We start from the raw sequence: 57,082 nt of genomic DNA, 5'->3' as shown, positions 1-57,082 counted from the left end.
GCCGCGGCGAGACGGTGGCCGACACCGCCCGGGTGCTCTCGCGCTACGTGGACGCGATCATGCTGCGCACCGACAGTGACGCGAAGCTGCGCGAGCTGGCCGAGCACGCGACCGTGCCCGTCATCAACGGGCTGACCGACGCCTCCCACCCCTGCCAGATCATGGCCGACGTGCTCACCTTCGAGGAGCATCGCGGCCCGATCGCGGGGCAGACCGTGGCCTGGTGCGGCGACGGCAACAACGTGGCGCGCAGCCTGATCCAGGCCGCCGCCCGACTCGGCTTCGCGCTCCGCCTCGCCACCCCCGAGGCGCTGCGGCCGCCGCAGGCGCTGCTGGACTGGGCGCGGGCCGAGGGCGCCGAGGTGACGCTGACCGACGACCCTGCCGCCGCCGTCGCCGGGGCGCGCTGCGTCGTGACCGACACCTGGGTCTCGATGTCGGACGACCCGAACAGCCAGCGGCACAACCTGCTCATGCCCTATCGCGTCGATTCGGCGCTGATGGCGAAGGCCGCGCCGGACGCGATCTTCATGCACTGCCTGCCCGCGCACCGTGGCGAGGAGGTCACCGCCGAGGTGATCGACGGGCCGCGGAGCGTGGTGTTCGACGAGGCGGAAAACCGGCTGCACGCGCAGAAGGGCGTGCTGCTCTGGGCGCTGGGCGCCGGGTGAGGCGGGCATGAGCGAGCCTTCCTGGGACAACGCCGCCGCCGCGCCCGTCGCGGCCCGGCTCGCCGCCACGGTGCTGCTGCTGCGCGAGGGCGGGCGCGGCCCCGAGGTGTTCATGGTGGTCCGCCACCGCGCGATCGAGTTCGCCTCCGGCGCGCTGGTGTTTCCCGGCGGGCGCGTGGAGAACGGCGACCGCGCCGTGGCCGAGGCGGCCGGACTGGCCGACCTCGACAGCGCCACGCTGCGCATCGCCGCGATCCGCGAGACCTTCGAGGAGTGCGGCATCCTGCTCGCCCGGCCCGAGGGCTCCGGCCGGCTCGTGGACGCGGCGCGGCTGCGGGCGGTGGAGGCGGCGCATCGCGCGGCGCTGTGCCGCAACGAGCGCGGCCTCGACTCCATGCTCGCCGCCGAGCGGCTGGCGCCGGCCGAGGACGCGCTGGTGCATTTCGCGCACTGGATCACGCCTGCCGACCGCTCCAAGCGCTTCGACACGCACTTCTTCGCCGCCGAGGCGCCGCCCGACCAGCTCGGCGCGCACGATGGCGGGGAGGCGGTGGACTCGGTCTGGATCCGCCCGGCCGACGTGATCGCGCAGACCGCCGAGGGACGCTGGAAGCTGCTCTTCCCGACGCGGCTGAACCTGCTGAAGCTGGCCCGGCACGACACGGTGGCCGCCATCCTCGCCGCCGCCCGCGCCGAGCCGGTGGTGACGGTGCAGCCGCGCGTGGTGAAGACGCCGGAGGGGCCGCGGCTCTGCATCCCCGAGGCGGCAGGCTATGGCGGGTCGCTGTTCCCGATGCTGGACCCGCCGGCGATCTGACGTTCCCCGAGCCCCAACGCCTTTCGGGGAAGGCTTTGCCTTCCCCGGACCCCATCCACCTGGGGAGGGCCTTGCCCTCCCCAGACCCTACCCATCAGGAACCTCAGGTTCCTGGACCTCCGCCGGCGTTCTGGGCTTCGCGGGTTGGACCATCGAGGTCTGAATCCGAACGGGGGGTGCCAGGGGGGCTTCGCCCCCTGGCGGGGATACCCAAGGGGCAGAGCCCCTGGTGGGGGTGCGGGGGCGAAGCCCCCGCCCTTGGACGCAAACAACGACGGAGGAAACCAAGAGCATGCCCACAGCGCCCCGCGCCGTGTACCGCCGCGCCGACCTCGCCCCGCTGCTGGAGCCGCGCAGCATCGCCCTGATCGGCGCCTCGCCCCGCGCCGGCTCCTTCGGCGAGCGCACCCTGGCCAACCTCTCGCGCTTCGCCGGCAACGTCCACCTCGTCAACGCGCGATACGACCGCATCGGCGAGCGGCCCTGCCACCCCTCGGTCTCGGCGCTGCCGGAGGTGCCGGACTGCGCCGTGCTGGTGGTGAACCGCGAGGTGGTGGAGGGCATCGTCGAGGAGTGCGCCTCGATCGGCGTGCGCGGCGCGGTGATCTACGCCTCGGGCTATGCCGAGGTGGGCCGGCCGGAGCGCGTGGCGGAGCAGGCGCGGCTGGCGGAGATGGCGCGCGCGCGGGGCATCCGCATCGTCGGGCCGAACTGCATCGGCGTGCTGAGCTACGTGACGCAGGCGCGCATGACCTTCTCCGCCGTGCCGGACGTGGCGGCGGCGCGGCCGCGCTCGGTGGCGGTGGTCAGCCAGTCCGGCGCGCTGGGCTTCGCGCTGGCGCAGGCGGCGGATCGCGGCGTCTCCTTCAGCCATGTCGTCACCTGCGGCAATTCCGCGGACGTGGACATCGCCGACTGGATCGCGGCGCTGGCCGAGGACCCGGCCTGCGGCGCCATCGCCTGCCTGTTCGAGGGCATGCCCGAGCCGCGCCGGCTGCTGGAGGCGGCGGCGGTCGCCCGGGCCCACGACAAGCCGGTGGTGATCCACAAGATCGGCACCGGCGAGGCGGGGGCGGCGGCGGCGCTCTCGCACACCGGCTCCCTGGCGGGCTCGGACGCGGCGTACCGCGCGGCCTTCGACAAGGCGGGCTTCGTGGTCGCGGATCGCTTCGAGGAGATCGTCGAGCTGGCCGACTTCTTCAGCAAGGCCGGCCGCATGAAGGCGCCGGGGGCGGCGGTGATCGCCACCTCGGGCGGCGCCTCGATCATGGCGGCGGACGCGGCGGAGCGGCACGGCGTGCCGCTGCCGCAGCCGGACCCCGCGGTGCGCGCCATCCTGGAGTCGCACATCCCGGAATACGGCTCGGCGCGCAACCCGTGCGACGTGACGGCGCAGGTGCTGGCCAACCTCGAATCGCTCGGCGAGTGCGCCGGCGCGCTGCTGGCCGATCCGGCCTACGGCGCGATGATCTACCCCTACGTCTACGCCTACGAGAGCGCCACGCGCCGCATCCCGTGGTTCAGCCGGCTGGCGGCCGAGCACGGCAAGCCGGTGTGCTTCGCCTGGCTGACGGAATCGCTGGAGGGGCCGGGCACGCGCGAGCTGGCGGCGGAGCCGGGGCTGCCGGTGTTCCACTCCATGGACCGCTGCTTCGCGGCGCTGGCGGCGTGGCGCGAGCGGGAGGAGCGGCTTGCGGCGGCCGCGGGCGAGGATGCGGCGGGGCGGGCCGCACCGGACGGGGCGCGGGAGGCGGCGGCGGCGCTGCTCGACGCCGCGCCGGCCGGGGCGATGCTCACCGAGCGCGAGGCCAAGCGCGTGCTGGCCGCCTACGGCGTGCCAGTGGTGGAGGAGCGGCTGGCCCGCAGCGCCGAGGAGGCCGAGGCGGCGGCCGAGGCGCTGGGCTATCCGGTGGCGCTGAAGGCCGAGAGCCCGGACATCCCGCACAAGACCGAGGCGGGGGTGATCCGGCTGGGCCTTGCCGACCCCGCCGCCGTGCGGGCGGGGTACGAGACGGTGATGGCCAATGCGCGCCGGGCGGCGGCCGAGGCGCGCATCCACGGCGTGCTGGTGCAGCCCATGGTGCCGTCCGGGCTGGAGGTGGTGGTGGGCGCGCGGCAGGACCCGCTGCTCGGGCCGCTCGTGCTGGTGGGCCTCGGCGGCGTGATGGCCGAGCTGCTGCGCGACACGGTGACGGCGCTGGCGCCGGTGACACCGGCCGAGGCGCGGCGGATGCTCGGGCGGCTGCGCGGGGCGGGGCTGTTCGCGGGGTTCCGGGGGGCGCCGGCGGTGGATCTCGACGCGCTGGCGGGGATCGTGGCGCGGGTCTCGGAGTTGGCGGCGGACCAGGCGGGGCGGATCGCCGAGCTGGACGTGAACCCGCTGATCTGCGGGGCGGGGCGGATCGTGGCGGTGGACGGGCTGATCGCGCGGTCCGAGGCGTAGCGGGCGGGGGCCCCGCCCTCTGCGACCCCGACCAGGGAGGCGCTGCCTCCCTGGACCCTCCGCCAAGGGGCGAAGCCCCCTTGGATCCCCCGTTTCGGGAGAGCCGGCCCGACGGTCGCAACCCTCGGGGCCAGACGAATAGAGGTGCAGGAGGTCCTTGCCCTCCTGCCGGATGGGGTCCGGGGAAGGCGGAGTCTTTCCCAGGGGGCGGATGGGGAAAGGCAGCGCAGTCCCCGGGGTCGGGTGGGCGCCAGGGGCAGACCTGCCTTTCTTTCGCTTGTCCGACCGTCCGGGCTGTGGTGCAAGCTGCCCCATGGACCCGTCTCCCGCCGCCGTGGCCGACACGGCCTCCGCCGCCATCCACGACCGCATCCTGATCCTGGACTTCGGCAGCCAGGTCACCCAGCTCATCGCCCGCCGGCTGCGCGAGGCCGGGGTGTACTGCGAGATCTGGCCCTGGAACGCCGACGAGGCCCGCCTGCGCGCCTTCGCGCCGCGCGGCATCATCCTCTCGGGCGGCCCGGCCAGCGTGACCGCCGAGGGCAGCCCGCACCCGACGCCGGCCGTGTTCGAGGCCGGCGTGCCGGTGCTCGGCATCTGCTACGGCGAGCAGCTCATGTGCCAGATGCTGGGCGGCGAGGTGCAGGGCTCTGACCACCAGGAATTCGGCCGCGCCTTCGTCGAGGTGCAAGCGGGCAGCGCGCTGTTCAGCGGCGTCTGGCAGGCGGGCGGGCGCGAGCAGGTCTGGATGAGCCACGGCGACCGGGTGACGCGGCTGCCCGAGGGCTTCCGGGTGATCGCCACCAGCGAGGGCGCGCCCTATGCCGCCATCGCCGACGAGGCGCGGCGCTTCTACGGCGTGCAGTTCCATCCGGAGGTGGCGCACACGCCGCACGGTGCCGCGCTGCTGCGCAACTTCACGCATGGCGTCTGCGGCTGCCGCGGCGACTGGACGATGGGCGCCTTCCGGGCCGAGGCGATCGCGCGCATCCGCGCCCAGGTGGGCGAGGGGCGCGTGGTGTGCGGGCTTTCCGGCGGCGTCGATTCCTCGGTGGCGGCGGTGCTGATCCACGAGGCGATCGGCGACCAGCTCACCTGCATCTTCGTCGATCACGGGCTGCTGCGGCAGGGCGAGGCGGAGGAGGTGGTGCGCACCTTCCGCGACCGCTTCAACATCCGCCTGATCCACCGCGACGCCTCGGAGCTGTTCCTGCGCGCGCTGGAGGGCGTGGTCGATCCGGAGCAGAAGCGCAAGACGATCGGCCGGCTGTTCGTCGAGGTGTTCGACGAGGAGGCGAAGCGGCTCGGCGGCGCGGGGTTCCTGGCGCAGGGCACGCTGTATCCGGACGTGATCGAGAGCGCGCACCCGACGGGCGGCGCCTCGGTGACGATCAAGTCGCACCACAACGTGGGCGGGTTGCCCGAGCGGATGAACATGAAGCTCGTCGAGCCGCTGCGCGAGCTGTTCAAGGACGAGGTGCGGGCGCTGGGGCGCGAGCTCGGGATTCCGGAGAGCATCGTCGGGCGGCATCCCTTCCCGGGCCCCGGCCTCGCCATCCGCATCCCGAGCGCCGCGGTGACGCGCGAGGCCGTCGCGATGCTGCAGAAGGCGGACGCGATCTTCCTGGAGGAGATCCGCGCGGCGGGGCTGTACGACGCGATCTGGCAGGCCTTCGCGGTGCTGCTGCCGGTGCGCAGCGTCGGCGTGATGGGCGACGGGCGCACCTACGACCAGGCCTGCGCGCTGCGCGCCGTGACCAGCACGGACGGCATGACCGCCGACATCTACCCGTTCGACATGGCCTTCCTCGGCCGCGTCGCGTCGCGCATCGTCAACGAGGTGCGCGGCATCAACCGCGTGACCTACGACGTGACGAGCAAGCCGCCCGGCACGATCGAGTGGGAGTGATTCCTCGGCCGAAACGCGTTTCCCGTTCCGCGCCGTAACGCGATCCGAGAGGCGGTTCTCGCTGCTGCTCTTGGTCGTGTGTCTGGATCGGTGCCGAGGTCCCGGCGCGTTCCCCATCCCTGCGGCGCCGGCTTGTGGAGGATGCGGGACGAGGTGCTGGACAGCCGGATCCCGCCGGCATGGCCATCCGCTGGCGACGACGGTTGGCGACGACGGTATGGGGGCTGGCCACATCGCGGCGCTTCCGGCGCGAGGGGGAGCCGTGGCGAGGGCTGCGGGCGACGGTGGCCGGGGCGAGCGGCGCGACGCTGCGGCTTCGTCACCGGCCCCTGCTCCAGGCCGCCCGCCTGTTCCCGGTGGCAGGACGACTGGCTCGGGAATTGCGAGAACCGCTCTCAGGACAGGCTGATTCCGGCGTCCCGGATCACGGGTCCCCAGAGATCCACTTCGGCGTGCATCAGGGCGCGCATCTCGTCCGGGGTGGAGGCGCGGTAATCCGCGCCGAGCGGGGCGAGCCTCGCCAGGACGCCCGGATCGGCCAGTGCCGCCTGCAGGTCGGCTGCGAGCTGCGCGACCAGCGGTGCCGGCGTGCCGGCCGGCACCGCCATGGCATTCCAGGATCGCGCGGCGAAGCCCGGGATGGTCTCGCCCAGCGTCGGCACGCCGGGAAGCTGCGCATTGGGGGCCGGGCCCGTCGTCGCCAGCGCGCGCAGCGATCCGCCGCGCAGATGGCCGACCGAGGCGGGGAGCTGGTCGAACATGCAGTCGATCGTGCCGGCCAGCAGGTCGTTGACCGCCGGCGCGCTGCCGCGATAGGGCGCGTGGATCATGGCAAGCCCGGTGCGAAGCCGGAACATCTCGCCGATCAGGTGCAGGCTGCTGCCGATGCCGGAGGAGCCGTGGACGAGTGGCCGCGGGCGGCGCCTCGCCTCCTCGATGAAGGCCGCGACGCTCCGCGCCGGGAAGTCGGCGCGCACCGTCAGCACGTGATCGGTCGTGAAGACGAGCGAGAGCGGCGTCAGGTCGGTCATCGGGTCGAAGGCGAGCTGCGGGTTCAGCAGCCTGCCGATCGCCAGGTTGGCGGGGGAGCCGATCAGCCAGGTGTGGCCGTCCGGCGCGGCGCGCGCGACGTACTCCGCGCCGATGTTGCCCGAGGCGCCGGCCCGGTTCTCGACGACGAACGGCTTGCCGTAGCGGGCCGACAGGAAGTCGGCGACCACGCGCGCGGAACTGTCGGTGGCACCGCCCGGCGGGAAGGGCACCACGATCCGCACCGGCCGCTGCGGAAAGGCCTGGGCGCCAGAAGCTTGGGCGCCGGCCGGACGGACATGCAGGGCGGGGGCCAAAAGGGCGGGCAGGAGGGCGGCCCGGAACAGGCTGCGTCGGGCGAGCGGGCAGGGCATCGGGGTCTCCGGCACGGTCGGGCGACCACATCCTCCCGGTGTGGCGGCATGCTGTCCGGTCGGCGTCCTTGCCCGCGTCGGAGGCGGGTCCGCGGGAAGCGCAGGATCCGGCCTCGTGCCGCGGCGATCAAGGCGGAATGCGGCCGCGGCGCGTGCTTTCCAGCCGCCATCGCCCGTGCTCCCCTGGCGGCCGTGGGCCGGCGGCGGACCGGCGGCAGACGGAGAGGCGCGGCATGAGCGAGGCGGGACTGGTAGGCGGCAGCGAGGCGGACCGGCAGCGCATCCTGGAACTGCACCATGCCTACATCGACGCGAACGCGCGCTACGACTGGGAGAGGCTGCAACCCCTCTTCAGCGCCTCGCCGGCGGCCACCTTCTTCAACCTCAACGGCTTCACCTATCGCGGCCTGGAGCACTGGACGCGCCTCTGGCGCTACTACGCCACGCAGGTCGCCTCCACCTACTGGACGCCCTACGACATCGGCGGCGTGGTGGACGCGGAGACGGCGGTGGTCTGGTGCCATCGCCGCACCCGCCGGCGCTGGGTCGGCGACGACAGGCCCGTCCGCGACTTCAACTACGACGACAGCGAATTCCTCTCGCGCTCCACCATGGTGTTCCGCCGGGAGGCGGACGGATGGCGGGTCGTCCACGCGCATTTCTCGAAGGGTGACGAGGGGCCGCGCCCCGGCGGGATCTGATGCCGGCCCGCACCTGCAGGGGCCGTCGGCATCACCCTGCGTGACGGCCCGACCGCGCGGGACGGCGCGGCGCGCGCGTCGGTGGCCATCGGTCAGCGCTTCGCGCCGTAGAGGGCCGCCGCCTGCTCCTGGCTGACCAGCCCGGCTTCCACATCCGCCGCGACCAGCGCGGGGTCGCGCCGCGCCGGGTCGCCATAGCCGCCGCCGCCCGGCATCTCCACCACCAGACGCTCGCCGGCGGGGACGAGCTGGAAGCCCTTGCCCTGCAATTCCTGGCCCGAGGCGAGCGAGACGCGGCCCCGCGCGCCGGGCAGCCCGCCCTCGCGGCCGCGCGCCGGGTAGACCACGCGCTCGAAGGTGGCGAACAGGCCGAACACGCCGGCCGGGTCGCGGTGCGTCACCTCCATCATCTGGCCGAGCCCGCCGCGATGCGTGCCCGGCCCGCCGGAATCCGGGCGGTACTCCTTCTTCCAGATCACCACCGGCGCGATGGTCTCGGTGATCTCGACCGGCACGTTGCGCACGCCGCTCGGGAAGGGCGTGGCGGAAAGCCCGTCCTGTCGCGGCCGCGCCCCGGCGCCGCCGGAATGGAAGGTGGTGACCTGGAAGGGGCGCCCCGTGTGCCCGGCGGTGATGCCGTGGCCGGCGCCGAGCTTGAGGTTCCAGAGGTTGGAGGTGCCCTCGGCCGGCAGCCGGTCGGGCAGCGCCTGGTGCAGCGCGCCGTACACCACGTCCGGCAGCATGTGGCCGATGGTGGAGCGGGCGTTCACCGCCGCCGGCCAGGGCGCGTCCACGATGCTGTTCGCCGGGGTGCGCACGACGATCGAGTCGAGCGTGCCGGCATTGTTCGGGATGGCCGGGCCGATCAGCGCCTTGATGCCGAAGGCGGTGTAGGCGTCGGTGTAGCAGTAGGGGCAGTTGATGCCGCGGTCGGAGCTGGGCGAGGAGCCCTCGTAGTCCACCAGGATGTGGTCCTCGGCGATGGTCACGGCAGCGACGAGGTCGATCGGCGCGCCGAAGCCGTCGATGCGCATGGCGTTGCGCCAGGTGCCGCGCGGCAGCGCCGCGATCGCCTGCGCCATGCCGGCGCGGCTGCGTGCGACGATGTGCGCGCCGAGCGCGTCGAGATCGGCGATGCCGTGCTCGGCCAGCATGGCGGAAAGGCGGCGGGCGCCGATGTCGTTGCAGGCCATCAGCGCGTGGATGTCGCCCTCCACCTGCACCGGCTCGCGGACATTGGCGCGGATCAGCCGCATCAGCCCCTCCTCCAGCCGGCCCTCGCGGGCGAGCGGCAGGAGCGGGATGAACAGCCCCTCGTGGAAGACCTGCCGTCCCTCGGGCGACTGGCCGATGCCGCCGATGTCGACCACGTGCGTGGTGCAGGAGAACAGCGCCACCAGCTTCCCCTCGTGGAAGGCGGGCGAGGTGACGACGATGTCGTAGAGGTGGCCGGTGCCCTTCCACGGGTCGTTGGTGATGTAGTGGTCGCCCGGCCGCATCGTCGCCACCGGGAAGGCCTCGATGAAGTGCTTCACCGAGCGGGCCATGGAGTTGACGTGGCCCGGCGTGCCGGTGACGGCCTGCGCCAGCATGCGGCCCTCCAGGTCGAACACGCCGGCCGAGATGTCGCCGGCCTCGCGCGCGCTGGTGCTGAAGGCGGTGCGCACCAGGGTGCGCGCCTGCTCCTCCACCACGGAGAGCAGGCGGTTCCACATCACCTGGAGCGCGATGTCGCTGACGGCTGCGCTCATGCGTCGAACTCCAGCACGATGTGGCCGAGGGCGTTGATGCGCGCCGTGGCGCCGGCCGGCACCACGGTGGTGGTCTCGTCCTCCACCACCAGCGCCGGGCCGGCGAGGCGCGTGCCGGGCGGCAGGGACAGGCGCTCATGCACGGCGGCCGCGTCGGCGCGGCCGGTGGCGGGGTCGTGCAGGGTGCGCCGCGCGACCGGCGGCGGGGCCGCGCGCGGCGGCGGCTCGGGGGGCGGCGTCGGCAGTTCCTGCGCCACGGCGAGGGAGAGCGACCAGGTCAGCGCCTCCACCGCCAGGTGCGGGATCACCCGGCCGAACAGCGCGGCGTAGGCGGCCTCGAAGCGGGCGTGCAGCACGGCGGCGGCGTCGGCGCCGAGCGCGCCCGGCGGCAGCGCCACCGCGATCTCGTGCCCCTGGCCGCGGTAGCGCATGAAGCCGGTGCGGGATTCCACCAGCGGCGCGTCCGGCGCGGCGAGGCGCACCACCGCTTCCGCCTCCTCCCGCATGCCGGCGAAGAGCACGTCCAGCGCCGCCGGGTCGAGATCGGCGAGGGCGAGATGGCGCGAGCGCACCACCTCGTAGCCCACCGGCGCGCGCAGGAAGCCGTGCGCCGAGCCGACCCCCGCCCCCACCGGCACCACCACGCGCCGCATGCCGAGCTTGCGCGCGAGGCGCGCGGCGTGCAGCGGCGCGGCGCCGCCGAAGGCGATCATGGTGCGCTCGGCCGTGTCCTTGCCGTTCTCCACCGCGTGGACGCGCGCGGCGCTGGCCATGGTCTCGTCCACGATCTCGGCGATGCCGGCGGCGCCGGCGACGCTGCCGCCCATGGCGGGCCCGATGGCGTCGGCGAGCGCCGCCTCGGCCAGCGCCGGGTCGAGCGAGAGGGTGCCGCCGGCGAAGCGCGCGGGGTCGAGCCGGCCGAGCACCGCATCCGCGTCGGTCACGGTGGGCGCGGTGCCGCCGCGCCCGTAGCAGGCGGGGCCGGGGACGGAGCCGGCGCTGTCCGGCCCGACCTGGATGCGCCCCAGCGCGTCCAGTCGCGCGATGGAGCCGCCGCCGGCGCCGATCTCCACCAGCTCGATCACCGGGATGCGCACCGGCAGGCCGCTGCCCTGCACGAAGCGGTAGGCGCGCGCCACCTCGAAGCTGCGGGAACGCTGGAATTCGAGGTCGTCGATCAGGGTCAGCTTCGCCGTGGTGCCGCCCATGTCGAAGGCGACGACGCGGTCGAGCCCGTTCTCCGCCGCCACCAGCCGCGCCAGGATGGCGCCGCCGGCCGGGCCGCTCTCGACCAGGCGCACCGGGAATTTCCGCGCCGTCTCCACCGTGGTGATGCCGCCCGAGGACATCATCAGCAGCAGCGGCGCCGCGACCCCGGCGGCGAGCAGCCCGTGCTGGAGGCGGCCGAGATAGCGCTCCATCAGCGGCAGCACGTAGGCGTTGGCGACGGTGGTGGAGGCGCGCTCGTACTCGCGTATCTCCGGCGCCACCTCGCAGGAGAGGGAGATCGCGGCCTCCGGCAGTTCCTCGGCCAGGATGGCGCCGGCGCGCCGCTCATGCGCGTCGTTGGTGAAGCTGTGCAGGAAGCAGACGGCGACGGCCTCGATGCCTTGTTCGCCCCCCAGGGCACGCAGCCCCGCCGCCGTCGCGCGCAGCGCCGCCTCGTCGAGCGGCAGCAGCACCGCGCCGTCGGCCGCGATCCGCTCCGGCACGCCGAGGCGGAGCGGGCGCGGCACCAGCGGCGCCGGGCGCTCCATGTAGAGGTCGTACTGCTCGAAGCGGTGCTCGAAGGCGATCTCCAGCGAGTCGCGGAAGCCCTCCGTGGTGAGCAGCGCGGTGCGCGCGCCCTTGCGCTCGATCAGCGCGTTGGTGGCGAGGGTGGTGCCGTGCACGACGAGGCCGATCGTCTCCGGCGCCACCCCGGCCTGCGCGGCGATGGCGCGCATCCCCTCCAGCACGGCGCGTTCCGGCGCCTCCGGCGTGGTCAGCACCTTGCGCGACCAGCTTCGCGCCGGCGTCTCCAGCACCAGGTCGGTGAAGGTGCCGCCGATATCGACCGCGAGGCGCGTCGTCCTGCCCGTCATGCTTTCCTGCCCTCTCGCGGCGCCGTTCAGTCGGAATCGAGGCGGATGTTGCCGCGCCGGATCACCTCGGCATAGGCGGCGGCGTCGCGGCGCAGGAATTCGGCGTATTCGGCCGGCGCCAGCGGCGCCGGGTGCAGCCCCGCCCGGTCGAATTTCGCCGCCACCGCCGGCCGGCCCAGCGCCTCGGCGATGCGCGCGTGCAGGAAGGCCACGATCGGCGCCGGCGTGCCGGGCGGTGCCGCGAGCCCGTACCAGTTCTGCGGCGCGTAGCCCGGCACCGTCTCGGCCACCGCCGGCGTGTCCGGCAGCGGCGGCCAGCGCCCCTCCGAGGTGACGCCGAGCGCCCGCGCCTGCCCGCCCTGGATCAGCGACAGCGTCGCCGGGTCGCCGAAGTAGATATCGACGATGCCGGCGGCGAGGTCGTTCAGCGCCGGGCCGGTGCCGCGATACGGGACGTGCGTCATGCGCAGCCCGGTCATCTGTTCGAACAGCGCGCCGGCGAGGTGCTGGCTGGTGCCGATGCCGCCCGAGGCGTAGCGGATCTCGCGCTGCTTCCCGAGCGCGATCAGGCCGGCGATGTCGCGCGCGGCGAAGTCGTTGGCGGCGGCGATGATGAAGGGCGCGGTGATCAGCCGCGTGACGTTGGCGAGCGTCATCGGGTCGTAGGGCAGCCGGCGCAGCGCGGGCCCGGCGGTCAGCGTGCCGGCGCCGGTCAGGCTCAGCGTGTAGCCGTCGGGCGGCGCGTGCGACATGGCCTCGACGCCGAGCACGCCGCCGGCCCCGCCCCGGTTCTCCACCACCACGCTCTGGCCGAGCAGCGGCGCGACCGCCTCGGCCAGCAGCCGGCCGGTAAGGTCCACGCCGCCGCCGGGCGGGAAGGGCACGATCAGCCGGATGGGCCGGTTCGGGTAGTCGGCGGGCGGCGGGGCAGGCTGCGCGCGGGCGGGCCGGGTGGCGCCGACGAGACCGATGCCGGCGAAGGCGCTGCCGGCGGCGAGAAGGTGGCGGCGGGAAGCGGACACGCGAAAATCCCCCGAATAATCGTGATATAGAATATACTGTCGCGTGCTTTCGTGGATAGACGGCCGGCGTGCCGGCCACGTTCCTCCGCGCACGGCGCCATGCAGGATTCGGACCGGGGCGGCACGCCGCCGGCGGCACCGATTAGGTGGCTGGCGGCACGGATTTCGCTTTCACGACCACCGCATCGGCCCGCGGTCCGGATCCCCCGGCCGCCGGCGGGACGCGGCGGCCGGCGCGGCTCCGGGACGGAAGAATGCGGGCAGACCTCGAACTCGGCTGCGTGCGCTGCGGCGCGCGCTACCCCCTTTCCTTCCACCAGCGCCGCTGCCCCGCCTGCCTGGAGGCCGGCGCGCATGCCAGCCTGCTGCTCCGTTACGCGGCGCCACCGGGCGGCACCCTGCCGCCGCGCGCGGCACCGTCGGGCGACGGGCTGTGGCGCTGGGACGCCTTCCTGCCGCTGCGGCGCGAGGCGGCGGTGACGCTGGCCGAGGGCGGCACGCCGCTGCTGCCGGCCGAGGCGCTCGGCCTCGGCCCGCTGCTCGTCAAGGACGAGACGCGCAACCCGACCGGCTCCTTCAAGGACCGGCTGGCCAGCGTCGCGGTCTCGGCGGCGCGGGCGCTGGGGCACCGGGTGATCGCGGCCGCCTCCTCGGGCAATGCCGGCGCGGCGGCGGCGGCCTACGCGGCGCGGGCCGGCCTGCCCTGCGTGGTGTTCACCATGGCCGACGCCGCCGGGCCGATGCTGGCGCAGATCGTGGCGTATGGCGCCCACCTCGTGCGCCTCGCCCACGCGCCGGACCGCTTCCGCCTGCTCTCGGCCGGCGTCACGCGGCATGGCTGGTTCGCCACCTCCCCGGCCGAGGCGCCGATCACCGGCTCCTCGCCCTTCGGCGTCGAGGGCTGCAAGACGCTGGCCTACGAGATCGCCGAGGCGATGGAGTGGCGCGTGCCGGACTGGGTGCTGGTGCCGGTCTGCTACGGCGACGCGCTGACCGGCCTCGCGCGCGGCTTCGCCGAGCTGCGGGCGATCGGCTGGACCGATCGGGTGCCGCGCCTGGTGGCGGCCGAGACCTCGGGCTCGCTGGTGGCGGCGCTGGCCGAGGGTGCCGCCATGCCGCCGGCGCGACCGCGCAACGCGCCGGGCATCGCGCCCTCGATCGGCGCCGCGCAGGGCACGGTGCAGGCGTTGCAGGCGCTGCGCGAGACGGACGGGCTCGCCGTCGCCATCGACGACGAGGCGCTGGGCGAGTGGCACCTGCGCGCGGCGCGGCGGCTCGGCCTGTACCTGGAGCCCGCCTCGGTGGCGCCGCTGGCGGCGCTGGCGCGGCTGCGGGCCGAGGGCATCATCGCGCCCGACGCCACGGTGGTGGCGCTGGCCACGGCGACCGGCCTCAAGGACACGGCGCGCACCATGCGCCTCGCCCCCGAGGCGTCGGGGCCGGTGCTCGACATGGCCGACCCGGACGCCGCGCTGGCGGCGGTGGCGCGGCGGCTGGAGGCGGCGGCGTGAGACGGCCCCCTCTCGGCAGCGATCTTCCACGCAGGAGGGGACGGCGATGAGCGGCAACCCGGACGACGCCCCGACCAGGGCCGGGATCTGGCCCGCGCGGCTCGGCGCCGCCTTCGAGGGGCGCGCGCCACTCGCCGCCATCCCGGCGCTCGCGCGCGCCGCCGAGGCGGGTGGCGCCGGCACGCTCTGGATCGCGAGCCACCTCTTCCTGCGGGATCCGATCACCACCGCGCTGGTGGCGCTGCAGGCGACCGAGCGGCTGCGCGTGGCGCTGATGGCGATGAGTCCCTACGCGATGCACCCGGTGCACATCGCCATGGCCGCCGCCGCGCTGGCCGAGCTGCACCCGGGGCGCGTGGTGCTCTGCCTCGGCAGCGGCGCCCCGGCGGACCGGGTGGCGGCGGGGATCGAGGCGCCGCACCCGCTCGCCGGGCTGCGCGACGCGGTGCTGATGTGCCGCGGCCTGCTGGCGGGCGAGACGGTGCGGCACGAGGGGCGCGTGTTCCGCCTCGGCGGGCAGCGGGCGCTGGTGAATGGCGGTACCGGGGGCGGCGCCACGGTGCCGGTGGTGATGGCGGCCTCGAAGCCGCGCATGCTGCGTCTCGCGGGCGAGGTGGCCGATGGCGTGCTGCTCTCGGCCGGCGCCTCGGAGCCCTTCGTGCGGCAGTGCCTCGACATCGTGGCGGAAGGGGCGGCCGGGCGGCCGGTGGCACGGATCGGGCTGGTCTACGCGGCGCATGTGGCGGCGGATGGCGTGCCGGATGCGGGCGCGCGCGAGGCGGCGCTGGCGCCGGTGCGGCGGCGCCTCGCCTTCATCCTGCGTGGCGAGCACCATGCCGGCAACCTGGCGGCGGCGGGCAGCGTGCTCGACCAGGCGGCGCTGATGGCGCTGACCCAGGCCGGGGACTGGGAAGGGGGCATGCGCCTCATCACCGACGCGGTGGTGGCGCGGCATGCCGCCGCCGGCACGCCGGCCGAGATCGCCGCCGCCGTCGCCTCCTACCGGCGCGCCGGCCTCGACGAGGTGGCGCTGGCGGGCAACGAGGCGGTCGACGGGCTGGCGGACACGCTGCGCAGCGCCGCCGCGGCGGACGGGACATGAGGAGCCGCGGATGAAGTTCAGCGTCTGCCTGCCCACCGGCTTCGAGGGGGTGATGCACCCGATCCCCTTCGTCGAGGCCACGGACTTCGTGCCGCTGGCGCAGCTCTGCGAGCGCCTCGGCTATGACGGCGTCTGGGGCAACGACCACATCACCACGCAGCACTACGTGGAGGAGAAATTCCCCGGCCGCACGCCGCGCTTCTACGAGGTGATGACGGTGCTGGCCTTCTGCGCGGCCGCCACCACGCGGCTGCGGGTCGGCACCGCCGTCGCCGTGCTGCCGATGCGCGACCCGCTCTGGCTCGCCAAGCAGGCGGCGACGCTGGACGCGATGTCGGGCGGGCGGCTCGATCTCGGACTCGGCATCGGCGCCTATCGCGAGGAATTCGCCGCCTGGGCGCCGCGCCTCGCCCGCACCGCGCAGCGCGGCGAGATGCTGGACGAGGGGCTGGCCATGCTGCACGCCCTGTTCACCGAGCCGCGCACCAGCTTCGACGGCAAGTACTACGCCTGCCGGGACGTGGCGATGTCGCCCAAGCCGGCGCAGGCGCCGCTGCCGATCTATGTCGGCGGCCACAACATGGCCTCGGTGGAGCGCGCGGCGCGCTGGGGACGGGGCTGGCTGCCCGGCTGGCGCCCCTGGGCGGAACTGGCCGAGCGCATCGCCACGCTGCGCGCCCGCGCCGCCGAGCTGGGCCGCGACCCGGATTCGATCGAGGTGGCGCCGCAATTCTCGGTGACGGTGGGCAGGACGCCGGAGGCGGCGGAGGCGCGCTACATGGCCTCCGACCTCGTCGCGCACCGCAAATCGCTCGCCTATACCGGGCGGGACCTGTCGCAGCAGGTGGTGGCGAACCTGGTCGGCTCGCCGGACCTGATCCGCGAGAAGGTGGCGGGGCTGGCCGCGATCGGCGTGCGGCACTGCTGCGGGCTGATGTTCCCGGCCGACACGCTCGCCGAGTACCGCGAGCAGGTCGAGTGGTTCGCCGAGGTGGTGCGGCCGGGCGGCTGAGCGCCGCCCGCGCCGCGCCGGAAGCGTGGCGCTACACGATGTGCGGCATCACCTCCTCGGCGAAGAGCTGCATCTGGTCGAGCAGCTCCTGCACCGAATTCGCCGCGAAGTAGAGGCCGAGCAGGTGCGTCACCCCGGCCTCGCGCAGGCGGATGGCGCGGCGGATCACCTCCTCGGGCGTGCCGATCAGGTTGATCGCCTCCAGGTCCGCCCCCGCCTGGTCCTTCAGCGTGGACTTGCGCAGCGAGACGAGGTGCCTGTGCATCTGGCTCTGCCGGAAGCGGGCCGAGGCCGCTTCCTGCGTGCGGCCGAGATGGACGATGAATTGCGGCGCCACCTCGATCGTCGCCGGGTCCCGCCCCGCCTCCCCGGCGAGCCGGCGCAGCAGCGCCACGCCCTCGGCCAGCGTCTCCGCCGGCAGGGCGGCGGGCAGCCAGCCATCGCCGTACTCCACGGCGCGGCGGATGTTGTTCGGGTTGTTGCCGCCGACATAGATCGGCAGGCGCTTCTGCAGCGGCTTGGGCGTCAGCTCCACGTCGCGGTAGCGGAAGTAGCGGCCCTCGAAGCTGGCCACGCGCTCGGTGAGGAGCTTCCCCAGCGCCGCCAGCCCCTCGTCCACGATCTCGCCGCGCTGGAGCTTCACGTCGGGCTGCAGCGCCCGGAATTCCTCCAGATAGGCGCCGATGCCGAGCCCGACCTCCAGCCGGCCGCCGCTGAGATGGTCGAGCGTGCAGAGCTGCTTGGCCAGCACCACGATGTCGCGCCGCATCGGCAGCACGACCACGCCGGTGCCGAAGCGCAGCGTGGTGGTCTGCGCGGCGAGCCAGGCATAGGTGACCAGCGGCTCCCAGAAACGCGGCGGGGTGTCCGGGTACTCCTCGCGCACGTAGTGCTGCGTGGTCATGTGGTCGTTGCCCCAGACCGAGTGGTAGCCCAGCGCCTCGGCGTGCCGCGCGATGCGCAGCAGGCCTTCGGGGCCGGCGAAGGGCACGGGGTAGGTCAGCCCCTCCATCCCGGTGGGCAGGCCGGCGCTGACGATCATCGCGATCTCCTCCTCACGCCGCGTCCGCGGCTCGACGCTTATGCCGCGTCCGCGATCTGGTCCTCATGCCGCGTCCGCGGCCTGGCCCCTATGCCGCATCCGCGGCGGTGACATTGCCACCGAGATAGGCGTGGCGGATGCGCGGGTCCACCGCGACCTCGGCCGCCGGACCCTCCAGGAATTTCCGGCCCATCTCCAGCACGATCGCCGTGTCCGAGATGGCCAGCGCGCCGCGCAGGTTCTGCTCGACCATCAGCACGGCGACGCCGGATTCGCGCGCGAGCCCGGCGACGGTCGCGAACACCTCGGCCTGCATGCGCGGCGAGAGGCCGAGCGAGGGCTCGTCCAGCAGCAGCAGGCGCGGGCCGGTGATCAGGACCATCGCCATCTCCAGCACCTGCTGCTCGCCGCCCGAGAGGTTGCCGGCCGCCTCGCCGGCCTTGCGCGCCAGTACGGGGAAGCGTTCCAGCATGGCGGCGATGGCCGCTTCGCGCTCCGTGCGCTTCAGGGTGTAGCCGCCCATCAGCAGGTTCTCGGCAACGGTCATCGCCGCGAAATTGCAACGTCCCTGCGGCACGAAGCCGATGCCGAGGGCGAGGCGGCGCGGCGGCGACAGGGCGGTGATGTCGCGCCCCTCGAACAGCACGGCGCCGCCATAGTGCCGGTTGGCGCCGTAGACGGCGCGCAGCAGCGTGGACTTGCCGGCGCCGTTGCCGCCGAGCAGCGTCGCGATCCGCCCGGCAGCGAGCGAGAACGAGACGCCGTGCAGGATGGGGCCGGCGGCATAGCCGGCGCGCAGATCGCGCAGTTCGAGCAGCGGCAGGTCAGGCAGCGGCGGGGACACCGAGATAGGCCTCCAGCACGCGGGGATCGTCACGGACCATGGCGGGCGGGCCGCTGGTCAGGGTGCGGCCCTGCTCGAACACCACCACCTCGTGGCACAGGCGCATGATGCAGTCCACGTTGTGCTCGACGATGAGGAAGGTCTCGCCCGCGGCGTTGAGGCGGCGCAGGATCGCCTCCACCTCGACGATGCGGCTCGGGTTCACGCCGGCCATCGGCTCGTCCAGCACGACGAGTCGCGGGCGCGGCATCAGCGCGGCCGCCAGCGCCGCCAGCTTCTTCTGGCCGTAGGAGAGCGCGCCCGCCGGCGATTCCGCCAGCCGGGTGAGGCCGATCTGGTCCAGCAGCAGCCAGGCGCGTTCCGCGGCCGCCAGCTCGGCCCGCCGCAGCGCCGGGCTGCGCAGCACCGCGCCGAGCCAGCCGACGCCGTCCGCGGCCTGCGCCGCCTGCATCAGGTTGTCGCGCAGGCTGAGCGCGTCGAACAGCCGGACCTGCTGGAAGGAACGGCGCAGCCCGGCGCGCGCCACCAGATGGGCCGGCAGGCCGGTGATGTCCTGCCCGTCGAGCAGCACGCGGCCGGCATCGGGGCGCTGGAAGCCGGAAAGGCAGTCGATGGTGGTGCTCTTGCCCGAGCCGTTCGGGCCGATCAGCCCGGTGATGCTGCCGCGCGCCACGGCGAAGCTGGCATCGGTGACGGCATGGACGCCCCGGAAGGATTTCCGCACGCCTTCCAGGCGCAGCAGCGGCGCTCCGTTCACGACGCGGCCGCCGTCACCGGATCGGGCCGTTCCGCCGTGGCGCGACGGCGCGCGTCGCGCCAGGATTCGAGCGCGCCGGCGACGCCGCCCGGCATCGCCACCATGGCGAAGAGCAGCAGCGCGCCGTAGATCACCATGCGCAGCTCCGCCGTGGCGCGCAGGAGTTCCGGCAGCACCGTCATGACGATGCCGGCGATCACCACCGCCCAGAAATGCCCGGCGCCGCCCACGATCATCATCACCAGGAAGGTCTGGAAGTAGTAGAAATCCAGGATCAGCGGATCGACCACCTGCATGTAGAAGACCTGCATGCCGCCCGCCATGCCGCAGAGCGCCGCGGAGATGGCGAAGGCGAGCAGCTTGTACGGCGTGGGCGCGATGCCCTGTGCCTGCGCCAGCGGCTCGTTCTGGCGCAGCGCCTTCAGCGTGCGGCCGATGCGCGAGGTGGTGACGGCGCGCAGCAGCGCCAGCGACAGCGCCGCGAAGGCCAGCGCCAGCCAGTAGAAGCGCGGCGGGCTGCGCAGGGAAAGGCCGAACAGCTCCGGCGCCGGCAGGCCGGGAATGCCGAGCGGACCGCCGGTGACGGCGACCCAGTCCCGCGCCACCAGCGCCGTGAGCAGCGAGAAGCTCAGCGTGACGATGACGAAGGAATGCCGGTTCAGCCGCAGCGCCGGGATGCCGACCAGCACGGCGAGCGCCGCGTTCAGCAGGCCGGCCAGCGCCAGCCCGCCCCAGAAGCCGATGCCGAGCGACACGGCGCCGAGCGCCGTGCAGTAGCCGCCGATGCCCCAGAAGGCCAGATGCGCGAAGGAGAGCAGCCCGGCATAGCCGTAGATCAGGTTGAGCGAGGCGGCGCCGACGGTGAAGATGCAGGCGGTGATGCCGATGCCCAGCACGTAGGGCGAGGCGCCGAGCGCCGGCAGCAGCGCCGCGGCGAGCAGGGCGAGCAGCGGCGGCAGGTGTCGCAGCATGGTCAGCGCGCCCCCATGCGGAGCATGCTCAACCTGCCCGCATGCGCGGCGCGCCGAACAGCCCGTCCGGCCGCAGCAGCAGCACCAGCATCATGGCGACGAACACCACCACCTCCTGCCAGACCGCGTCGAAGAAGCCGCCGATCCAGCTCTCCAACAGGCCGAGCAGCACCGCCGCGATGGCGGCCCCCGGGATGCTGCCGAGGCCGCCGATGATCACCAGCGCGAAGGCCTTGAAGATCAGGAACTGGCCCATCGAGGGCTGCACGAGCTGGATCGGCGCCAGCGCTGCGCCGGCCAAGCCGCACAGCGCCGTCGCCAGGATCACCGCGTTGCGCGCCACCGCCTCCGGGCGGATGCCGACCATCATCGCCGCCTCGCGGTTCTGCGCGATGGCGCGCATGGCGCGGCCGAGCTGGGTGCGCGTGAGGCAGAGCCAGAGCAGCAGCAGCGCCAGGATGGCGGCGGCGGCGGCGGCGATCCGCGTCCAGGTGATGTTGATGCCGCCGAGATCGATGCCGTCGAAGCCGAATTGCGTGTCCACCAGCAGCGGCGTCGCGGTCAGCGCGTACTGCACGGCGTTGAGCAGCAGGATGGAGAGGCCGGTGGTCATCAGGATGCTGCGCTCGAACTCGTCCTCGCGCAGCCGGCGCAGGAACAGCGCGTGCGCGAGGCAGCCGAGCAGCGCCACGCCGAGCATGGCCAGCAGCAGCGAGGGCAGGTAGGCGAGGCCGAGCACCGGCAGCGCGAAGGCCATCAGGTAGGCGCCGGCCATCAGGAACTCGCCATGGGCGAAGTTGATGATGCCGAGCACGCCGAACAGCAGGGCGAGACCGGAGACGATCAGCGCGTAGAGCAGGCCGAGCAGCAGGCCGTTCAGGGTGAGCTGGGCGGCGTAGACGGGATCGATGGCACGCTCCTGGGTCACGCGGCGCCGTCCGGCACGGAACGCCGACGTTGGGACCGGCGGCACGCGGGCAAGCAATTCATGTGCCACCACCACGCAACCACTTGCGCATGGCACCTTCCTGCGTTCCGATGCGGCGCGCGCCTGCATGGCGGCGCCCGAGGGAAGATGTCGCGGAAGATGCCGATGCCAGATGCCCGCTTTCGATGCAGCCGCCTGCTGCGCCGCGTTGCAGCCCTGCTGGCGGCGGCCCTGGCCGCGCCGCTCGCGCCGGCCCTGGCGCAGCCGGCGCCGATCGTGCTCGGGCTGAGCACGCCGGTCACCGGCCCCGCCGCCGTCGCCTCCGAGCGGGAACGCTGGGGCGTCGACCTCGCCGTCGAGGAGATCAACGCGGCGGGCGGCGTGCTCGGCCGCCCGTTGCGGATCATGGCGCTCGACAACCGCTGCAACCCGTCGGAGGCGGCCAACGTCGCCAACCGGCTGGTGCAGGCGCGCGTCACCGCGATCATCGGCGCCCACTGCTCCACCGCCGTGCTCGCCACCATGCCGATCATCGCCGAGGCTCGCATCCCGATGGTCTCGGGCATCGCCTCCTCGCCGCGAATCACCGAGCTGTCCGGCGACGGCCGCAACGAGTGGACCTTCCGCACCAATCCCGCCGACGACGTGATGATGCAGACGCTCGGCCGCTATCTCGGCCAGCACCACCTGTTCCGCACCGTCGCCGTGGTGGGCGAGGACACGGATTTCGGCCGCGGCGGCGCCGCCGCCTTCGGCCCGGCGGCGGAAGCGGCGGGCCTGCGCATCGTCTCCACCGACTTCCACCCGCAGAACACGCCGGACTTCACCAGCATCCTGACGCGCCTCCAGCGCGCGCGGCCGGATGCGATCGCGCTGTTCCAGCTCGGCGGCGACCAGCTCAACTTCCTGCGCTTCGCCATGCAGCTCGGCGTCCGCATCCCCTTCACCGGCCGCGCCGAACTGGGCGGCGAGAACGTGCAGATCATCCGCGCCGGCGGCATGGAGAATTCGGTCAGCGCCTGGAACTACAGCCCGGAGGTCGACGCGCCGGCCAACCGCGAATTCGTCCGCAAGATCCTCGAGCGCCACAAGCTCCAGCCCGTGCTGCAGACCTGGGCCGGCTATGACGGGGTGCGGCTGATCGCCCAGGCGCTGCGCGAGGCCGGCACGGCGGATGACGGCGACAAGCTGCGCCGCGCCATCCGCAACATCCGCTTCGACATCGTGATGGGCCGCGAGGTGACCTTCGACGACCACAACCAGGCCGGCCGGATCGTGGTGATCCAGGCGGTGCGCAACCGGCAGGTCACCATCGCCGATCTCGCCACGGCCCCGTGAGCGCGCGGCGGCGCTATCCGGCCGCCGCCGGCTGCGCGCCGCGATAGCCGATCGACTCCAGCACGCGGCGCGCCCGCGTGCCGGACGGGATGGCGAGGAAGGCATCGAGGTCCTGCGGGTGGTCGATGTCGAGCCCGATGCCGCGCAGCTTCAGGGTGCGGCACGGAACGCCGAGGCGACGCGCGGCCTCCAGATGCGGCCGGTAGCTGTCGTCGCCGTAGCGCAGCGGCACCACGCCGGGCGGCGAGGCGAGCACGCCGTTCGAACCCATCTCGTCGTGCGAGGGCACGATGGTGAAGCAGGGCGCCGCGCCATGCGCGGCCAGCACGGCGGCGATCTCGTCCGGCGTCACCATCGGGATGTCGCCGGGCAGGGCGAGCAGGCCGGCGCAACCCTCGCCGCCCAGGACGCGGCCGGCGCCGAGCACGGCGGCGGTGTGCCCCTCGGTGGCATCGTTGCCCAGGATGCGGGCGCCGTAGCGCGCGGCTAGCGCCGCCACCGAAGCATCCGCCGTCACCACGGCGATCCCGGCGAGGCCAGGCGCATCGTGCAGCGCCGACAACACGTCCTCGAACATCGCCATGGCGAGCCGCTGCCGCTCGTCCGGCGTCAGGGCGGGGGCGAGCCGCTGCTTCCCGCCGGGCCCGCCCTTCATCGGCACGACAGCCCAGATGCCGTGCGTCATGCGCGGCGCTCCGCCGCGATCCGGTCCGCGAGATCTAGCACCACGCGCGCCAGCGCCGCCTTGCTGGCGAGGTCGGTCATCAGCGTCGGCGCCACCGCGCAGCGCGCCGCGATCCCCGGCGCCAGCGCCGCGTCGGCCGCGTCCAGCACGTAGCCGTCGAGCAGGTCGCCGTAGTGGCGCGCCACGGCGTCGGCGGCGGGCGGCGTGCCGAGATCGGCCAGCATCGTCGCGGTCGGTCCCTTCACGGCGCGGCCGCCGATGATCGGCGAAACGGCGACCACCGGCGCGCGGCATTCGCGGAGCACGTGGCGCAGGCCCGGCACGGCGAGGATCGGGTCGATGCTGATGAGTGGGTTGGAGGGGCAGATCACCACCGCGCGCAGCGCCGGGTCGCGCAGCGCGTCGAGGATCGCGGGCAGCGGCCGCGCCGACTCGGCGCCGGCGAATTCCAGACCGCGCACGGCGGGCGCGCAGCGCAGCCGCACGAACCAGTGCTGGAAGTCGAGCCAGCCTTCCGGCGTCAGCACCTTCGTGCGCACCGGCTGGTCCGACATGGGCAGGAGGCGCGCGCCGATGCCGAGGCGACGGCGGAAATCCTCGGTGACGGCCGACAGCGTCTCGCCCGCGCGCAGCCGGCGCGTGCGCTCGACATGGGTGGCGAGGTCGCGGTCGCCGAGCTGGAACCAGTCCTCGCCGCCCAGCTCGCGCAGCGCCGTCATGAAGGACCAGCTTTCATCGCGCCGCCCCCAGCCGGTAATGGGGTTGTCGAGGCCGGCAAGCGCGTAGGTCAGCGTGTCGATGTCGGGCGAGATGGCGAGGCCGAGATGCTCGAAATCGTCGCCGGTGTTGGCCAGCACCGTCAGCGCCTCGCCCGGGATGATCTGCGCGAGGCCGAGCGCCAGCTTGGCGCCGCCGATGCCGCCCGAGAGGGCCAGAACCGTTCCGCTCATCGGAACAGGTCCTCGGCGGCGGGACGCACCAGCGCCGCGGCGGGCTGCGGCGGCGCCGTCGCCGCCGTCGTTGACGTCGTCCATTGCAATCCGCGCACCAGCACGGCGGGCTGCCCCTCCGCCCCCTGGCCCATCAGCAGCGACGCCGCCGCGGCGATCTCGTCGGCGAAACCCACCACGCTCACCTCCATCCGTCGGCCCATCAGGTCCGGGCTGCCGCGCAGGTCGAGCAGCGCGGGCAGGCCGGCGGCGCCGAGCGCCACGCCGCAGGTGCCCCGCCGCCAGGCGCGGCCGAAGCTGTCGTTGACGATCACCGGCAGGCCGAGGCGCGCGCGCAGCGCGGCGGCGCTCGCATCCGGGTCTTCCGGCAGCAGCAGCGCGTGCGGCGGGCCGTCGGGCGGCGCGACGTTGGACTGGTCGATTCCCGCATTCGCCATCACGAAGCCGCGCCGGTGTTCGACGATCAGCAGGCCGCGCCGCGCCCGCACCACGCGCACGGATTCGCGCAGGATCAGCTCGACGAGGCGCGGGTCCTTGCCGGTGCGTTCCGCCAGCGCCACCGCCTCGGCGGAAGGCGTCACGTCGGCGAGCGCGACCATCCGCCCCTCGGCCTTGGAGACGACCTTCTGCGCCACCACCAGCACGTCGCCGGGGCCGGGCGGCGCGCCGAGCCGGGCCAGTCCGTCGGCCAGGATCGCGGCGAGGTCGTCGCCCGCCCGCACCAGCGGGATGCCGGGCAGCGCGGCTAGCGAAAGGGCGTCGGCCATGCTCAGCCGAAGCGTGCGCGCAGCAGCGGCAGCACGCGCTCGCCGAACAGCGCGAGGAAGCGCCCCTGGTCCGGCCCCGGCGCGTGGAAGACGAGATGCCGGAAGCCGAGCGCCACGTAGGGCGACACGCCTTCCGCCACCGCCTCCGGGTCGTCGGCGACGATCCAGCGGCTGGCGGCGCGCTCGATCGGCAGCGCGTCGGCGAGCCGCTCCATCGCCAGCGGGTCCTCCACCGACATCTTCTCCTCCGGCGAGAGCGCCAGCGCTGCCCAGTGGCGCGTATCGGCCAGCGCGCGGTCGCGGTCCGTGTCGAAGGAGAGTTTGATCTCGATCATGCGGTCGTAGCCGGCGCCGTCGCGCCCCGCCGCCGCCAGCCCGGCCGCGACGTTGGGCAGCAGCGTCTCCGTGTACAGCGTCGCCGCCTTGCCCGAGGTGCAGATGAAGCCGTCGCCGGCGCGGCCGGCATACTTCGCCACCATGGCGCCCGCGGCGGCGACGTAGATCGGCACGGGCTCGGCCGGGCGGTCGTAGATGGTGGCGTTCTCGGTGCGGTAGTACTGCCCCTCGAAGGTGACGCGCTCCTCCGTCCAGAGCCGGCGGATCAGCGCCACCGACTCGCGGAAGCGGGCGAAACGTTCCTTGAATTCCGGCCAGGCGATGCCGGTCGCCGGCACCTCGTTCAGCGATTCGCCGGTGCCGATGCCGAGCACGACGCGGCCGGGGAACATGGCGCCGAGCGTGCCGAAGGCCTGCGCCACGATGGCGGGGTGGGTGCGGAAGGTCGGCGTCAGCACGCTTGTGCCGATCACCACCCGGCTGGTTCGGGCGCCGAGCGCGCCGAGGAAGGCGAGCGAGTGGGGCGCGTGCCCGTCCGTGTGCTTCCAGGGCTGGAAGTGGTCGCTGACGAAGACCGAATCGAACCCCGCCTGCTCGGCCAGCCCGCCGAATTCGAGCAGGTCGCGCGGCCCGAACTGTTCCGCCGACGCCTTGTAGCCCAGTCGCAGCATGCCCTGCTTCCTTCTACGCCCCGACCGTCACGCCTCGACGCGCCGCTTCCCGCGCCACGGCGTCTGCACGCGCGGCGCGAGCGGCGCGGCCGCCCGGCTGCGTTGCCGCCGTTCCTCGGGCACCGCACCATACAGCGTGGTGCGCTGCGCCGGCACCCGGCCGGCGGCGCGGATCAGCGCCTCCATCGCCTCGGGCGGGAATTCCTGCCCGTGCCGCGTGCCGGCGGCGCGCGAGATGCTCTCGTCCATCAGCGTGCCGCCGAGGTCGTTCACCCCCGCCGCCAGCACGCGGGCGACGCCCTCCGGCCCGAGCTTCACCCAGGAAGCCTGGATGTTCGGGATCAGCGGATGCAGCACGAGGCGGGCGACGGCGTGCATCAGCAGCGCCTCGCGCCAGCTCGGCCCCATGCGCGACTCGCCGCGCAGGAACATCGGCGCCTCCATGTGGACGAAGGGCAGGGGCACGAATTCGGTGAAGCCGGCATGCCCGGCAGCGGCATTGCGCGCCTGCAGGTCGCGCAGGTGAAGCAGGTGCGCGGCCCAGTGCGCCGGGCGCTCGACATGGCCGAACATGATGGTGGCGGTGCTGCGCAGGCCGAGCCGGTGCGCCGTCTCCACCACGCCGAGCCAGCCCGCCGTGTCCAGCTTGCCCGGCGCGATGCGCGCGCGCACCTCGTCGTGCAGGATCTCCGCCGCCGTGCCGGGCAGCGAGCCGAGCCCGGCCTCGCGCAGCCGCTCCAGGAAGTCGGCGACGCCGATGCCGAGCGTCGCCGCCCCCTGCGACACCTCCAGCGGCGAGAAGGCGTGGACGTGCAGGCCGGGCGCCGCCCGCTTCACCGCGCGCAGCAGGGCGAGGTAGGTCTCGCCCGTGTAGCCGGGGTTGATGCCGCCCTGCATGCAGATCTCGGTGGCGCCGCGCTCCCAGGCCTCGGCGGCGCGGCGCGACACCTCCTCCAGCGCCAGGTCGTAGGGCCGGCCGCGCAGGTTCTCGTGCGTCCGGCCCTTGGAGAAGGCGCAGAAGCGGCAGGAGAGCGTGCAGACATTGGTGTAGTTGACGTTGCGGGTGACGACGTAGCGCACCACCTCGCCGCTCTCGCGCCGGCGCAGCGCGTCCGCCGCCTCGGCGATCGCCGTCACCTCGCCGCCGCGCGCCGCGAACAGGCGGGCGATCGCGGCCGCGTCCAGCCGCTCGCCATCCATGGCCCGGTGCAGCAGCCGGTCGAGCGTGGCGGGGCGCCGCGCCGGCAGGGCAGGGGGCGGCGGCGCCAGCTCGCCGGTCAGCCAGGCATCCTCGCGCGCGAAGCCCGCCGCGTCCTGCGCCGCCAGCACGCGCGGGCGCAGCGCGGGGTCGAGCCAGCGTTCCGGCGCGGCGGCGAATGCCGGGTGGATCGCCAGCCGGGCGGCCAGCGCGTAGCCGGCCGCCTCGGTCGCGGCGCGCAGCGCCGGGATCTGCGGCCAGGGCGCGTCCGGGTTCACGTGGTCGGCGGTGACGGGCGAGATGCCGCCCCAGTCGTTGATGCCGGCGGCGAGCAGCCGGGGAAAGGCGCTGAAGCTGAGATTGGGCGGCACCTGGATGTTCATCGCCGGGCCGAGCACGAGGCGCGCGGCGGCGGCGGTCCAGAGCAGCTCGTCGAATTCCGGCTCCTCGCTGGCCGCCATGCGCGTGCCCGGCTTGGCCCGGAAATTCTGCACGATCACCTCCTGCAGGTGCCCGTGCCTTGCGTGCAGGTCGCGCAGCGCGAGGAGGGATTCGAGCCGCTCCAGCCGCGTCTCGCCGATGCCGATCAGGATGCCGGAGGTGAAGGGCACGGCCAGCCGCCCGGCCGCCTCCAGCATGGCGAGGCGCAGCGCCGGGTCCTTGTCCGGCGCGCCGTGATGCGGGCCGCCGCGCTCGCCGAGCCGCGGCGAGACGTTCTCCAGCATCAGCCCCTGCGACACGCTGACCCGGCGCAGCGCCGCGATCTCGGCCTCCGGCATCACCCCGGCGTTGACGTGCGGCAGCAGCCCGGTCTCGCGCAGCACCAGCGCGCAGAGATGCGCGAGGTATTCCGTGGTGCTGCCGAAGCCGAGCTCGCGCAGCGCCGCGCGCGCCGCCGCGTAGCGAAGCTCGGGCTTGTCGCCCAGGGTGAACAGCGCCTCGCGGCAGCCGGCCGCCTGCCCGGCGCGGGCGATGGCCAGCACCTCCTCGGGCAGCAGGTAGGGCCGCGCCACCTCGCGCGGACCGCGGGCGAAGGTGCAGTAGCCGCAGGCGTCGCGGCACAGCCGGGTCAGCGGGATGAACACCTTGCGCGAGTAGCCGACCACCCCGCCATGGCCGGCGCGGCCCAGCGCGGCGGCGGCGTCGAGCAGGTCCGGCAGGGGGCGGCGCGAGAGCGCAGCCAGCAGGTCGCGCGCTTCCGCCGTCCGATCGGGCGCGGCAGGAGAAGCCGCGAGGCACACCTCGTCCATCAATCGCTCCGCCTGTGGGCCGCCCTTCGGGGCCGGCCGGCATCGGTCATCCAGGGCGGCCGCCGCCGTCTGGCCATCCCACGCGCATCCATGATCCCGATCGGCGACCGGCGTTCCGGGAACCTTCCCCCCTGCGTCCGGGGAAAGAGGACGAGGCCGACCCGGCAACGATACGGGTGCGTCCGGTGGCCCGCCCGGGGCGGGCGCCGCGGCGCCGGTCCGGGACGACCGCGGCGGTGGATGCAAATGCCGTGCAAGATGAGCGGCGTGCAAGACGGAGCCCGGGCCCGGGCGGCAGGGGTCCGGGCGCCGGCAACTCGGTGCGGTCGGGCGGAAGCCGCTCCGGGTCGTCGCCCGATGACGGCCGTGGTAGGCTGACGGGCGTGACCGCCCTGATCGAGATCCTCGTCGACGCCGATGCCTGCCCCGTCAAGGACGAGGTCTACCGCGTCGCCCGCCGTTACGGCCTGCCCGTCCACGTCGTCAGCAACAGCGGCCTCGCCGTGCCGCCCGACCCGCTCATCGCCCGCGTGCTGGTCGAGCAGGGACCCGACGTCGCCGACGACTGGATCGCCGGGCGTGCCCGCGCCGGCAGCATCGTGGTGACCGCCGACGTGCCGCTGGCCGCCCGCTGCGTCGCTGCCGGGGCCACCGTGCTCGACCCGCGCGGCCGTGCCTTCACGCCCGGCTCCATCGGGATGCAGCTCGCCACGCGCAACCTGATGACCGAGCTGCGCAGCGCCGGCGCCACCACGGGCGGCCCGTCGGCCCTGACGCGGCGGGACCGGTCCGCCTTCCTCCAGGCGCTCGATCTCGCCGTGCATCAGGCAGGCCGCCCGGCGGCGTCGCGTTCCCTGCGCATGCCGGACGCATAGGGCCGATTGCGCCGGCGAGCGCCGCCGCCGGCCTCAGAACGGCTTGACGATCACCATGATGACGATGAGCACCAGCAGCACCGTCGGCACCTCGTTGACGATGCGCCAGTGCCGCTCGCTGCCCGGGCGCTCGTCGCGCGCGTAGCGGCGCTGGGCGCGAGCGAGGTAGATGTGCACGGCGAGCATGCCGACGATGCCGAGCAGCTTGCCGTGCCACCAGCCGGCCCGCCAGTCGACCACCCCGGGGGTGAGCACCAGCAGCAGTCCGAAGGTCACGGCGGCGTGCATGGCCGGCCCCATGATGCCGCGCAGCAGGCGCCGCTCCATCAGCTTGAACCGCTCGCTCTCCGCCCCGCCCGGCGCCACCTGGGCGTGGTAGACGAACAGCCGCGGCAGATAGAACAGCCCGGCCATCCAGGCGAACACCGCGATCAGGTGGAACGCCTTGAGCCAGAGGTACCAGGGCACCAGCGCTTCGATCATCGTATCCCTTCCCGGCCGCCGCCCCGATGGGCCGCACGGACGGAATCGCGGCCGGCCATGCCGGGGGGTGTCGCCCGCGCCGCCGTCCGGGGCAACCCCCGCCCCATCCCCCGCCCCATCCTCTGCATGCGCCGGGGCGGTGTCGGCGCACCGACCGGAAGAGCGGGTCCGGGGCATGCGGAAGGGGAAGCTTCCCGAGGAAGGGGCCCCGGGGGAACTCGCCGGGGGTCGCGTCGGGGCCGGGGGCCTTCCGGGTTCAGCCCGCCAGCTCTCGCCTCACGATCGCCGCCCCCTCGACCATCGCCCGCAGCTTGGCGAAGGCGCGCGGGCGCGGCAGGTACTTCATGCCGCAATCCGGTGCCACCACCAGCCGTTCGGCCGGCAGGCGGCGCAGCCCGGCCCGGATGCGGTCCGCGACGACCGCCGGCGTCTCCACCTCGGCCGAGCCGAGGTCGATCACCCCGAGCATGATGGTCTTGCCCGGCAGCGAATCCAGCACGCCGAGGTCGAGCCGCGGCTGCGCCGCCTCGATCGAGATCTGCGCCGCCGTGCAGTCGGCGAGCTGCGGCAGGAAAGAGTAGCCGGAAGGCTTCTCCTTCACCACCGCCGCGTAGCCGAAGCACAGATGCACGACGGTGGTCCCCTCCAGCCCCTCCAGCGCGCGGTTCAGCGCCTTCACGCCGAAGCGCGCGGCGGCCTCGGGCCGGGCCTGCATCCAGGGCTCGTCGAGCTGGATCACGTCGACGCCCGCCCGCTTCAGGTCCTTCGCCTCCGCGTTCACGGCGGCGGCGTAGTCCATCGCCATCGCCTCCTCGTCGCGGTAGTACTCGTCGCTCGCCTGCTGCGAGAGGGTGAACGGCCCCGGCAGGGTGATCTTGGTCCGGCGGTCCGTGTTGGCGACGAGGAATTCCACGTCCCGCACCTCCACCGGCCGGTTGCGGCGGATCCGCCCCACCACGCGCGGCACCAGCGTCTCCTTGCCGGCGCGGCCCATGGTGCGGGCGGGGTTGTCCACGTCCACCCCGTCCAGCGCCAGGGCGAAGCGGTTGGAGTAGCTCTCCCGCCTTATCTCGCCGTCGGTCACGACGTCGACGCCGGCGCGCTCCATGTCGCGGATCGCGACCAGCGTGGCGTCGTCCTGCGCCTGCTCCAGCGCGTCCTCGGCCACGCGCCACATCTGCTTCATGCGCACGCGCGGCACGAGGTTCTGCGCGAGCACGCCGCGGTCCACCAGCCAGTCCGGCTGCGGGTAGCTGCCGACCACGGTGGTGGGGAGGAGGATGTCTGGCATGGTGCTCTTCCTGCTTGGGGACTTGGCCGGATCGCGGCGGACGAAGACCGGCATGTCGAGGTTCCCGGGCGGCGCGGTGCGGCGGCCGTCCGGGCCGATGCGCTCGATGAGGCCGGTGCAGAGGCGGACGATTGAGCCTGATCGACGGGGATTCGGGCGGCACGCAGGCCGGTCAGGCGCATCGTCACAGCCCCAGGTAGAATTTCCGCACCAGCTCGCTGTCGCCCAGCTCGGCCGGAGAGTCGCCCCGGAACTCCACCCGCCCGTGCACCAGCACGTAGCCGCGATCGGCGATGCGGATCGCCTGGTGGAAATTCTGCTCCGCCATCAGCACGGTCAGGCCGAGCCGCTCCTTCAGCTCGGCGATCTTCTCCACCGTGCGCGCCACCAGGATCGGCGCGAGGCCGACCGAGGGCTCGTCCACCAGCAGGAGGCGCGGCGCGCACATCACGGCGCGGCCGAGCGCCACCATCTGCTGCTCGCCGCCGCTCATGCTGCCCACGGCCTGGCCCCGGCGTTCCTTCAGCCGGGGAAAGGCATCGTAGCAGAATTCGAGGTTGCGCGGGATGGCGGCACGGGCGCTGCGCCGGTACGCCCCGAGAAGAAGGTTCTCCTCCACCGAGAGGCGCGGGAACAGCCGGCGCCCCTCCGGCACGATGGCGATGCCGAGATCGACGATCTCCTCCGGCGAGCGCCCGACCAGCTCCGTCGTCACCCCGTCGATGGTGGCGGCGATGCGCCCGCGCGTCGGCCGCAGCAGGCCGAGGATGCAGCGCATCAGCGTGGTCTTGCCGTTGCCGTTGGTGCCGAGCAGCGCCACCGTCTCGCCCGGCGCCACGGCGAGCGAGACGCCGTCCAGCGCCCGCACCGCGCCGTAGCCGGCATCCACCCCCTCGACCAGCAGGCCGGCGCCGGCGCCCCGCGCGCCTCCCGGGCCGCCGGCCGCTCCCGGCCATGCCTCAGCGCCCAAGATACGCCTCCTCCACCGCCGGCATGGCCAGCACCTCGCGCGGCGCGCCGTCGGCCACCTTGCGCCCCGCCACCAGCACGGCGAGGCGCTGCGAGAACTCGGTCACCGCGCGCATCACGTGCTCGATCATGATGATGGTGGTCCCCGCCTCGTTCAGCCGGAACAGCAGCGCCAGGATCTGGTCCACCTCGGCGTGCGAGAGGCCCGCCATCGCCTCGTCGGCGATCAGCAGCACGGGGTCGAGCGCGGTGGCGCGCGCCAGCTCCAGCCGGCGCAGCTCCACCTGCGTCAGCTCGCGCGGCAGACGGTGTGCCTTCCCGGCCAGATCCACGCCTTCGAGGCAGGCCATGGCGCGCGTCTCGGTCGCCTCGTGCCTTCCGGCATAGGCCAGCGGCACGCGGATGTTCTCGATCACCGTCAGCCCGCGGAAGGGGCGGGGAAGCTGGAAGGTCCGCGCCAGGCCGCGCCGCGCCCGCTCGTGCGGCGAGAGCTTCCCGAGCCGCTCGCCCCGGAAGGCGAAGGCGCCCTCGTGACCCGGATAGACCCCGGCGAGGCAGTTGGTGAAGGTGCTCTTGCCCGAGCCGTTCGGCCCGATCAGCCCCAGCCGCTCCCCCGCCCGCACCGTCAGGTCCACACCGGAAAGCGCCGCGAAGCCGCCGAAGCGCATGCCGACGCCCTCGGCGCGCAGCACCACCTCCCCATCCCCGGGGGCATCCCCCACGCCGCTCATCGCTGCCCCCGGAACAGCCCGACGATGCCGTGCGGCGCCGCGCACACGAACACCACCAGCACCACGCCCACGATCAGCAGGTTGGCGGCCGAGGAGATCGTCACCGTCGCCGCCTGCTGCAGCGAGGCGAGCAGCACCGCGCCGACCAGCGGCCCCGCCCAGCTCGACGTGCCGCCGATCAGCGGCATGGCGATGGCATTCACCCCGTAGGCCAGGCCGAAGGCCGAATTCGGCTCGATGTAGGAGCCGAGATAGGGCAGCGGCGCCCCCGCCACCGCCATCATCGCGCCGCTGATCGTGGTGGCGACGAGCTTGAGCCGCAGCGTCGGCACGCCCGCCGCCTCCGCCGCTGCCTCGTCGTCGCGCAGCGCCGCGAGTCCGAGCCCGAGGCGGGACTTCTCGACGGTGCGCGCGATGGCCACCGCGCCCGCCGCCAGCCCCACCATCACGGCGCAGAGGAAGCCGCCATAGCTGTCGAACGGCCAGGGCACCTCGCGCGGCCGCACCACGTAGGCGCCGCGCGAGCCGCCGACGAAGTCCCAGTTCACCACCAGCGTCTGCAGCACCACCGAGAGGCAGAGCGTGGCGATGGCGAAGTAGGCCCCGCGCAGCCGCAGCGTCAGCACCCCGGTGCCGAGCCCGAGCGCCCCGCCCACCAGCGCGGCCGCCGCGATGCAGGGCAGCAGCGGCAGGCCGAACGCCTTGCCGACCGCGACGGTGGTGTAGGCCCCCGCCGCGAAGAAGGCGGCGGCGCCGAAATTCACGTAGCCCGCATAGCCGCCCAGGATGTTCCAGGCCGTCGCCAGCACCACGTACTGCAGCACGAAGGTGGCGGCGAAGTAGGCGTACTCGCTGCCCAGCGCCCGCAGCGCCGCCACCAGCGCCAGCGCCGCCAGCGCCGAGGCCAGCCAGAAGGCGCCGTGCCCCATGCGGCGCGGCGCGGCGAGGGGCGCGGCGGCGGGCAGGGTCGCGCCGCTCATGCCGCCCGCCCGAACAGGCCCTGCGGCCGCACCGCCAGCACCAGCAGCAGCGCGCCGAAGGCGACGGCGGGCGACCAGGAGGGACCGTAGAAGGTGGCCGTCACGTTCTCCACCACGCCGAAGGCCAGCGCCGCCAGCACGCAGCCGCCGAGCGAGGCGAGCCCGCCCATGATGACGATGGCGAAGACCCGGCCGATGAAGATGTGGCCCGAGGCCGCGTCCACCGGCTGCACCACCGCCAGCGCGCCGCCCGCCAGTGCCGCCAGGGCGAGCGAGAGGCCGAAGGCGAAGCGCTTGATCCGCACCGGGTCGATCGCCAGCAGCCGCAGCGCCTCGCGGTCCTGCGAGACGGCGGCGATGGCGCGGCCGGTGAAGCCGTGTCGCAGGAACAGCGCCAGCGCCCCGATCGCCGCCAGCGACACGGCGGCCGGCACCAGCATGCGCAGCGGCAGGTCGATCTCGCCGAGCCGCCAGGTGGTGTCGGCCCAGGCGGCGTCGGCGAAGTGCTGCTCCGGGCCGACCGCGAGCACGATGCCGATCTCGATGATGAACATCACGCCGAAGAAGAAGGCAAGCCCCTGGATCGCCTCGTCGCCGCGCCGCTCGAAGAAGCGGTGGTAGGCGCCGTAGAGCAGCGCCCCCATCGCCCAGAAGCCCGGCGCGACCAGCGCCGCGAGCAGCAGCGGGTCGAGCCCCGTCGCCCCCTGGAGCAGCGCGACCAGGATCGCGCCCAGCACCATGAAGGCCGGGTGCGCGATGTTCACCACGTCCAGCATGCCGAAGGAGACCGAGAGGCCCGCCGCCGCGGCGGCGTAGAGCCCGCCCAGCAGCAGGCCCGAGACGATCCCGTTCAGCAGCAGCGCGAGATCGGGGTCCATCACGGCGCGATCGCCGGAGGCGCCAGCCGGAGGCGTGAATCGCGCCGTGGCCAAGCCGCGATCGCCGGAGGCGCCAGCCGGAGGCGTGAATCGCGCCGCATCATGCCGCCCCCGCCGTGTAGGGCTTGCGCAGCTCGCCCGACCTGTAGCGCGGCGGGTAGAGGATCACCTGCGTGCCGGCCCGCCTGAACTGCTCGATGCCGTTGCCCTGGATGCCCTGGTACTGGGTGTAGAGGTTGCGCTCCTCGGTCCATTCCCCCATCGCGTCGAATTCCAGCGGCCCGATCACCGTGTCGGAGCGATGCGCGTGCAGGTCCGCCGCCAGCGCCGCCTGGTCGAGGCTGCCCACGCGCCGCACCGCCTGCTCCAGCACCTGCATCTGGGCATAGGCCAGCGGCGGCACGTAGTGGCCGAGCGCGTCCGCCCCCTCGCGCGCCGCGATCGGCTGGTAGCGCTCCAGCAGCGCCTGCATGCCGGGGAATTGCAGCGTCGGCTCCGGCGCGTACACGTCCCACACCACGAGGTTGTTCAGGATCGGCCCGAGCTGGAGCTTCTGCGCCGTGATGTGCGGGCCGATCATCGGGCCGCCCATCATCGGGAAGTTCACCCGCAGTTCGCTCGCCGCGCGCAGCAGCCCGGCCGTGTCCGGCGGGTAGGAGCCGACGAAGACGAGGTCCGGCCGCGCCGCCTGCACCGCGCGGATGATCGGGCTGAAATCCACCGTGCTCGGCGGGTAGGCGCGGTCGTACACCACGCGCAGCCCGTGCTGGCGCGCGAGGAAGCGGGCGCTCTCGGCCGCGCGCTGGTGGAAGTCGCTGTCGAGGTTGACCAGCGCGATGCTGCGCGGCTTCGGCTCCATCGCCATGGCGACGTCGAGGAAACCCTTGGCGAAGGTCTCCTTGATCCGGCCGCCGGTGGGGGAGATGGAGAAGTAGCGGTCGTAGCGGAAATCCGTGTTCACGCCGCTGCCGAGCAGCGAGACGAACACCTTGTTGCGCTGCATCACCACCGGCATGGCCGGCGCGATGATGGCGGTGGCGTAGCCGGAGACGACGAGGTCCACCTTGTCCACGTCGAGCAGCTTCGTGTAGATGCCCGGCACGTTGGCGCCGCTGCTCTGGTCGTCGTAGACCACGACCTGCACCGGCCGCCCGAGCAGCCCGCCCCGCGCGTTCACGTCCTCGGCCCAGATGCGGTGCGTGATCGCGGCCGGCCGCCCGTTGCCCGCCAGCCCGCCCGAGAGCGACATGGAGCAGCCGATCCGGATCGGCTCTCCCGCGGGGGCGGGTGCGTTGGCGGCCGTGCTCTGCGCTCGCGCCGCGGCAGGAAGCATGGCCGCCGCCAGGGCGGCGCGGCCGAGGCCGCGCCTGCTCAGTCCTTCCATGAACCACTTCCTCCTGCGGCGCGGGTCCGTGCCCGTCGCCGTCGATGAACGCGCAGTCCCGACCTACTCCGCCGCGATCTTCGACGGGTCGGCGCCGACGCGGCCGCTCGTGTCGTGCGCGGCGCGCCGGGCGATCTGGAAGTCGTAGCGCACGCCCGGGATCGACGGGTCGGGCGAATCCGCCAGCCCCGGCCGCGGCTCCACCACCAGGGATTCCGACACGCCGAACACCGTGTCGGAATCGATGTTCGGGTCGCTGCCGAGATAGAGGGCGGTGATCAGCTCGCGGTAGCCCTCGGCGCCGATCAGCATGTGGATGTGCGAGGGGCGCATGCCGTGCCGCCGCTGCTCGCGCACCATGTGGCCCACCGGCCCGTCCATCGGGATGGAGTAGCCGAGCGGGATCAGCGTGCGGATGGCGTAGCGCCCCTCGGCGTCGGTGCGGAAGCGGCCGCGCATGTCCATGGTCCCGGGGTCGAGCGCCTGCAGGTCGTAGGCGCCGTCCGCGTCGGTGGACCAGACCTCCACGCTCGCATCCGGCACGCCCTCGCCGGCCTCGTTCACCACCCGGCCGTAGAGCATCATCTCCGGCCCCTTCGCGTGCACCGCGATGCTCTCGCCGTAGCCGAATTCCGGCGAGGCCTCGCGGTAGAACGGGCCGAGCAGGCTGGCCTCGGTCGCCTCGCCCACGCGGTTGGCCTTGTCGTCCATCAGGTTGACGAGGCGCGACAGGCCGAGCGTGTCGGAGAGCAGGATGAATTCCTGCCGGACCGGCGTGCAGGTCTGCCCGACCTTCGTCAGGAAGGCGATCGCCTGCAGCCACTCGGTGGGCGTCAGCCGCACGTCGCGCGCGAAGTCGTGCAGGTGGCGCACCAGGCTCGCCATCACCTCGCGCAGGCGCGGGTCGGGCGTCGTCGCCATCTGCTCGATGACGGCGTCGGTGACGGTGGTCTCGTTCAGGTCGGCCATTCTTGTCATCCCTCCAGCCGGGGCCGGTCGCGTTGGCCGCCCCTTGCACGACGCTCTTCCCGGCCGCCGGGGCGGCGCGGGGTCGGCCCGCCGGCGCGGCTTCCGCTCGCCCCGGCGCACGGAAGCCGCGCCGGTTCCTTGCCCCACGAGCCGCTTCAACCCGCCCGGCCCGTTCCGGGCCGGCCGGGATCCGCTCCAGAGCCGATCCAGCCTGACTGTATCAGGCCGGAACGGCTCCAGCCTTCGATCCGGCGCATTTTCCGAGTCGCTGAGCAAGTACGCTCAGCTTGAAAATGCTCTAGTCGGGCCTGATGTTGGCAGCGGCGATGATCGGCCGCCACTTCTCGATCTCGGCCCGCGTCAGCGCGGCGAGCTGCGCCGGCGTGCCGCCGGCCGGCTCCACCCCCTGGGCGCGCAGGTTGGCCAGGGCGGCGGGGTCGGCGAGCAGCGCGTTGGTGGCCCGGTTCAGCCGCGTCACCACCACCTCCGGCAGCCCGGCCGGCCCGTAGAGGTGAAAGCGCCCCTCCACCACGAAGTCGTCGATCCCCGACTCCCCCATGGTCGGCACGTCGGGCAGGATCGTCGCCCGCCGCGCCGAGGTCACCGCCAGGGCCTTCAGCTTGCCGGCGTCGAGATGCGGCTTGAAGCCGAGCGGGTGGTAGAACATCCCGTCCACCCGCCCCGCGACGAGGTCCGTCAACGCCTGCCCGGCGGCGCGGTAGGGCACGTGCTCGGTGCCGATTCCCGTCCGCATGTTCAGCAGCGCCTGCGAGAGGTGCCCCGTGGTGCCGTTCCCGGCCGAGGCGAAGGTCAGCGGCCGCCGCCTGCCCAGCGCCACCAGCGCGGCCAGGTCCGCCACGCCGAGCGCGGGCGGCACGGCCAGCACGGTCGGGGTGGTGACGAAGGGCGCGATCGGCGTGAAGTCGCGCACCGGGTCGAAGCCCGGATCGGCGAACAGGCTGGCGTTGATGCCGTGCGTGCCGTTGGTGCCGAGCAGCAGCGTGTAGCCGTCCGCCGGGGCGCGGGCGACGGATTGCGCCCCGACATTGCCGCCTGCCCCGGCACGGTTGTCCACCACCACGGGCTGGCCGGCCTCGCGCGCCAGCGCCTCGGCCAGGATGCGGCCCAGGATGTCGGTGGTGGTGCCGGCGGCGAAGGGCACCACCAGCCGGATCGGCCGGTCGGGCCAGGGCGCCTCGGCCGCGAGGGCGTCCCCGGGGAAGCACCAGGGGAAGCGGCCCGCGGCGAGCAGCGCGCCGGCCCCGAGCAGCAGGTGGCGACGGGTCCGGATCATGGTTCGGCTCCTGCCTCGGCGTGGTTGGTCACGTAGCGTCCGACCGGCGGGGCGGGCGGCCCGGTCGCCTCGCCGCGGCGCAGCGGCATGCAGCCGGCCGGGAATTCCTGCACGATCGCCGTCCCGGCATCCGCCAGCACCCCGAGGAAGCGGTCGAGATGCCGCATCGCGCCGTTGGGCAGGTCGTGCAGCACCAGAGTCAGCGGATCGGGTCCGCGGCAGGCCGCCAGCGCGCGCGCCACCCAGCCGTCGGGGTCGCGGAAATCGCCCGGCACCGCGTCCCACAGCACCAGGCTGAAGCGCCCCTGGCGCAGCACGTCCAGCGCCGCCGGGCTCAGCAGGTGCGGCCCCAGCGCGCCGCCGCCGCCCTGCGGCCGGAACAGCCGGTCGGGGTGGGAGAGATCGCCGATCAGGTCCTGGGTGCGCAGGATCTCGTCCCGCGTCGTCGCGTCAGGCAGGCCGCCCAGCGGGGCCGCGTGGTGCCAGGTGTGGTTGCCGATCCAGTGGCCCTCGGCATGCGCCCGCTCGGCCAGGGCGCGGTGCGCCGACAGCTTGTGGCCGAGCACGAAGAAGGTGGCGCGCAGCCCGCGCGCGCGCAGCACGTCCAGCACGCCGGGCGTCGCCTCCGGCTCCGGCCCGTTGTCGAAGGAGAGGGTGACGCGCGGCCCGCCGCTCATGGGCGCCCCACGCCCGTCGCGTCCCGTGGGACGGCGTGGCACGGGGCGACGCGGCACGGGGCGCGCCCGCCGCCGGCGCGCGCGGCAACCGGCCCGGCGGGGCCGCCCATTCCCGGCATCCCGGCGCGGGCGGCCCCGCCGCGCATCAATCCTCGGCCGCGATCGGGTTGGAGAGGATGCCGATCCCCTCGATCTCGATCTCCACCGTGTCGCCCGGCGTCATGAACACGGGCGGCTTGCGCGGATAGCCGACGCCGCTCGGCGTGCCGGTCGCGATCAGGTCGCCCGGCTCCAGCGTCATCACCTCGGAGAGGATCGCCAGGATGCGCGGCACGGGGAAGATCATGTCGGCCGTGTTGGAATCCTGCATCGTCCGCCCGTTGACGCGGGAGGTGATGCGCAGCGCGTTCGGCCCCTGCGGGATCTCGTCCGGCGTCACGATGGCCGGGCCGACGCCACCGGTCTGCTCGAAATTCTTCCCCATCGTCCATTGCGGCGACCGGCGCTGGTAGTCGCGGACGGAGCCCTCGTTCATGCAGGTGTAGCCGGCGACGCAGGAGAGCGCGTCCGCCTCGGTCAGGTGGCGCGCCTGCTTCCCGATCACGATCACCAGTTCCGCCTCGTAGTCGAACTTGTCGGAGACCTTCGGGCGGATCAGCGGCTGGCCATGCGCCGCGAGCGAGGTGGCGCCGCGCATGAACACCGCCGGGTAGTCGGGGATCGGGTTGTTCCCCTCCTTCGCGTGCTCCACGTAGTTCAGCCCGATGCAGAGCACCTTGCCCGGGCGCGGGATCGGCGGCAGCAGGGTCAGCCCGGCGAGCGGCCGGCGCGGCGCGCCCTCCAGCTTCGCGGCCAGGGCGGCGGCCCCTTCCGGCAGGTTCAGCGCGGCGAAGGCCGCCAGCGGGTCGGCGGGCAGGCCCGGTACCACGTCGGCCAGCGCCACCACCGCTGCCCCCTCCAGGGTGGCGGCATCTCCGCCCACCAGGGCGCCGAGAGCCGGACGGCCCTCCTTCTCGAACGCGATCAGGCGCACGCGGTATTTCCTCCAGCTCGGTACCGGAGGTTTTGTCGAAATTCCTTCCACGTCAAGCCGGGATATCGCCAAACTTGCCGAGTGGTCCGGCTGGCGAATATTCAGGAGACATGTCCCAGGCCAGGACCGCCCAGGAAGAGCGCGACCCCACCCTCGCCACCGCCGTCCACCGGCGGCTGCGGGAGGACATCCTGGCCGGCCGCCTGCCGCCCGGGCGGAAGCTGAAGCTGCGCGACCTGGTGGAGCAGTACGGCGCCGGCCCGTCGCCGATGCGCGAGGCGCTGTCGAAGCTGGCGGCGGAAGGGCTGGCGGAGCGGCTGGAGCATCGCGGCTTCCGCGTGGCCGAGGCGGCGCCGGGACAGCTCGCGGGCCTGATCCGCAGCCGCGTGCTGGCCGAATGCGCGGCGCTGCGCGCGGCCATCGCGGATGGCGGTCCGGAATGGGAGGAGGCGCTGCTGCTGGCGGCGCACCGGCTGAACCGGGTTGCCCGGTCGCTCGACCCGCAGCGCTTCGTCAGCAATCCCGAATGGGAGGACCGCCATCGCGACTTCCATCAGGCGCTGCTGGCCGGCTGTGGCGCCCCGCCGCTGCTCGCCTTCTGCGACCGGCTGCGGGACGAGGCGGAGCGCTACCGCGCGCTCGCCAACGCCATGGCCTATCCGGGCCGGGACGTGGCGGCGGAGCACGCCGCGATCGCCTGCGCGGCGCTGGACCGCGATGCCGCCGCCGCCACCGGCCTGCTGGCCGAGCACTACGAGCGCACGGGCGCCTTCATCGGCACCAGCCTCGGCCGCCTGGCCGGGGCGGTCGCGCCGTGATCCGGCAGCCCCGCCCGCGCCCTCGGACGCCGGCGGCCCGCAGGTCCGTGCCGCGTTCCGCGACCGGCACCCGTGGGGCCGGGCTGCGGCATCCCGGCAAACGGCCACGGCCGGGTCGCCGGCACGGATGTCCGTCCGTGGACGCCGGGCGAGGCACCGGACGCGACGCCGGCGCGTCCCATCGGTTTGACAGGCTCGGCGCCGCCGAGGTAGAAGCGGAACGATCCGGCCTGCATGCTGCCGGTGGTGCCCTGCACGCACCGCTCCTGCGGCGTCGCGAAGCGTGGCCCGCGGGCCCGTCGGCGACGCCACCGACGGGACCGGCCGCGCCGTCGCCGCGGTGCGGGCGGGGCCTCAGTGAGCCCCGGCGACGAGATCCCGGTACTCGGGATGGCGCTCGATGAAGCTGGCCACGAAATCGCAGCGCGGCTCGATCCGCCCGCCTTCCTCGCGGACCCGGTCCAGCACCCCGCGCACCAGCCGCGAGCCGATCCCCTGGCCCGCCAGTTCCTGCGGCACCTCGGTATGGGTCAGCACCAGCCGGTCGCCGTGCCGCTCGTATTCCAGGATCGCCACCGCCCCTTGGCCCGCCAGCTCGAAGCGGTTCAGGCCGGGATTGTCCTCGACGGCATTCGACATGGCGCAGCCTCCTCCGCCCCGACCAGCCGGGACGCGTTGCCCGGTAACGCCGGGGCGGGGCGAAGGTGTCGGCAGCCGCCCCCGGCCCCCGCGACGCTGCCGGGCCTGCCGGCGCGTCGGGCCGGCAGGCCCGGCCGGGTCCGGGCCCTGGCGCGTGACCGCGCCATGAGCGGCTTCGCCGACAGCTTCCGGCCCGTTCCGCTGCGCCTGGCCGGAGGAGCCGGCGCGGTGGCGGCGCTGCCGGCGGCGCTGGCCTGGTTCGACATCGTGGGCTTCACGGCCATCGCCCGGCGGCACCTCGCCCGGGGCCAGGACGGGATCGAGGCGCTCGGCCGGCTCCTGGAGCGCCACTACGCCGACCTGCTGGCCCGCATCGTCGACGAGGGCGGCGAGCCGCTGCTGTTCGCCGGCGACGGCCTGCTGTGCCGCTGGACCGTCGGGGCGGACGGGCCGGAGGCGGCGATGCGGCGGGCCGCGCAATGCGCCGAGGCGGTGATGGCGGCGCGGGCGGCGCCGGAAGGCGCGCGGCCGGCGTCGCCCGCGGGTTCGCCGGAAGGCGACCCGCTGCTCTACGCCGTCCTCACCCATGGCGAATGCCGCATCGTCGAGGTGGGCGACGGGGAGGGCCGGCTGCCCGTCACGCTCGGCTCCGGCGTGCGCGACCTCCAGGTCACGGCGCGCGCCCGGGCCGCGGGAGAGGTGGTGCTGTCGCCCGCGGCGGCGGCGCTGCTCGAGGCGGCGGAGACGGTGCCGGACGGGCGGGGCGCCAGCCGGCTGCGCGCGCTGCGCCACCGGCTGCCCCCGGTGCCGCTGCGGCTGCCGGCGCCGGAGGGAGGCGACGACGGGCCGCCGGGCGCGCGGCGGGACGGCGGCCCGGGCCTGGCATGGCGCGCGGAACTGCGGCGGGTGACGGCCGTGTTCGTCAACCTCGCCACGCTGGATGGTGCCGAGCCCGACGCGGCGGACCGGCTGGAGGCGGTGGCGGCCCGCATCCTGGCCGTGCTGCGCCGGCACGAGGGACGTCTGCTGCCGCTGCACATGGACGAGGCCGGCATTACCTTTCCCGTGCTGTTCGGCATCCCGCCCGCCGCCCATGCCGATGCCGCGGCGCGCGCCCTGCGCTGCGCCCTCGACCTGGAGGCCGCGCTCGCCGCGGCGGGCGAGCGCAGCGCCGTCGGCGTCGCGACCGGGCCGGTGTTCTACGGCCTGATCGGCAACGACGTGCTGCGCAGCGACGCGGCGATCGGCGACGCGATGAACCTGTCGGCGCGGCTGATGCGGCTGCGGGGCGACGGGCTGCGCTGCGACGAGGCGACGCGCCGGGCCGCCGGCGAGGGGGCCGGGCTGGCCTTCGCGCCGCTGGGGCAGGCGCGGCTGCGCGGCTTCGCCGAGGCGCTGTCGTTGTTCGAGCCGCGGCGCGGGCCGCCGGCGCCGCGGGAGGGCGGCCCGGCGCCGGGCGGCGGGCAGGGCCAGCCGCCCGGCGGGGCGGCCACGCCGGAGGGGGGCGCCGGCATCGTGCCGAAGGGCGGCGGCGGCATCGTGCCGGAGATCGGTGCCAGCATCATGCCGGAGGGCGGTGCGGCCCGGCCGGCGCGGCCGGCGATGCAGGGGCGGCAGGCGGAGATGGTGGCGCTGTTCGACGCGCTGGCGGCGACGGCGGGGGCGGCGGCGCCGGTCCTGGTGACGCTGGAAGGCGAATCCGGCATGGGCAAGTCCCGGCTGCTGGGCGAGTTCGAGCGGCGGGCAGTGGCGGGCGGCGCCCGCGTGCTGCGCGGGGCCGCCGACCGGATCGAGCGGCGCCTGCCCTATCGCGGCTGGCGCGGCATCGTGGAGTCGCTGCTCGGGCTGGACGGGCTGGAGGAGCCGGCCTGGCAGGCGACGGCGCTGCGGGCGCTGGGGCCGGAGCTCGCGCCGCATGGCGCGCTGCTGGACGCGGTGCTGCCGCTGGGGCTGCCGGAGACGCCGCGATCCCTGGCCCTGCCGCGCCGCGTCGAGGCGCTGGCCGCGCTGCTGCTCGCCCTGCTGGGCCGCGCCGCCGAGGCCGGGCCGCTGGTGCTGGCGATCGACGACGCGCAATGGCTGGACGAGGCCTCCCGGGCCCTGGTGGCCACGGTGGCGGAATCGACGTTGCCGCTGTGCCTGCTGCTGGCGATGCAGCCGCCCGAGGACGAGGCGCTGCCGGTGCCGGTCCTGCGGGTGCCGCCCGCGCGCCGCCTGGTGCTCGGCGGGCTGTCGGAGGCCGAGCAGGAGCGGCTGGTGCTGGACCGGCTGGGCGGCGAGCGGCTGACGCCGGCGCTCGCCGCGCTGATCGGCGACCGGGCCCGGGGCCATCCCTACTTCTGCGCCGAGCTGGCCCAGGCGCTGCGCGAGGAGGGCGTGATCGAGGTGGCCGGCGGCACCTGCGGCATCGCCCGGCACGTGGACCTCGACCGGCTGCCGCTGCCGGACACGCTGCAGGGCACGGTGCTGCGCCGGCTGGACCGGCTGGATCCGGAATCGCAGCTCACGCTCAAGGTGGCGAGCGCCGCCGGCCTGCGCTTCCCCACCGCGCTGGTCGTGGACATCCACCCGGCCCACCACGCCGAGGCGGCGGTGAGCGGGCACCTGTCGCGGCACAGCCGGCTGCGGCTGCTGCTGCGCGACTGGCTCGACGAGAGCGAGGGCTACGCCTTCCGCCACGGGCTGATCCGCGACGTCGCCTACGGGCTGATGCTGCCCAGCCAGCGGCGGCAGCTCCACCGCGACATGGCCGGGTGGTACGAGCGCCGGGACGCGGCGCAGCGCGCGCGCGTCTACGGGCTGCTCGCCTACCATCTGGAGGCGGCGGGCGAGAACGTCCGCGCGGCCGAGTACCTGCTGCTCGAGGCGCGGCGGGTCTTCTCGCTGGGGCTGGCGCGGGAATCGGTCTCGATCGGGCTGCACGGCATCGACCTGCTGGGGGTGACGCTGCCGGTGCTGCCGGCGGCGATCGGGCCGGCGATCGGGGCCGAGATGGCGCGCATCGGCGTGCTGCTGGCGGGGCGGCCGCCGGCCGCGCTGCGGGCGCTGCCGGCGCTGGCGGAGCCGGACATGCTGCGGCTGATCGGCGGCCTGCTCGCCATCGCGCCGCTGGCCTTCCAGAGCGAGCAGCTCGAGCTGTTCGCCCTGCTCGGCATCACCGCGCTGCGGCTGACCCTGGAGCACGGCAACGCGCCCTTCGCGGCCGACGTGTACGCGATGTACGGCATCGTGCTCGGCGCCATGACCGGCGACCGGCACGAGGCGCTGGCGTGGAGCCGGCTCGCCCTCGCCCTGGCGGAGGACGGCCCGCGCGACAGCTTCGCGCGCTGCGCCTTCATCCACCTGTGGTTCCACGCCCACTGGGAGGACACGCTGGATGCCGGCATCGCCCTGGCCGGGGCAGGCGCCGAGGCGGGGCTCGGCCATGGCGAGGTGCTGTACGGCTGCTTCAACCTGTCCGGCCAGGTGATCCTGATGGCGGCGCGGGGGCATGCGCTGGCGGCGGTGATGGAGCGGGCGCGGGCGCATCTGGCGCGCAACGCGGGCCGCGTGCAGAACGCCGCCTTCCACCTGCGGCTGGAGCTGCAATTCGCCAAGGCGCTGGCCGGGCTGACCACGTCGCCATTGGAGATGACCGACGCCGAGTTCGACGAGGCGCAGGACCTCGCCTCGATCTGCGACACCACGCTGAGCAACCAGATCGCCTACTACCACGTCGCCCGTGCCAAGCTGCACGCCCTCCTCGGGGACTGGGAGGGGGCGCTGGCGCCCGCCCGGCGGGCGCGCGCCATGCTGCCTGCCTTCGCCGGGCAGACCGCCGAATTCGAGCTGGCGCAATTCCAGGGCATCGCGGCGCTGGCCCTGGCCGGCGCGGGGGATGCGGCGGCGCTGGCGGAAGGGCGACTCTGCGCCGGCCTGATGCGGGGCTGGGCGGCGCGCAACCCGGCCCTGTTCGGGCACAAGGCCGACCTGCTGGAGGCCCTGCTGCGCCACGCGGAAGGCGGCGCGGCGTCGGCGCCGGCCCTGCTGGAGCAGGCGGCGGCGCGGGCGGAAGCGGCGGGGTTCGCGCAGGATGCCGCGCTGGCCTGGGAGCACGCGGCGCGCTGCCGGCGGACGGCCGGCGACTCGGCGGGGGCCGGGGCGGCGGCGGCGCGGGCCGTCGCGGCCTACGAGGCCTGGGGAGCGGCGGCGCTGGCCGCGCCGCTGCGGCGCGAGGCGGGGCCGGCGGCGGGCTGACCCGCCGCCCGGTGCGGGCGGGCCGGGCCGGCGGCAACCGGCCGGCGGGAACACTCGGGCGGGCGCCGACGCGGCGCCGCTCAGGCCGTCGGCGCCCCGCCCCGCCGCAGCAGCAGCGCGTGGACATGCATGTCGGGCCCCAGCGCGAGCAGCACCAGGAAGGGCGTGACCAGCGTGTCGTCGGCATGGGCCAGGGTGACGGGGATGCTGGCGATGGTCATGTTGCCGAAGGCCTCCAGCGTCTCCACCAGCCGCGACGGCGCCAGCGATGCCTTCCACGCGTCCAGGATGCCGCGCGCGGCCTGATGGCCGATCACCGTCACCTCGCCCGGGTCGATGCCCTGGCGCTCCAGCAGCGCCTTGACGGCCCTGGGCGCCGTCTCCACGCCGAAGCTGCCGAATTCCTTCTGCCCCTTGGCGGTGATGTGGAAGTAGGGGCCGGTCCAGTCCTCGTCCTCCGGATGCGCGCCGTCGTCGGGCACGGGGCGCCGGCGGATGTCGCCCACCATGGTCATGTCGCCGAAGGCGGTGGGCAGGGCGATCACCTCCTGGTCCACCACGACCCAGCGCGGCGCCTTCTTCCGGGGCAGGCCGACCACGGCCGCGGCCGCGCCGTCGCCGGCGCCGAGGGACCAGGGCAGGCGGTAGTCCATGGCGCGGGTCCAGTCGCCGCCGATGGCGACCAGCGCGGTGCGGATGCGGCCGGCGCGGATCATCGCGTCGGCCAGCACCAGCGCCGCGCCGAAGTTGGAGAAGTCGTTGCCGAGCGGGATGGCCAGCACGTCGCGCCGCAGGCCGAGCGCCGCGTGCACCGCGAACAGGTCGCTCGGCACGATGTGGCGGCTGAGCGAGACGCCGCCGAGCAGCAGGTCCACCTCGTCGGGCCGCCGCCCGGCCGCGTCCAGCGCCCTGGTCGCCGCGACCTGCACGAGGCCGACGATCTCCGCGTCGTCCCGCACGACGTGGCGTATCCGGTAGCCGTAGAACAGGTCCTCGCCGGGGACGGAGTGCTGCCGCAGCCAGTCGAAGAGCCTGTCGTCGTTCCCGCGCGTGGCGTCGGGCAGCCGGTAGCCGAGGCCGAGGATGCCGGGGACGCCCATCGGATCGGCGCTCACCGGATCGCCTCCGGCGCCCAGGCCGGCGCCGGCAGTCCGAGGCGCCGCTGCAGCACGATCTCGGCGGTCCGCAGCGCGCCCTCCACCCAGGTCTGCCGCGTGGAGTAGGCCTCGCCGCAGACGTAGCAGGGGAAGCCCGGCCGCGGCTGGGTCATGTCCTGCTCCACCTCGCCGGAAGGCAGGCCGACGTTCCACAGGTGCACGCCGCCGCCATAGGGATCGTCCGCCCAGTCGGCGAAGGCGGCGTCGATCGGGCCGGGGGCGTCGTCCACCCCGTGCATCTGGCGCAGCTGCCGGTGCATCTCGGCCACCATGCGCTCCGAGGCGTCGTGCTGCTGCCAGTTCCGCCGCAACTGCCCGGCGAACGCGTCGTCCGCGGCGGCCAGGGGCTGCGGCGCCGCGGCGCGCCCGAAGTGCGGCGTCGCGGCACCCGCCTGCCGGGCCGCGGCGTAGCGGCGTGCCGTGCGCGGATGCAGCGAGGGGCGCGACGGGTCCGGCAGCGTGCGCAGCCCGGCCCAGAAGGACACGTTGAGCAGGTCGTTGTAGGCCATGATCGCGGCCGGGCCGGTGGCGGCGGGGCATGCCCGCGGGTCGGTCGGCCAGTAGTAGCATTGCCGCAACGGCAGGTCGGTGAGGGAGCGGCCCCGGCTGACGCCGGCCTGCTGCCACCAGGGCTCCTGGTACACCAGGAACAGCTTGTAGAGCGGCACCGGGGTGACGGTGCCGAGGCGGGCGCGGACCGCGTCGTCGTCCAGCACCGGGCCCGCCCGGCGCAGCAATTCGAGCGAGCGGCGCGGCATCGCCAGGATCAGCGCGCGGGCGGTGACCGGCCCGCCATCGAGGAAATGCAGCCGGACGCCGGTGCTGCCATCGGCGAGGGGAGCGGCCTCGAAGCCGCCGAGCCAGCGGCCCAATTCCACCCCTCCGCCCGCCCGCTCCAGCAGGCCGCGCAATTCCCAGGGCAGCCGCTCGTAGCCGTCGTCGAGCATGCGGTACTCGACGTCCTTGCCGAAGTCGAAGTACTCGGCCGCGAGATCGGCCGCGTTGGTGTTGCCGCCGAGGCAGTCGTAGCCGATGGTGGCGCGCGCCGCCTGGTAGGCATCCGGGCTCATGCCGCGCGCCAGCAGGTTCCAGAAGCCGTGCTTGTGCAGCGCCAGCCCGTCCACCTCGGCCGTCGCCAGGAATTCGCGCAGACGGCCCGTCGCGCGCGCCGCCTCCAGCCCCGGCAGCAGCGCCTTCAGCACCCGCCCGATCATCGCGGCGGGCGCGCCGCCCGGCCGCGCCGCGAGCCAGCTCGCCTCCGCCTGGTCGAGGTGGTAGGGGAGCAGGCCGGGCGTGCCGAGGTCGCGGCTGCGCAGCAGGCGGCCGCGGAGGAAGGCGATGTTCTCGTCCCGGTCCACGGTCTGCGCGTGGTAGGGCAGCTTCAGCACCGTCTCCACGAGCCCGGCGACGAGCTTCTGGTCGGGATGGACGTAGCGCATGCCGCCGATCTCGCAGACCGTGCCGGGCAGGTGCGGGGAGGTGGCGGAGAGCAGGCGGCCGCCGACGCGGTCGCTGCCCTCGAACAGCGTGACGCGTAGCCTGCCGCCGGCGGCGCGGGCCCAGGCCCCGGGCGGGGTCGTGTCGTCGGGCGGCGCCGTCAGCAGGCGCCAGCCGGCATACAGGCCGGACACGCCGCCGCCGACGATCGCGACGTCGAGGTCGGGCAGGTCGGTCGTGGCCGTCATGGCGGAACTCCGGCAGCGGGGAGGGATCAGGCGTAGGGCGGCAGGTAGTAGGGGGGCGCGCTGTCGCGGTTGATGCGGGCCAGCACCACCTGCGGCCGCCCGGCGTCGGCGCCGGCCCAGACCTGCGGCAGGATCCTGTCGAGCATCGCCGGGTCGTCCACCACGCAGGCATCGGCGCCGAGGCCGCGCGCCACGGCGGCGAGGTCGGGATCGCCGAGGCCGTAGCGGCCCTCCCAGCCCGTGGGGTCGTGGCTGTAGACGGCCATGCCCTGCGTCACCATGCGCAGGTCGTGGTCCACCAGCACGATCCACACGGCCCCGACGCCGTGCGCCTGGGCGGTGGAAACCTCCGAGCCGTGCATCAGGAAGGCGCCGTCGCCCACCAGCGCGACGCAGCGCCGGTGCGGCGCGCCGAGGCGGGCGCCGACCACGGCGCCCACGGCGAAGCCCATCGGCCCCATGGACAGGCTGCTGTGCCATTCCTGCGGCGGTCCGGCCACGCCGTAGTGCACGCCCCAGCCGACGCAATTGCCGGAATCGACGAGCACCATCGCGTCCTTCGGCAGGTGCGCGCACAGCACGCGCAGCAGCGCCGCGGGCTCGATCGGCGCCGCCGTGGCGGCGTGCTGCGTGGGCTCGGCGAAGGGCGAGGCGGCCTTGATGGCGGCGATCGCGGCGAGACGCGCGGCGACGGCGTCGGGATCGGGGCGCCAGGCCGGGGCGAACTCCCAGAGGAGCCGGAGGAAGGCGCCGGCCTCGGCGACGATGCCGTGCGTGACGGGAAAGCCGCGGCCGATCACGCCCGGGTCGATGTCCACCTGGATGAAGGGGCCCGGGACGGAAGGGGCCGGGGTGGAGGGGTTCGGGGCGGAGGAGTTCGGGGCGGAGGGGCTGGCCGGCTCCGGCAGCAGCATCGGGTTCCACTTGTTGGTGGCCAGCTCCCCCAGCGAGGAGCCGATCACCAGCACCGCGTCGCAGCGCCGGCCCTGTGCGTCGGCCAGCAGCCAGTCCTTGGGCCAGCGGCAGTCGGCGAAGCCGTAGACGCGCAGGGAGAGCGGGTGGTCCTCCGGGAACAGCCCCTTGCCGCCGGGCGTGGTGACGACCGGGATGCCGTGGCGTTCGACGAGGCGGCGCAGCGCGCGCGCCGTGTCCGGGTCGCGCAGCGCGGTCCGGCAGCCATGGCCGAGCAGGATCAGCGGCCGCCGGGCCGCGAGCAGCGTGTCGAGCACCTGCCGCACCGCCGACGGCTCGGCCCCGGCGGGGGCGGTGCGGTAGGCCGCGGGCGGCGGCGGCCCGCGCCGCCCGGCGTCGGGCCGGCCGAGCGGCCGGCCCATGCCGGCCCTGGGCGGCTGGCCGAGGGCGTCGGCCCGGCCGGGGTCCACCGGCTCGCCCATCACGTTGTCGGGGATGGACAAGTGGACGGCGCGCCGGGGCAGCGAGAGCGCGTTGCGCAGCGCCTGCTCGATCAGCGTGGGCGCGGCGGAAGCCTCGGTGACGGCGGCGCTGTAGCGCACCGAGGCGGCGAAGACGTCGCGCACGTTGAGGCCGGAATCGGTGCCGTCCTGGAGGTAGCCGTGGCCCATGACGTTCTCCGCCACCTCGCCGGTGATGGCGAGCAGGGCGGAGCCGCCGAAATTCGCGTTCATCACGCCGGTGAGCGCGTTGGTGGCGCCCGGCCCGCTGGTGGTCAGCACCACGCCGAGCCGGCCGGTGGCGCGGTGGTAGCCGTCGGCGAGGTAGGCGGCGCCGGTCTCGTGCCGGCAGACGACGAATTCGATCGCCGGCTCGTCGCGCAGCGCGATCAGCAATTGCGCGATGCCGGCGCCGGGCACGCCGAACACGTGGGTGACGCCCTCCCCCTTGAGGTAGGCGAGCAGCCATTGCGCCGTGGTGCGGAGGGGGGCCGCGTCGGGGCTGCTGCTCATGGCGGCGATCCTTCGGCATGGCGGCGGGACCGGGGGCGCGGCCTCCCGGCGCGGGGGAGGGACAGGGTCCGCGATCCGCGCTCGCGCGGCAAGCGTAACGTTGCCGTTTCGGTATGTACCGGCTTCCGCCGGCCCGGCGCGACGGCAGGCCCCGCCCTTCCCGCATCCCCGCCGGGCCGCGATAGCCCGCCCCCGCCCCCCCGTGCTATCCGCCCTGCATGAGCGACCAGCCCGCCTTCCTGCCCGACCTCGCCAAGGCGCGTCGCATCGTCGTCAAGATCGGCTCCGCCCTGGTGGTGGACCCGGCCACGGCGGCGCCGCGCAACGCCTGGCTCGCCTCGGTGGCGGCGGACGTGGCGGCGCTGCGGGCGCGGGGCGCGGAGGTGGTGCTGGTCTCCTCCGGCGCCATCGCCCTGGCCCGCCGCGCGCTCGGGCTGACGCGGCCGAAGCTCAGGCTGGAGGAGAAGCAGGCCGCCGCCGCGGTCGGGCAGATCCGCCTCGCCGGGGCCTGGCAGCAGGCGCTCTCGGGCCACGGCCTCGCCGCCGCGCAATTGCTGCTGACGCTGGAGGACAGCGAGGACCGCCGCCGCTACCTCAACGCCCGCGCGACGCTCGCCACGCTGCTCCACCTCGGCTGCGTGCCGGTCATCAACGAGAACGACACGGTGGCGACCGCCGAGATCCGCTTCGGCGACAACGACCGCCTCGCCGCCCGCGTCGCCGAGATGATCCAGGCCGACGCGCTGGTGCTGCTCTCCGACATCGACGGGCTCTACACCGCCGATCCGCGCCGCGACCCGGCCGCCGCGCACCTGCCGGTGATCGAGCGCGTCACCGACGAGATCATGGCGATGGGCGGCGAGCCGCCGCCCGGCTACTCCTCGGGCGGCATGCGCACCAAGCTGATCGCGGCGCGCATCGCGACGGGCGCCGGCTGCGCCATGGCGATCGCGCTCGGCACCCGCGCCAACCCGCTGCGCGCCATGGCCGAGGGCGCGCGCTGCACCTGGTTCCTGCCCGCGCCCGAGGGCCGCACCGCGCGCAAGCGCTGGATCGCGGGCAGCCTCGCGCCCAGCGGCACGCTGGTGGTGGATGCCGGGGCGGCGCGGGCGCTGGCGCAGGGCTCCTCGCTGCTGCCGGCCGGGGTGCGGGCGGTGGAGGGCAGCTTCGGCCGCGGCGACCCCGTCTCGGTGCGCGACCCGGAGGGCGTGGAGCTGGCGCGCGGCCTTTCGGCCTACGACAGCGAGTCGGCGCGCCAGATCGCCGGCCGCCGCTCGGAGGAGATCGAAGCGATCCTCGGCTGGCGCGGCCGCGACGAGATCGTCCACCGCGACGACCTCGTGCTGCTGTAGCGCCGCCCGTCCCGGCCGGGCGGCGCCCTCGCCGTCACCTCCCGGCGGCCCGGCAGCGCCGGGCCGAGGCCGCGAACGCGGCCCGCCGCCGGTGCGGCGAGCCGGGCCGCCGGAGGCGGCGCCCGGCGCCTGCGGGCAGGAAAGCAAGGCCGATCCGCGCGGCCGATGTCATCGGCCGCGCGGATCGGCCGGCGCGGCCAGCACCTCCGCCACCTTGCCGGCGAGCTGCTCGCGCTTGAAGGGCTTGCCGATGAGCTGCACGCCGTCGTCGAGCCGGCCGTGGTGGACGATCGAGTTCTCGGTGTAGCCCGACATGTAGAGCACCTTCACCGACGGCCGGATCGCGGTGATCCGCTCCGCGAGGTCGCGCCCGCGCAGCTTCCCCGGCAGCACCACGTCGGTCAGCAGCAGGTCCACCGCGGCGGCGTTCTCGCCGAAGGTGCGCAGCCCCTCCTCGCCGTCGGCGGCCTCGATGACGCGGTAGCCGAGCTCGGCCAGGATCGCCACCGCCACCTCGCGCACCGCCGCCTCGTCCTCGACCACCAGCACCGTGGCGCTGCCGCGCGGCAGCGCGATCGGCGGGCCGCCGCGCTGCGCCGCCGCCGCCGGCAGGGCGCCCATGGCGCGCGGCAGGTAGAGCTTCACCGTCGTGCCCTCGCCCGGCTCGGAATAGACCTTCACGTGCCCGCCGGACTGCTTGACGAAGCCGAACACCATGGCGAGGCCGAGACCGGTGCCCTTGCCGGTCGGCTTGGTGGTGAAGAAGGGCTCGAACACCCGCGCCAGCACCTCGGGCGTCATGCCGTGGCCGGTGTCGGAGACGGCGAGCATGGCGTAGTCGCCCGGCCGCACCTCGGCATGGGCGCCGGCATAGGCCTCGTCCAGCACCTTGTTGGCCAGCTCGATGGTCAGCCGCCCGCCGGCCGGCATCGCGTCGCGCGCGTTCAGCGCCAGGTTGAGCAGCGCGCTTTCCAGCTGCGCCGCATCCGCCATGGCCGGCCACAGCCCCGCCGTCTCGACGTAGCGCACGTCGATGTGCTCGCCGAGCGTCCGCCGCAGCAGCGGCACGAATTGCGGCACGGCGGCGGCGAGGTCGATCGGCGCCGGCGCCAGCGGCTGCTTGCGCGCGAAGGCGAGGAGCTGGCCGGTCAGCGTCGCGCCGCGCTGCGCCGCCCAGGCGGCGCGCTCCAGCCGGGTCTGGAGCGCGGGCTGCGCGTCGAGCTTGGGCCGCACGAATTCCAGGTTGCCCAGGATCACGGTGAGGAGGTTGTTGAAGTCGTGCGCGATGCCGCCGGTGAGCTGGCCGATCGCCTGCATCTTCTGCGATTCGCGCAGCACCGCCTCGGCCTGGGCGCGCTTGGTCATGTCGCTGATGGTCAGCACGAAGCCGCCCGCCGCGGCGTGCACCGCATCGGCGTTCGGCATCGAGGTGCGGCGCAGCTCCAGCACCGTGCCGTCCGGCCGGGTCCGCTCGTAGCTGACGGGTGCCCCCGGGCGCTGCCGGCCGTGGCGGATCTGCTCCTCGCTCTCCAGGAACCCGCCGGCCGCCCCGGGGGTGGCGGCGGTGGCCGGCCGGGCGGCGAGATGGCGGGCGATCTCGTCGTAGGGCGTGCCGGTGCGCACCAGGGCGTCGGGCAGTTCCAGCAGCACCTGGAAGCATTCGTTCCAGTTGGTCAGCCGGCGGTCCGCGTCGAACACGCCGACGCCCTGGCTGAGGCTGTCGAGCGAGATGCGCAGCCGTAGCGCCAGGGAGCGCTGCTCCCTCTCGGCCTGCCGGGAGGTGGCCCAGGCCCGGTTCAGCAGCCAGGCCGCGACGGCCAGGATCAGCAGCACGAGCACGGTGCCGCCGACCAGCAGCCAGCGCACCGTGACGGCGCGCCGGTCGGTCTCCTCCAGGCGCTGCACGAGCAGCGCCCGCTGTTCGGCGGTCATCGCGGCGAGGATCGCCTCGATGTCGCGCATGTAGTTGCGCCCCGAATCGGTGCGCAGGAGCCGCATGGCGGCGTCGAGGCCGACGTCGCGGCGCAGCCGCACGGTCTGGGCCAGCTGCTCCAGCTTCCGCTGCAGCAGGGGGGCGAGGGCGCGCAGCCTCTCCTGCTCGACGGGGGAATCGGCGGTCAGCCGCTGCAGCTCGCCCTGCAGGAAGCCGACCTGGTCGAGCGCCGCCGTATAGGGGGCGAGATACTCCTCGTCGCCGGTCAGCAGGTAGCCCCGCTGGCCGGTCTCGGCGCCGCGCAGGGCTAGGTTCAGCGCCGTGATCACGCCGAGCGCGTCGTAGGTCCGCTGCGACCATTGCCGGGCGGTGCGCGCCGCGTTGAAGCGCTCCCAGGTCACGCCCCCTACCAGGATCATCATGATGACCAGGACGGCGAGCACGAGGAAGTTGGCGCGGACGACGAGGCGTCTGGTCATGGAGCGGTCCGGGTCCGGAACGGCGGGCGGCCCGCGGCAGGTCGCGGCCGGAAGTCCGCTCGTTGCCGCCACGCCTTGGCCCGACCATAGCATGCCCCCAGGATCAGGCCATGACGCCCCACCCCGCCCGCCCGACGTGGAACGGCATGATGCCTCCGTGCCGCCGGGCGCCGACGCGTCGCGCCCATGGCGCGCTGGTGTGTCGCGCCCATGGCGCGCCGGTACCTCACGCCCATGGCGCGCCGGCCGCGTGAAGGTGTCAGGACGCGACGCGCCGTGCCGCGTGGCGCTGCTGCGGCACGCGCCGACCCTGGCGGCGCCGGGCCTTTGCTATGGCCGGCTCGACGTGCCGCCCGGTCCGCTGCCGCCCCTCGACGGCATGGTGGCCCGCCTGGCCGGCTTCGGCGCGCTGTGGAGCAGCCCGTCGCGGCGCTGCCGGGTGCTCGCCGAGGCGCTCGGGCGGCGGCTCGGCCTCGTGCCCGTCGTCGATGCCCGGCTGCTGGAGCTGGATTTCGGGCGCTGGGAGGGGCGGCCCTGGGACGCCGTGCCGCGCCCGGCGCTGGATCGCTGGGCCGCCGACCCGTCGGGCTTCGCCCCTCCGGGCGGCGAGAGCGGCGCCGCGCTGCTCGCGCGCGTGGCGGCCTTCGCGTCGGCGCTGCGCGAGGACGGGCGCGCGGGCATCGTGGTGTCGCATGGCGGGCCGCTGAAGCTGCTGCGCGCCCTTCTGCGCGACGAGACGCCGGACCTGCTGGCACCGGCCCCGGGGATGGGTTCGCTGGAGATCGTGGACCGGAACGCCGCGTCGTAGGCGACGTGGCGCCTGCCCGCGCTGCGGCGGAGGGCCCGGGCCGGGGACCCGGCGCGACCGCGGGCGCCGGTTCGGGCGGCCTGTCGGCGCGGGCGTGGCCTCGGGGCCCGCCCTCCGGGCCCGGTCGGATCGGCGCCCCTGGCTGTCGGCGGGCATTCCCGCTGGGGCCCCGACGGGCTCCCGGTGTATCCCCGGCGGGTCCCCGGCGCGCGCCCGTTGGGCGCCCGGCGTGCGGGGTGATCGGCACGGCGGGCGGCGGTCCTTGTTGACAAGGCCCGCCCGGCACGGCAACGCCCGCCGCGACGCTGCCCGAGCGGCACAGCTCGGGCGGCACAGATCAGGATTTCCGATGCTTCCGACCGACCGGCCCCCGCTGCTGGCCACGCACAGCGGCACCTTCCACGCCGATGACTGCCTGGCCTACGTCATCCTGACCGGCGCGCTGCAGCTCGGCGAGGAGGGCGAGGGGCACGCGCTCATCCGCACCCGCGACCGCGCGCTGCTGAGGACGGCCGACATCGTCTGGGACGTGGGCGGCACGGCCGACGCGGCCGCCTGGCGGTTCGATCACCATCAGCCCGGCGCCCCGACGGCGCCGAACGGCGATCCGCTGAGCTCGGCCGGCCTCGTCTGGCGCGCCGTCGAGCCGGGCAGCGGCCTGACGCTGGGCCAGCTCTATGTCCGCAACGCCCTCGCGCGGGCGGGGTTTCCCGACGTCGCGGAGGATCTGGTGGCGCGCATCGCGACCGCCGTCCAGGCGAAGTTCGTGCGCCATGTCGACCTGGTGGACAACGGGGTCGAGCGGGCCGGCCCGACCGACCTCAGCTCGATGGTTGAGGCCTTCAACGGGGCCTGGGACGCGCCGAGCCAGTCCGATCCCGCCGCCTTCGAGGCCGAGCAGCGCCGGGGCTTCCTCGCGGCCAGCCGGATGGTCGCCGGCGCCGTGGAACGACAGGTTGAGAAGGAGCGTGGCGCGGCCTTCGCCTACCAGGCGGTGGCGCGGGCCTGGGAGGACTGCAAGGCCGGGACGAGCGGCCTCCATCCCGACCTGCTGGAGCTGCCGCGCGGCATGCCCTGGCAGCGGCCGGCCTTCGAGCTGGGGATGCCCATCCTCTACGTGATGAGCCCGGAGCCCGACGGGCGCTGGAAGCTGCAGGCGATGCCGGCGGAGAAGGGAAGCTTCGCCAACCGCCTCGACATGCCGGCCGCCTGGCGCGGCCTGCAGGACGCCGCCCTGGAGCAGGCAAGCGGCATTCCCGGCGCGATCTTCGCCCATCGCGGCGGCCACCTCGCCATCGCGGCGAGCCGCGACGCGGCGCTGGCGATGGCCCGGGCCTGCCTGGCCAACAAGCTGTCGCCCGCCGAGGCGCTGAGGAAGGCCTGGGGACGCTGAGCCGGCGCCCCGCCCGCGGGGCGCGATCCCGCGGCCGGGCATCGGAACGGCGCCGGACGGCGCGCGCAGGCGCCCGGGCGCGGGAACTGCGTCCCGAAAGCAACGACCCATGGCGGAACGTGGACCGAACGGCGCCGCGCTCTCTCGCCTCCGTGTCGCCGGGGTTTCCTCCGATCGGGCCGCGGTGGTAGGATGCCGCCGATGCTGTCCGCGTAGCTCAGCAGGATAGAGCACAGGATTCCTTGTGGAAATTGGGCGTCGCCCGCGGAAACGGGGCGATGGATCCACTCAAAGTCGGGGAAAGCTGAGACAGCGATGTCCTGCCGATCCCGAGCCAAGCCCGGGTTTCCGCCCGGGAAGGTGTAGAGACTGGACGGGTGGCGCCTAAGGGCTTCGGCCTAGGGCGAAGGGACAGTCCAGACCACGAACGCCCGGCGACGGGTGGCGGCGGAAGCCGAAGTGGTATGAATCCTGGGGTCGTGGGTTCGAATCCCGCCGCGGACACCATCTTCTTTTTCTTCAATAAAATCAGCTACTTGCGAGCCAATTCGGGGTCCGACTGGTAGCGTGCGGCTACAGGTCTGCCGCTACATGTCTATCCTGGCCGATGGTAGCGTCGGCCCATGGCATCGAACCTCGTGCGCCGTGGTCTGACTTGTATGCCCGCCTGCACATCCCCCGAGACCGCTGGGCCGGGGCGCGGCTGGCGCAGGCGCAGCGGTCCAACCCGGGCCAGCCGATCACGGCGGTGCTGCCCGAGGGGATGCGCGACCGGGTGCTGGCGGCGAACCCGCAGTTGAGCAATCCGGACGGCACGCCGCGCAGCGTGGGCGAGGTGTACGCGCAGCTCGGGCAGGCGCTCACGCGGCGGGTCGGCGGCGGCCAGCAGGTGGCGGCGGCGACGCCGACCGTGATGAGCGACGCGCCGGG

46 protein-coding genes (1 of these 46 cut by a window edge) are annotated in these 57,082 nt (G+C 74.5%); 16 read left to right on the top strand and 30 right to left on the bottom strand.

The features are described 5' to 3' along the window. The 4 genes from argF to guaA form a co-directional block, all read left to right on the top strand. On the top strand, positions 1–671 hold the 3' portion of the coding sequence (argF, locus tag M0638_RS15035; protein WP_282572026.1) for an ornithine carbamoyltransferase. 298 nt of this gene lie to the left of the window's left edge; only the last 671 of its 969 coding nucleotides appear in the window; the start codon falls outside the window, past its left edge; its stop codon occupies positions 669–671. Positions 672–678: 7 nt separating this feature from the next. Then, on the top strand, positions 679–1,488 hold the full coding sequence (locus tag M0638_RS15030) for an NUDIX hydrolase (protein ID WP_248667816.1): 810 nt from the start codon (positions 679–681) through the stop codon (positions 1,486–1,488). A 292-nt stretch (positions 1,489–1,780) separates the two neighbouring features. Further along, entirely contained in the window at positions 1,781–3,931 is a 2,151-nt protein-coding gene (locus M0638_RS15025; RefSeq protein ID WP_248667815.1) for an acetate--CoA ligase family protein, read from the top strand. A 313-nt stretch (positions 3,932–4,244) separates the two neighbouring features. Next, positions 4,245–5,840: a glutamine-hydrolyzing GMP synthase gene (guaA, locus tag M0638_RS15020; RefSeq protein WP_248667814.1), complete on the top strand. Its 1,596-nt coding sequence runs from the start codon at positions 4,245–4,247 to the stop codon at positions 5,838–5,840. Positions 5,841–6,235: 395 nt separating this feature from the next. Here the strand turns inward: guaA and M0638_RS15015 are convergent, their stop codons facing one another. Beyond that, on the bottom strand, positions 6,236–7,114 hold the full coding sequence (locus M0638_RS15015; RefSeq protein ID WP_248667813.1) for a Bug family tripartite tricarboxylate transporter substrate binding protein: 879 nt from the start codon (positions 7,112–7,114) through the stop codon (positions 6,236–6,238). A gap of 362 nt (positions 7,115–7,476) precedes the next feature. On the opposite strand from M0638_RS15015, the gene M0638_RS15010 reads away from it, so the two are divergent. Further along, positions 7,477–7,944, top strand: a complete 468-nt coding sequence (locus tag M0638_RS15010) for a YybH family protein (RefSeq protein ID WP_248667812.1) — start codon at positions 7,477–7,479, stop codon at positions 7,942–7,944. A gap of 92 nt (positions 7,945–8,036) precedes the next feature. Here M0638_RS15010 and M0638_RS15005 read toward each other — a convergent pair whose 3' ends face one another. Genes M0638_RS15005 through M0638_RS14995 form a run of 3 tightly spaced genes read right to left on the bottom strand, consistent with a single transcriptional unit; the run spans position 8,037 to position 12,801 of the window. Then, complete coding sequence (locus tag M0638_RS15005; protein ID WP_248667811.1) at positions 8,037–9,695, bottom strand: hydantoinase B/oxoprolinase family protein; 1,659 nt, start codon at positions 9,693–9,695, stop codon at positions 8,037–8,039. Beyond that, on the bottom strand, positions 9,692–11,779 hold the full coding sequence (locus M0638_RS15000) for a hydantoinase/oxoprolinase family protein (protein WP_248667810.1): 2,088 nt from the start codon (positions 11,777–11,779) through the stop codon (positions 9,692–9,694). Before M0638_RS15000 ends, M0638_RS15005 begins: the two co-directional genes overlap by 4 nt. Before the next feature lie 26 nt (positions 11,780–11,805). Next, positions 11,806–12,801 (bottom strand): Bug family tripartite tricarboxylate transporter substrate binding protein, encoded by a 996-nt coding sequence (locus M0638_RS14995; RefSeq protein ID WP_248667809.1) that lies wholly within the window; start codon positions 12,799–12,801, stop codon positions 11,806–11,808. 254 nt (positions 12,802–13,055) lie between these two features. Here M0638_RS14995 and M0638_RS14990 point away from each other — a divergent pair, with 254 nt between their 5' ends. From M0638_RS14990 to M0638_RS14980, 3 genes are read left to right on the top strand one after another with little or no spacing between them, the layout of a single operon-like run. Beyond that, positions 13,056–14,312 (top strand): pyridoxal-phosphate dependent enzyme, encoded by a 1,257-nt coding sequence (locus M0638_RS14990; RefSeq protein ID WP_248667808.1) that lies wholly within the window; start codon positions 13,056–13,058, stop codon positions 14,310–14,312. Positions 14,313–14,358: 46 nt separating this feature from the next. Next, entirely contained in the window at positions 14,359–15,414 is a 1,056-nt protein-coding gene (locus M0638_RS14985; protein WP_248667807.1) for an LLM class flavin-dependent oxidoreductase, read from the top strand. A 10-nt stretch (positions 15,415–15,424) separates the two neighbouring features. Further along, positions 15,425–16,426, top strand: a complete 1,002-nt coding sequence (locus M0638_RS14980) for an LLM class flavin-dependent oxidoreductase (RefSeq protein ID WP_248667806.1) — start codon at positions 15,425–15,427, stop codon at positions 16,424–16,426. 31 nt (positions 16,427–16,457) lie between these two features. Here M0638_RS14980 and M0638_RS14975 read toward each other — a convergent pair whose 3' ends face one another. The 5 genes from M0638_RS14975 to M0638_RS14955 form a co-directional block, all read right to left on the bottom strand. After that, a complete protein-coding gene (locus M0638_RS14975) occupies positions 16,458–17,468 on the bottom strand; it encodes an LLM class flavin-dependent oxidoreductase (protein ID WP_248667805.1) in 1,011 nt (336 codons plus the stop codon). Positions 17,469–17,556: 88 nt separating this feature from the next. Then, the gene (locus M0638_RS14970; protein WP_248667804.1) at positions 17,557–18,312 is read right to left on the bottom strand and encodes an ABC transporter ATP-binding protein; all 756 of its coding nucleotides are present in this window, start codon (positions 18,310–18,312) and stop codon (positions 17,557–17,559) included. Next, positions 18,293–19,069, bottom strand: coding sequence for an ABC transporter ATP-binding protein (locus M0638_RS14965; protein ID WP_248667803.1), 777 nt, complete (start codon positions 19,067–19,069; stop codon positions 18,293–18,295). The genes M0638_RS14970 and M0638_RS14965 overlap by 20 nt, the downstream gene beginning before the upstream one ends. After that, positions 19,066–20,040 carry a branched-chain amino acid ABC transporter permease gene (locus M0638_RS14960; RefSeq protein ID WP_248667802.1) on the bottom strand — a complete coding sequence of 325 codons (975 nt, stop codon included), beginning with the start codon at positions 20,038–20,040 and terminating at the stop codon, positions 19,066–19,068. Before M0638_RS14960 ends, M0638_RS14965 begins: the two co-directional genes overlap by 4 nt. Before the next feature lie 28 nt (positions 20,041–20,068). Beyond that, the gene (locus M0638_RS14955; protein ID WP_248667801.1) at positions 20,069–20,968 is read right to left on the bottom strand and encodes a branched-chain amino acid ABC transporter permease; all 900 of its coding nucleotides are present in this window, start codon (positions 20,966–20,968) and stop codon (positions 20,069–20,071) included. Positions 20,969–21,133: 165 nt separating this feature from the next. Here M0638_RS14955 and M0638_RS14950 point away from each other — a divergent pair, with 165 nt between their 5' ends. Further along, positions 21,134–22,306 (top strand): ABC transporter substrate-binding protein, encoded by a 1,173-nt coding sequence (locus tag M0638_RS14950; RefSeq protein WP_248667800.1) that lies wholly within the window; start codon positions 21,134–21,136, stop codon positions 22,304–22,306. A gap of 13 nt (positions 22,307–22,319) precedes the next feature. On the opposite strand, the gene cofC is transcribed toward M0638_RS14950, so the two are convergent. From cofC to cofH, 5 genes are read right to left on the bottom strand one after another with little or no spacing between them, the layout of a single operon-like run. Then, positions 22,320–22,991, bottom strand: a complete 672-nt coding sequence (gene cofC, locus M0638_RS14945; protein ID WP_248667799.1) for a 2-phospho-L-lactate guanylyltransferase — start codon at positions 22,989–22,991, stop codon at positions 22,320–22,322. Beyond that, positions 22,988–23,941 carry a 2-phospho-L-lactate transferase gene (cofD, locus tag M0638_RS14940; RefSeq protein ID WP_248667798.1) on the bottom strand — a complete coding sequence of 318 codons (954 nt, stop codon included), beginning with the start codon at positions 23,939–23,941 and terminating at the stop codon, positions 22,988–22,990. Before cofD ends, cofC begins: the two co-directional genes overlap by 4 nt. Then, a complete protein-coding gene (gene cofE / locus M0638_RS14935; RefSeq protein WP_248667797.1) occupies positions 23,938–24,708 on the bottom strand; it encodes a coenzyme F420-0:L-glutamate ligase in 771 nt (256 codons plus the stop codon). The genes cofD and cofE overlap by 4 nt, the downstream gene beginning before the upstream one ends. Before the next feature lie 2 nt (positions 24,709–24,710). Continuing rightward, the gene (fgd, locus tag M0638_RS14930) at positions 24,711–25,715 is read right to left on the bottom strand and encodes a glucose-6-phosphate dehydrogenase (coenzyme-F420) (protein ID WP_248667796.1); all 1,005 of its coding nucleotides are present in this window, start codon (positions 25,713–25,715) and stop codon (positions 24,711–24,713) included. 27 nt (positions 25,716–25,742) lie between these two features. Beyond that, positions 25,743–28,163, bottom strand: coding sequence for a 5-amino-6-(D-ribitylamino)uracil--L-tyrosine 4-hydroxyphenyl transferase CofH (gene cofH, locus M0638_RS14925; RefSeq protein WP_248667795.1), 2,421 nt, complete (start codon positions 28,161–28,163; stop codon positions 25,743–25,745). 392 nt (positions 28,164–28,555) lie between these two features. Here cofH and M0638_RS14920 point away from each other — a divergent pair, with 392 nt between their 5' ends. After that, positions 28,556–29,038, top strand: a complete 483-nt coding sequence (locus M0638_RS14920; RefSeq protein WP_248667823.1) for a YaiI/YqxD family protein — start codon at positions 28,556–28,558, stop codon at positions 29,036–29,038. 33 nt (positions 29,039–29,071) lie between these two features. Here the strand turns inward: M0638_RS14920 and hemJ are convergent, their stop codons facing one another. The 11 genes from hemJ to M0638_RS14865 form a co-directional block, all read right to left on the bottom strand. Further along, the gene (gene hemJ, locus M0638_RS14915) at positions 29,072–29,521 is read right to left on the bottom strand and encodes a protoporphyrinogen oxidase HemJ (protein WP_248667794.1); all 450 of its coding nucleotides are present in this window, start codon (positions 29,519–29,521) and stop codon (positions 29,072–29,074) included. A 256-nt stretch (positions 29,522–29,777) separates the two neighbouring features. Further along, a complete protein-coding gene (locus M0638_RS14910; RefSeq protein WP_248667793.1) occupies positions 29,778–30,812 on the bottom strand; it encodes a 5-methyltetrahydropteroyltriglutamate--homocysteine methyltransferase in 1,035 nt (344 codons plus the stop codon). Between the two features lie 184 nt (positions 30,813–30,996). Further along, positions 30,997–31,782, bottom strand: a complete 786-nt coding sequence (locus tag M0638_RS14905; protein WP_345893034.1) for an ABC transporter ATP-binding protein — start codon at positions 31,780–31,782, stop codon at positions 30,997–30,999. Then, positions 31,772–32,512: an ABC transporter ATP-binding protein gene (locus M0638_RS14900; protein ID WP_248667792.1), complete on the bottom strand. Its 741-nt coding sequence runs from the start codon at positions 32,510–32,512 to the stop codon at positions 31,772–31,774. Before M0638_RS14900 ends, M0638_RS14905 begins: the two co-directional genes overlap by 11 nt. Beyond that, positions 32,509–33,492 (bottom strand): branched-chain amino acid ABC transporter permease, encoded by a 984-nt coding sequence (locus tag M0638_RS14895; protein ID WP_248667791.1) that lies wholly within the window; start codon positions 33,490–33,492, stop codon positions 32,509–32,511. Before M0638_RS14895 ends, M0638_RS14900 begins: the two co-directional genes overlap by 4 nt. Beyond that, the gene (locus M0638_RS14890) at positions 33,489–34,370 is read right to left on the bottom strand and encodes a branched-chain amino acid ABC transporter permease (RefSeq protein WP_248667790.1); all 882 of its coding nucleotides are present in this window, start codon (positions 34,368–34,370) and stop codon (positions 33,489–33,491) included. The genes M0638_RS14895 and M0638_RS14890 overlap by 4 nt, the downstream gene beginning before the upstream one ends. A 100-nt stretch (positions 34,371–34,470) precedes the next feature. Next, positions 34,471–35,754 carry an amino acid ABC transporter substrate-binding protein gene (locus M0638_RS14885; protein ID WP_248667789.1) on the bottom strand — a complete coding sequence of 428 codons (1,284 nt, stop codon included), beginning with the start codon at positions 35,752–35,754 and terminating at the stop codon, positions 34,471–34,473. 63 nt (positions 35,755–35,817) lie between these two features. Beyond that, a complete protein-coding gene (locus tag M0638_RS14880) occupies positions 35,818–36,723 on the bottom strand; it encodes a dioxygenase family protein (protein WP_248667788.1) in 906 nt (301 codons plus the stop codon). 298 nt (positions 36,724–37,021) lie between these two features. Continuing rightward, on the bottom strand, positions 37,022–38,017 hold the full coding sequence (locus M0638_RS14875; protein ID WP_248667787.1) for a Bug family tripartite tricarboxylate transporter substrate binding protein: 996 nt from the start codon (positions 38,015–38,017) through the stop codon (positions 37,022–37,024). Further along, positions 38,014–38,694, bottom strand: coding sequence for a polysaccharide deacetylase family protein (locus tag M0638_RS14870; RefSeq protein WP_248667786.1), 681 nt, complete (start codon positions 38,692–38,694; stop codon positions 38,014–38,016). Before M0638_RS14870 ends, M0638_RS14875 begins: the two co-directional genes overlap by 4 nt. A 145-nt stretch (positions 38,695–38,839) precedes the next feature. Beyond that, positions 38,840–39,727, bottom strand: coding sequence for a fumarylacetoacetate hydrolase family protein (locus M0638_RS14865; protein ID WP_248667785.1), 888 nt, complete (start codon positions 39,725–39,727; stop codon positions 38,840–38,842). A gap of 110 nt (positions 39,728–39,837) precedes the next feature. Between M0638_RS14865 and M0638_RS14860 the strand changes: the two genes are divergently transcribed. Further along, positions 39,838–40,545, top strand: coding sequence for a GntR family transcriptional regulator (locus M0638_RS14860; protein ID WP_248667784.1), 708 nt, complete (start codon positions 39,838–39,840; stop codon positions 40,543–40,545). Positions 40,546–40,899: 354 nt separating this feature from the next. Here M0638_RS14860 and M0638_RS14855 read toward each other — a convergent pair whose 3' ends face one another. Then, positions 40,900–41,184: a GNAT family N-acetyltransferase gene (locus M0638_RS14855; RefSeq protein ID WP_248667783.1), complete on the bottom strand. Its 285-nt coding sequence runs from the start codon at positions 41,182–41,184 to the stop codon at positions 40,900–40,902. 165 nt (positions 41,185–41,349) lie between these two features. Between M0638_RS14855 and M0638_RS28845 the strand changes: the two genes are divergently transcribed. Beyond that, positions 41,350–45,420, top strand: coding sequence for an AAA family ATPase (locus tag M0638_RS28845; protein ID WP_282572023.1), 4,071 nt, complete (start codon positions 41,350–41,352; stop codon positions 45,418–45,420). A gap of 80 nt (positions 45,421–45,500) precedes the next feature. Here M0638_RS28845 and M0638_RS14845 read toward each other — a convergent pair whose 3' ends face one another. Genes M0638_RS14845 through M0638_RS14835 form a run of 3 tightly spaced genes read right to left on the bottom strand, consistent with a single transcriptional unit; the run spans position 45,501 to position 50,187 of the window. Then, complete coding sequence (locus M0638_RS14845) at positions 45,501–46,535, bottom strand: 3-oxoacyl-[acyl-carrier-protein] synthase III C-terminal domain-containing protein (RefSeq protein ID WP_248667782.1); 1,035 nt, start codon at positions 46,533–46,535, stop codon at positions 45,501–45,503. Then, entirely contained in the window at positions 46,532–48,262 is a 1,731-nt protein-coding gene (locus M0638_RS14840; RefSeq protein ID WP_248667781.1) for a flavin monoamine oxidase family protein, read from the bottom strand. The genes M0638_RS14845 and M0638_RS14840 overlap by 4 nt, the downstream gene beginning before the upstream one ends. A 26-nt stretch (positions 48,263–48,288) precedes the next feature. Next, positions 48,289–50,187: a thiamine pyrophosphate-binding protein gene (locus M0638_RS14835; RefSeq protein WP_248667780.1), complete on the bottom strand. Its 1,899-nt coding sequence runs from the start codon at positions 50,185–50,187 to the stop codon at positions 48,289–48,291. A gap of 218 nt (positions 50,188–50,405) precedes the next feature. Between M0638_RS14835 and proB the strand changes: the two genes are divergently transcribed. After that, a complete protein-coding gene (gene proB, locus M0638_RS14830) occupies positions 50,406–51,539 on the top strand; it encodes a glutamate 5-kinase (RefSeq protein WP_248667779.1) in 1,134 nt (377 codons plus the stop codon). Positions 51,540–51,707: 168 nt separating this feature from the next. On the opposite strand, the gene M0638_RS14825 is transcribed toward proB, so the two are convergent. Further along, positions 51,708–53,951, bottom strand: coding sequence for a CHASE3 domain-containing protein (locus tag M0638_RS14825; RefSeq protein ID WP_248667778.1), 2,244 nt, complete (start codon positions 53,949–53,951; stop codon positions 51,708–51,710). Between the two features lie 250 nt (positions 53,952–54,201). On the opposite strand from M0638_RS14825, the gene M0638_RS14820 reads away from it, so the two are divergent. From M0638_RS14820 to M0638_RS14810, 3 genes are all read left to right on the top strand, one after another. Continuing rightward, positions 54,202–54,759, top strand: a complete 558-nt coding sequence (locus M0638_RS14820; protein WP_248667777.1) for a histidine phosphatase family protein — start codon at positions 54,202–54,204, stop codon at positions 54,757–54,759. Between the two features lie 349 nt (positions 54,760–55,108). Next, on the top strand, positions 55,109–56,152 hold the full coding sequence (locus tag M0638_RS14815; RefSeq protein ID WP_248667776.1) for an MYG1 family protein: 1,044 nt from the start codon (positions 55,109–55,111) through the stop codon (positions 56,150–56,152). A 655-nt stretch (positions 56,153–56,807) separates the two neighbouring features. Continuing rightward, the coding region (locus M0638_RS14810) for a hypothetical protein (RefSeq protein ID WP_248667775.1) at positions 56,808–57,082 on the top strand (275 nt) is incomplete at its 3' end.

Source organism: Roseomonas acroporae (assembly GCF_023223525.1).
Classification (GTDB): Bacteria; Pseudomonadota; Alphaproteobacteria; order Acetobacterales; family Acetobacteraceae; genus Roseomonas_E; species Roseomonas_E acroporae.
Note: the sequence above shows the minus strand (reverse complement) of the source record. Positions and strands in the feature narration are given on the sequence as shown.

Excerpts from the sequence above, each read along its gene's own strand:
- M0638_RS15030 (WP_248667816.1), top strand. The coding sequence starts at position 679 with ATGAGCGAGCCTTCCTGGGACAACGCCGCCGCCGCGCCCGTCGCGGCC.
- M0638_RS15025 (WP_248667815.1), top strand. The coding sequence starts at position 1,781 with ATGCCCACAGCGCCCCGCGCCGTGTACCGCCGCGCCGACCTCGCCCCG.
- guaA (WP_248667814.1), top strand. The coding sequence starts at position 4,245 with ATGGACCCGTCTCCCGCCGCCGTGGCCGACACGGCCTCCGCCGCCATC.
- M0638_RS15010 (WP_248667812.1), top strand. The coding sequence starts at position 7,477 with ATGAGCGAGGCGGGACTGGTAGGCGGCAGCGAGGCGGACCGGCAGCGC.
- M0638_RS15005 (WP_248667811.1), bottom strand. The coding sequence starts at position 9,695 with ATGAGCGCAGCCGTCAGCGACATCGCGCTCCAGGTGATGTGGAACCGC.
- M0638_RS15000 (WP_248667810.1), bottom strand. The coding sequence starts at position 11,779 with ATGACGGGCAGGACGACGCGCCTCGCGGTCGATATCGGCGGCACCTTC.
- M0638_RS14990 (WP_248667808.1), top strand. The coding sequence starts at position 13,056 with ATGCGGGCAGACCTCGAACTCGGCTGCGTGCGCTGCGGCGCGCGCTAC.
- M0638_RS14985 (WP_248667807.1), top strand. The coding sequence starts at position 14,359 with ATGAGCGGCAACCCGGACGACGCCCCGACCAGGGCCGGGATCTGGCCC.
- M0638_RS14980 (WP_248667806.1), top strand. The coding sequence starts at position 15,425 with ATGAAGTTCAGCGTCTGCCTGCCCACCGGCTTCGAGGGGGTGATGCAC.
- M0638_RS14975 (WP_248667805.1), bottom strand. The coding sequence starts at position 17,468 with ATGATCGTCAGCGCCGGCCTGCCCACCGGGATGGAGGGGCTGACCTAC.
- M0638_RS14960 (WP_248667802.1), bottom strand. The coding sequence starts at position 20,040 with ATGCTGCGACACCTGCCGCCGCTGCTCGCCCTGCTCGCCGCGGCGCTG.
- M0638_RS14950 (WP_248667800.1), top strand. The coding sequence starts at position 21,134 with ATGCCAGATGCCCGCTTTCGATGCAGCCGCCTGCTGCGCCGCGTTGCA.
- cofC (WP_248667799.1), bottom strand. The coding sequence starts at position 22,991 with ATGACGCACGGCATCTGGGCTGTCGTGCCGATGAAGGGCGGGCCCGGC.
- cofD (WP_248667798.1), bottom strand. The coding sequence starts at position 23,941 with ATGAGCGGAACGGTTCTGGCCCTCTCGGGCGGCATCGGCGGCGCCAAG.
- cofE (WP_248667797.1), bottom strand. The coding sequence starts at position 24,708 with ATGGCCGACGCCCTTTCGCTAGCCGCGCTGCCCGGCATCCCGCTGGTG.
- fgd (WP_248667796.1), bottom strand. The coding sequence starts at position 25,715 with ATGCTGCGACTGGGCTACAAGGCGTCGGCGGAACAGTTCGGGCCGCGC.
- cofH (WP_248667795.1), bottom strand. The coding sequence starts at position 28,163 with ATGGACGAGGTGTGCCTCGCGGCTTCTCCTGCCGCGCCCGATCGGACG.
- hemJ (WP_248667794.1), bottom strand. The coding sequence starts at position 29,521 with ATGATCGAAGCGCTGGTGCCCTGGTACCTCTGGCTCAAGGCGTTCCAC.
- M0638_RS14910 (WP_248667793.1), bottom strand. The coding sequence starts at position 30,812 with ATGCCAGACATCCTCCTCCCCACCACCGTGGTCGGCAGCTACCCGCAG.
- M0638_RS14900 (WP_248667792.1), bottom strand. The coding sequence starts at position 32,512 with ATGAGCGGCGTGGGGGATGCCCCCGGGGATGGGGAGGTGGTGCTGCGC.
- M0638_RS14895 (WP_248667791.1), bottom strand. The coding sequence starts at position 33,492 with ATGAGCGGCGCGACCCTGCCCGCCGCCGCGCCCCTCGCCGCGCCGCGC.
- M0638_RS14890 (WP_248667790.1), bottom strand. The coding sequence starts at position 34,370 with ATGGACCCCGATCTCGCGCTGCTGCTGAACGGGATCGTCTCGGGCCTG.
- M0638_RS14885 (WP_248667789.1), bottom strand. The coding sequence starts at position 35,754 with ATGGAAGGACTGAGCAGGCGCGGCCTCGGCCGCGCCGCCCTGGCGGCG.
- M0638_RS14880 (WP_248667788.1), bottom strand. The coding sequence starts at position 36,723 with ATGGCCGACCTGAACGAGACCACCGTCACCGACGCCGTCATCGAGCAG.
- M0638_RS14875 (WP_248667787.1), bottom strand. The coding sequence starts at position 38,017 with ATGATCCGGACCCGTCGCCACCTGCTGCTCGGGGCCGGCGCGCTGCTC.
- M0638_RS14870 (WP_248667786.1), bottom strand. The coding sequence starts at position 38,694 with ATGAGCGGCGGGCCGCGCGTCACCCTCTCCTTCGACAACGGGCCGGAG.
- M0638_RS14860 (WP_248667784.1), top strand. The coding sequence starts at position 39,838 with ATGTCCCAGGCCAGGACCGCCCAGGAAGAGCGCGACCCCACCCTCGCC.
- M0638_RS14855 (WP_248667783.1), bottom strand. The coding sequence starts at position 41,184 with ATGTCGAATGCCGTCGAGGACAATCCCGGCCTGAACCGCTTCGAGCTG.
- M0638_RS28845 (WP_282572023.1), top strand. The coding sequence starts at position 41,350 with ATGAGCGGCTTCGCCGACAGCTTCCGGCCCGTTCCGCTGCGCCTGGCC.
- M0638_RS14840 (WP_248667781.1), bottom strand. The coding sequence starts at position 48,262 with ATGACGGCCACGACCGACCTGCCCGACCTCGACGTCGCGATCGTCGGC.
- M0638_RS14835 (WP_248667780.1), bottom strand. The coding sequence starts at position 50,187 with ATGAGCAGCAGCCCCGACGCGGCCCCCCTCCGCACCACGGCGCAATGG.
- proB (WP_248667779.1), top strand. The coding sequence starts at position 50,406 with ATGAGCGACCAGCCCGCCTTCCTGCCCGACCTCGCCAAGGCGCGTCGC.
- M0638_RS14825 (WP_248667778.1), bottom strand. The coding sequence starts at position 53,951 with ATGACCAGACGCCTCGTCGTCCGCGCCAACTTCCTCGTGCTCGCCGTC.
- M0638_RS14815 (WP_248667776.1), top strand. The coding sequence starts at position 55,109 with ATGCTTCCGACCGACCGGCCCCCGCTGCTGGCCACGCACAGCGGCACC.